This window comes from Drouetiella sp., assembly GCF_059504425.1.
The window spans coordinates 1-57,671 of sequence record NZ_JCACIN010000111.1 but is presented as its reverse complement, the minus strand read 5'-3'; the positions used below and the strand labels follow the sequence as shown (position 1 = coordinate 57,671).

50 protein-coding genes and 1 pseudogene (1 of these 51 running past the window's edge) are annotated in these 57,671 nt (G+C 51.6%); 34 read left to right on the top strand and 17 right to left on the bottom strand.

Going from position 1 to position 57,671, the window contains the following annotated elements:
* The 8 genes from proC to AC5JMP_RS25065 all read left to right on the top strand — a co-directional run.
* Window positions 1–543, top strand: partial view of a pyrroline-5-carboxylate reductase gene (proC, locus tag AC5JMP_RS25100; protein ID WP_495854236.1) — the 3' portion only. Its footprint begins 258 nt before the window's first position; only the last 543 of its 801 coding nucleotides appear in the window; the start codon falls outside the window, past its left edge; it ends in the stop codon at window positions 541–543.
* A 124-nt stretch (window positions 544–667) separates the two neighbouring features.
* Window positions 668–967, top strand: a complete 300-nt coding sequence (locus AC5JMP_RS25095; RefSeq protein ID WP_495854235.1) for a GlsB/YeaQ/YmgE family stress response membrane protein — start codon at window positions 668–670, stop codon at window positions 965–967.
* Window positions 968–1,021: 54 nt separating this feature from the next.
* The gene (locus AC5JMP_RS25090) at window positions 1,022–2,479 is read left to right on the top strand and encodes a BCD family MFS transporter (protein WP_495854234.1); all 1,458 of its coding nucleotides are present in this window, start codon (window positions 1,022–1,024) and stop codon (window positions 2,477–2,479) included.
* Between the two features lie 2 nt (window positions 2,480–2,481).
* On the top strand, window positions 2,482–3,360 hold the full coding sequence (locus AC5JMP_RS25085) for an inositol monophosphatase family protein (RefSeq protein ID WP_495854233.1): 879 nt from the start codon (window positions 2,482–2,484) through the stop codon (window positions 3,358–3,360).
* A 192-nt stretch (window positions 3,361–3,552) separates the two neighbouring features.
* A complete protein-coding gene (locus tag AC5JMP_RS25080) occupies window positions 3,553–3,870 on the top strand; it encodes a hypothetical protein (RefSeq protein WP_495854232.1) in 318 nt (105 codons plus the stop codon).
* A 4-nt stretch (window positions 3,871–3,874) separates the two neighbouring features.
* Window positions 3,875–4,351, top strand: a complete 477-nt coding sequence (locus AC5JMP_RS25075) for a DUF4168 domain-containing protein (RefSeq protein WP_495854231.1) — start codon at window positions 3,875–3,877, stop codon at window positions 4,349–4,351.
* 129 nt (window positions 4,352–4,480) lie between these two features.
* Window positions 4,481–5,485, top strand: a complete 1,005-nt coding sequence (locus tag AC5JMP_RS25070) for a carbohydrate kinase family protein (RefSeq protein WP_495854230.1) — start codon at window positions 4,481–4,483, stop codon at window positions 5,483–5,485.
* Between the two features lie 461 nt (window positions 5,486–5,946).
* Window positions 5,947–6,162 carry a hypothetical protein gene (locus AC5JMP_RS25065; RefSeq protein ID WP_495854229.1) on the top strand — a complete coding sequence of 72 codons (216 nt, stop codon included), beginning with the start codon at window positions 5,947–5,949 and terminating at the stop codon, window positions 6,160–6,162.
* Window positions 6,163–6,189: 27 nt separating this feature from the next.
* Here AC5JMP_RS25065 and AC5JMP_RS25060 read toward each other — a convergent pair whose 3' ends face one another.
* Entirely contained in the window at window positions 6,190–7,140 is a 951-nt protein-coding gene (locus AC5JMP_RS25060) for a cation diffusion facilitator family transporter (protein WP_495854228.1), read from the bottom strand.
* 310 nt (window positions 7,141–7,450) lie between these two features.
* Between AC5JMP_RS25060 and AC5JMP_RS25055 the strand changes: the two are divergent.
* A pseudogene (locus AC5JMP_RS25055) lies at window positions 7,451–7,626 on the top strand (BrnA antitoxin family protein); the annotation flags it as partial.
* 88 nt (window positions 7,627–7,714) lie between these two features.
* On the opposite strand, the gene AC5JMP_RS25050 reads toward AC5JMP_RS25055, so the two are convergent.
* The 3 genes from AC5JMP_RS25050 to AC5JMP_RS25040 all read right to left on the bottom strand — a co-directional run bounded on the left by AC5JMP_RS25050 (window position 7,715) and on the right by AC5JMP_RS25040 (window position 10,402).
* Entirely contained in the window at window positions 7,715–8,662 is a 948-nt protein-coding gene (locus AC5JMP_RS25050; protein WP_495854227.1) for a hypothetical protein, read from the bottom strand.
* A gap of 120 nt (window positions 8,663–8,782) precedes the next feature.
* Window positions 8,783–9,457: a ParA family protein gene (locus tag AC5JMP_RS25045; protein ID WP_495854226.1), complete on the bottom strand. Its 675-nt coding sequence runs from the start codon at window positions 9,455–9,457 to the stop codon at window positions 8,783–8,785.
* 21 nt (window positions 9,458–9,478) lie between these two features.
* Window positions 9,479–10,402: an alpha/beta fold hydrolase gene (locus AC5JMP_RS25040; protein ID WP_495854225.1), complete on the bottom strand. Its 924-nt coding sequence runs from the start codon at window positions 10,400–10,402 to the stop codon at window positions 9,479–9,481.
* A 368-nt stretch (window positions 10,403–10,770) separates the two neighbouring features.
* Here AC5JMP_RS25040 and AC5JMP_RS25035 point away from each other — a divergent pair, with 368 nt between their 5' ends.
* Entirely contained in the window at window positions 10,771–13,059 is a 2,289-nt protein-coding gene (locus AC5JMP_RS25035) for a putative bifunctional diguanylate cyclase/phosphodiesterase (protein WP_495854224.1), read from the top strand.
* Window positions 13,060–13,575: 516 nt separating this feature from the next.
* Here the strand turns inward: AC5JMP_RS25035 and AC5JMP_RS25030 are convergent.
* Window positions 13,576–13,713 (bottom strand): hypothetical protein, encoded by a 138-nt coding sequence (locus tag AC5JMP_RS25030; RefSeq protein ID WP_495854223.1) that lies wholly within the window; start codon window positions 13,711–13,713, stop codon window positions 13,576–13,578.
* On the opposite strand from AC5JMP_RS25030, the gene AC5JMP_RS25025 reads away from it, so the two are divergent.
* Together AC5JMP_RS25025 and hemJ are read left to right on the top strand one after the other, a co-directional pair.
* Window positions 13,708–13,932, top strand: a complete 225-nt coding sequence (locus AC5JMP_RS25025; protein ID WP_495854222.1) for a DUF2811 domain-containing protein — start codon at window positions 13,708–13,710, stop codon at window positions 13,930–13,932. The two genes, AC5JMP_RS25030 and AC5JMP_RS25025, sit on opposite strands and share 6 nt — an antisense overlap.
* 142 nt (window positions 13,933–14,074) lie before the next feature.
* Complete coding sequence (hemJ, locus tag AC5JMP_RS25020) at window positions 14,075–14,662, top strand: protoporphyrinogen oxidase HemJ (protein ID WP_495854221.1); 588 nt, start codon at window positions 14,075–14,077, stop codon at window positions 14,660–14,662.
* Here hemJ and AC5JMP_RS25015 read toward each other — a convergent pair.
* Window positions 14,654–15,925, bottom strand: a complete 1,272-nt coding sequence (locus tag AC5JMP_RS25015) for a HEAT repeat domain-containing protein (protein WP_495854220.1) — start codon at window positions 15,923–15,925, stop codon at window positions 14,654–14,656. The two genes, hemJ and AC5JMP_RS25015, sit on opposite strands and share 9 nt — an antisense overlap.
* Window positions 15,926–16,178: 253 nt before the next feature.
* Here AC5JMP_RS25015 and AC5JMP_RS25010 point away from each other — a divergent pair, with 253 nt between their 5' ends.
* The 7 genes from AC5JMP_RS25010 to AC5JMP_RS24980 all read left to right on the top strand — a co-directional run bounded on the left by AC5JMP_RS25010 (window position 16,179) and on the right by AC5JMP_RS24980 (window position 26,000).
* Window positions 16,179–17,717, top strand: coding sequence for a ferredoxin--nitrite reductase (locus tag AC5JMP_RS25010; RefSeq protein ID WP_495854219.1), 1,539 nt, complete (start codon window positions 16,179–16,181; stop codon window positions 17,715–17,717).
* A 141-nt stretch (window positions 17,718–17,858) separates the two neighbouring features.
* Window positions 17,859–19,184 (top strand): CmpA/NrtA family ABC transporter substrate-binding protein, encoded by a 1,326-nt coding sequence (locus AC5JMP_RS25005; RefSeq protein ID WP_495854218.1) that lies wholly within the window; start codon window positions 17,859–17,861, stop codon window positions 19,182–19,184.
* Between the two features lie 161 nt (window positions 19,185–19,345).
* Window positions 19,346–20,185 carry a nitrate ABC transporter permease gene (gene ntrB / locus AC5JMP_RS25000; protein ID WP_495854217.1) on the top strand — a complete coding sequence of 280 codons (840 nt, stop codon included), beginning with the start codon at window positions 19,346–19,348 and terminating at the stop codon, window positions 20,183–20,185.
* Between the two features lie 74 nt (window positions 20,186–20,259).
* Window positions 20,260–22,281: an ABC transporter ATP-binding/substrate-binding protein gene (locus tag AC5JMP_RS24995; RefSeq protein ID WP_495854216.1), complete on the top strand. Its 2,022-nt coding sequence runs from the start codon at window positions 20,260–20,262 to the stop codon at window positions 22,279–22,281.
* 79 nt (window positions 22,282–22,360) lie between these two features.
* On the top strand, window positions 22,361–23,200 hold the full coding sequence (locus AC5JMP_RS24990) for an ABC transporter ATP-binding protein (protein WP_495854215.1): 840 nt from the start codon (window positions 22,361–22,363) through the stop codon (window positions 23,198–23,200).
* A gap of 66 nt (window positions 23,201–23,266) precedes the next feature.
* Entirely contained in the window at window positions 23,267–25,501 is a 2,235-nt protein-coding gene (locus AC5JMP_RS24985; protein ID WP_495854214.1) for a molybdopterin oxidoreductase family protein, read from the top strand.
* Window positions 25,494–26,000, top strand: coding sequence for a hypothetical protein (locus AC5JMP_RS24980; RefSeq protein WP_495854213.1), 507 nt, complete (start codon window positions 25,494–25,496; stop codon window positions 25,998–26,000). Before AC5JMP_RS24985 ends, AC5JMP_RS24980 begins: the two co-directional genes overlap by 8 nt.
* A 35-nt stretch (window positions 26,001–26,035) precedes the next feature.
* Here AC5JMP_RS24980 and AC5JMP_RS24975 read toward each other — a convergent pair whose 3' ends face one another.
* Both AC5JMP_RS24975 and AC5JMP_RS24970 read right to left on the bottom strand, forming a co-directional pair.
* Complete coding sequence (locus AC5JMP_RS24975; RefSeq protein WP_495854212.1) at window positions 26,036–26,338, bottom strand: hypothetical protein; 303 nt, start codon at window positions 26,336–26,338, stop codon at window positions 26,036–26,038.
* A complete protein-coding gene (locus tag AC5JMP_RS24970) occupies window positions 26,335–26,949 on the bottom strand; it encodes an HD domain-containing protein (protein WP_495854295.1) in 615 nt (204 codons plus the stop codon). Before AC5JMP_RS24970 ends, AC5JMP_RS24975 begins: the two co-directional genes overlap by 4 nt.
* A 231-nt stretch (window positions 26,950–27,180) precedes the next feature.
* Here AC5JMP_RS24970 and AC5JMP_RS24965 point away from each other — a divergent pair, with 231 nt between their 5' ends.
* Complete coding sequence (locus AC5JMP_RS24965; RefSeq protein ID WP_495854211.1) at window positions 27,181–27,504, top strand: DUF1825 family protein; 324 nt, start codon at window positions 27,181–27,183, stop codon at window positions 27,502–27,504.
* A gap of 138 nt (window positions 27,505–27,642) precedes the next feature.
* Here AC5JMP_RS24965 and groL read toward each other — a convergent pair whose 3' ends face one another.
* Entirely contained in the window at window positions 27,643–29,334 is a 1,692-nt protein-coding gene (gene groL / locus AC5JMP_RS24960; RefSeq protein ID WP_495854210.1) for a chaperonin GroEL, read from the bottom strand.
* A 286-nt stretch (window positions 29,335–29,620) separates the two neighbouring features.
* Here groL and AC5JMP_RS24955 point away from each other — a divergent pair, with 286 nt between their 5' ends.
* Window positions 29,621–30,400, top strand: coding sequence for a transglutaminase domain-containing protein (locus tag AC5JMP_RS24955; RefSeq protein WP_495854209.1), 780 nt, complete (start codon window positions 29,621–29,623; stop codon window positions 30,398–30,400).
* A gap of 339 nt (window positions 30,401–30,739) precedes the next feature.
* Here the strand turns inward: AC5JMP_RS24955 and AC5JMP_RS24950 are convergent, their stop codons facing one another.
* Window positions 30,740–33,757 carry a valine--tRNA ligase gene (locus tag AC5JMP_RS24950; protein WP_495854208.1) on the bottom strand — a complete coding sequence of 1,006 codons (3,018 nt, stop codon included), beginning with the start codon at window positions 33,755–33,757 and terminating at the stop codon, window positions 30,740–30,742.
* A gap of 223 nt (window positions 33,758–33,980) precedes the next feature.
* Window positions 33,981–34,604, bottom strand: coding sequence for a DUF3122 domain-containing protein (locus AC5JMP_RS24945; RefSeq protein WP_495854207.1), 624 nt, complete (start codon window positions 34,602–34,604; stop codon window positions 33,981–33,983).
* A gap of 229 nt (window positions 34,605–34,833) precedes the next feature.
* On the opposite strand from AC5JMP_RS24945, the gene AC5JMP_RS24940 reads away from it, so the two are divergent.
* The 5 genes from AC5JMP_RS24940 (at window position 34,834) to AC5JMP_RS24920 (ending at window position 40,760) form a co-directional block, all read left to right on the top strand.
* Window positions 34,834–37,338 carry a tetratricopeptide repeat protein gene (locus AC5JMP_RS24940; protein ID WP_495854206.1) on the top strand — a complete coding sequence of 835 codons (2,505 nt, stop codon included), beginning with the start codon at window positions 34,834–34,836 and terminating at the stop codon, window positions 37,336–37,338.
* A 50-nt stretch (window positions 37,339–37,388) separates the two neighbouring features.
* Window positions 37,389–37,685 carry a J domain-containing protein gene (locus tag AC5JMP_RS24935; protein ID WP_495854205.1) on the top strand — a complete coding sequence of 99 codons (297 nt, stop codon included), beginning with the start codon at window positions 37,389–37,391 and terminating at the stop codon, window positions 37,683–37,685.
* Between the two features lie 75 nt (window positions 37,686–37,760).
* A complete protein-coding gene (gene grpE, locus AC5JMP_RS24930; RefSeq protein ID WP_495854204.1) occupies window positions 37,761–38,540 on the top strand; it encodes a nucleotide exchange factor GrpE in 780 nt (259 codons plus the stop codon).
* A 29-nt stretch (window positions 38,541–38,569) separates the two neighbouring features.
* Entirely contained in the window at window positions 38,570–40,399 is a 1,830-nt protein-coding gene (locus AC5JMP_RS24925) for an Hsp70 family protein (protein WP_495854203.1), read from the top strand.
* A gap of 4 nt (window positions 40,400–40,403) precedes the next feature.
* A complete protein-coding gene (locus AC5JMP_RS24920; RefSeq protein WP_495854202.1) occupies window positions 40,404–40,760 on the top strand; it encodes a tetratricopeptide repeat protein in 357 nt (118 codons plus the stop codon).
* A gap of 101 nt (window positions 40,761–40,861) precedes the next feature.
* On the opposite strand, the gene AC5JMP_RS24915 is transcribed toward AC5JMP_RS24920, so the two are convergent.
* The 4 genes from AC5JMP_RS24915 to AC5JMP_RS24900 form a co-directional block, all read right to left on the bottom strand.
* The gene (locus AC5JMP_RS24915; protein ID WP_495854201.1) at window positions 40,862–41,695 is read right to left on the bottom strand and encodes an SWIM zinc finger family protein; all 834 of its coding nucleotides are present in this window, start codon (window positions 41,693–41,695) and stop codon (window positions 40,862–40,864) included.
* A 63-nt stretch (window positions 41,696–41,758) separates the two neighbouring features.
* Window positions 41,759–45,127 (bottom strand): DEAD/DEAH box helicase, encoded by a 3,369-nt coding sequence (locus AC5JMP_RS24910; protein WP_495854200.1) that lies wholly within the window; start codon window positions 45,125–45,127, stop codon window positions 41,759–41,761.
* A 221-nt stretch (window positions 45,128–45,348) separates the two neighbouring features.
* Complete coding sequence (locus AC5JMP_RS24905; RefSeq protein WP_495854294.1) at window positions 45,349–46,515, bottom strand: cysteine desulfurase family protein; 1,167 nt, start codon at window positions 46,513–46,515, stop codon at window positions 45,349–45,351.
* A gap of 151 nt (window positions 46,516–46,666) precedes the next feature.
* Window positions 46,667–47,275: a GNAT family N-acetyltransferase gene (locus AC5JMP_RS24900; RefSeq protein WP_495854293.1), complete on the bottom strand. Its 609-nt coding sequence runs from the start codon at window positions 47,273–47,275 to the stop codon at window positions 46,667–46,669.
* A gap of 62 nt (window positions 47,276–47,337) precedes the next feature.
* On the opposite strand from AC5JMP_RS24900, the gene AC5JMP_RS24895 reads away from it, so the two are divergent.
* From AC5JMP_RS24895 to trhO, 4 genes are all read left to right on the top strand, one after another.
* On the top strand, window positions 47,338–47,931 hold the full coding sequence (locus AC5JMP_RS24895) for a Maf family protein (protein ID WP_495854199.1): 594 nt from the start codon (window positions 47,338–47,340) through the stop codon (window positions 47,929–47,931).
* Window positions 47,932–48,294: 363 nt separating this feature from the next.
* Window positions 48,295–49,389, top strand: coding sequence for a protein kinase domain-containing protein (locus tag AC5JMP_RS24890; RefSeq protein WP_495854198.1), 1,095 nt, complete (start codon window positions 48,295–48,297; stop codon window positions 49,387–49,389).
* A 35-nt stretch (window positions 49,390–49,424) separates the two neighbouring features.
* Window positions 49,425–49,652 (top strand): hypothetical protein, encoded by a 228-nt coding sequence (locus tag AC5JMP_RS24885; protein WP_495854197.1) that lies wholly within the window; start codon window positions 49,425–49,427, stop codon window positions 49,650–49,652.
* A 106-nt stretch (window positions 49,653–49,758) separates the two neighbouring features.
* Window positions 49,759–50,655: an oxygen-dependent tRNA uridine(34) hydroxylase TrhO gene (gene trhO / locus AC5JMP_RS24880; protein WP_495854196.1), complete on the top strand. Its 897-nt coding sequence runs from the start codon at window positions 49,759–49,761 to the stop codon at window positions 50,653–50,655.
* A 68-nt stretch (window positions 50,656–50,723) separates the two neighbouring features.
* On the opposite strand, the gene AC5JMP_RS24875 is transcribed toward trhO, so the two are convergent.
* A complete protein-coding gene (locus AC5JMP_RS24875) occupies window positions 50,724–51,764 on the bottom strand; it encodes a C39 family peptidase (protein ID WP_495854195.1) in 1,041 nt (346 codons plus the stop codon).
* A gap of 206 nt (window positions 51,765–51,970) precedes the next feature.
* Here AC5JMP_RS24875 and AC5JMP_RS24870 point away from each other — a divergent pair, with 206 nt between their 5' ends.
* The 3 genes from AC5JMP_RS24870 to AC5JMP_RS24860 all read left to right on the top strand — a co-directional run bounded on the left by AC5JMP_RS24870 (window position 51,971) and on the right by AC5JMP_RS24860 (window position 55,119).
* Window positions 51,971–52,711: a DUF1269 domain-containing protein gene (locus AC5JMP_RS24870; RefSeq protein WP_495854194.1), complete on the top strand. Its 741-nt coding sequence runs from the start codon at window positions 51,971–51,973 to the stop codon at window positions 52,709–52,711.
* Between the two features lie 116 nt (window positions 52,712–52,827).
* The gene (locus AC5JMP_RS24865; RefSeq protein ID WP_495854193.1) at window positions 52,828–53,280 is read left to right on the top strand and encodes a BON domain-containing protein; all 453 of its coding nucleotides are present in this window, start codon (window positions 52,828–52,830) and stop codon (window positions 53,278–53,280) included.
* 423 nt (window positions 53,281–53,703) lie between these two features.
* On the top strand, window positions 53,704–55,119 hold the full coding sequence (locus tag AC5JMP_RS24860) for a CHRD domain-containing protein (RefSeq protein WP_495854192.1): 1,416 nt from the start codon (window positions 53,704–53,706) through the stop codon (window positions 55,117–55,119).
* 328 nt (window positions 55,120–55,447) lie between these two features.
* On the opposite strand, the gene AC5JMP_RS24855 is transcribed toward AC5JMP_RS24860, so the two are convergent.
* A complete protein-coding gene (locus tag AC5JMP_RS24855) occupies window positions 55,448–56,182 on the bottom strand; it encodes a hypothetical protein (protein WP_495854191.1) in 735 nt (244 codons plus the stop codon).
* Window positions 56,183–56,787: 605 nt separating this feature from the next.
* Here AC5JMP_RS24855 and AC5JMP_RS24850 point away from each other — a divergent pair.
* Window positions 56,788–57,671 (top strand): DUF4347 domain-containing protein (locus AC5JMP_RS24850; RefSeq protein ID WP_495854190.1); only part of this gene is annotated, 884 nt, incomplete at its 3' end.

Below are 57,671 nucleotides of genomic sequence, written 5' to 3'. Positions count from 1 at the left end.
ACCGAACAAATCGTGCTTTCGATTTTGGCAGGTACTCCTCTCAGTCGGCTAGAGTCTGTATTCTCTGGACAGCCAGTAGTCCGAGCCATGCCCAATACGCCCGTCACGGTGGGTGCTGGAATGACGGCGATCGCCCCTGGCAAACACGCCCAGGCTTCCCATCTGCAAGTGGCGCGTCAGGTCTTTGCGTCCGTGGGTGAAGTGGTGGAAGTGCCTGAAGCTCTAATAGATGCCGTGACAGGGCTATCTGGGTCGGGACCTGGATATGTTGCCGTCATGATTGAAGGTCTGATTGATGGTGGAGTAGCGGCCGGATTGCCGAGGGCGATCGCCACTCAGCTTGCCCTTCAGACGGTTCGGGGCACCGCTGAACTATTGCAAACCTCTGGAATGCACCCTGCCGAACTCAAAGATCGCGTCACCAGTCCGGGTGGCACTACGATCGCCGGAATTGCCCATCTGGAAAGCGTCGGCTTCCGATCGGCTCTGATTGAGGCAGTGAAGGCGGCGTATCGGCGATCGCAGGAGTTGGGCAGTCCATAGGCTTCTTGCGTAAATTGTTGCGCGATTGTTGCGCGGCAGAGCTGCGCAACAATTTACGCTTTTAAATAAGGCATTCATGCAAGAAATCTAATGCGAAGATAAGGCAAGAGGATGAGTGAATGGCATGACGGACAGTCTAATTAATCTCCTGATCAAATTAGTGATCGCGATCGCTTGTGGCAGCATTGCCAACATCCTAGTGCCGCGACGCATTCCAGGCGGATTAGTGGGATTGATTCTGATTGGTCTGGCAGGAATTTGGCTCGGCGAGTGGGCATTTGCGCTGTTTAGAAAAGAATTTGGCATCAACTTTGCATTTCTTTACTGGCAAATCCAGGGGGTGTTAGTGGTTCCTGCCATCGTGGGATGTGCGATCGTGCTGTACCTCATCAGTGCATTCGTGCGCTGGGGTAGATTTGAATAAGCCACGCTCATCCAAAGACTTCACCATCTAAAATCCACAATCGCATGAAGCCCTATGGCAATTTATAACTCATCTGATTTTTACGCGCCTCAGTCTGAAGCTGAAGCCCTCCCTCGGATCACGCTATTCACAATGTTCCGGCTGGGGCTGTTTCAAGTTGGGCTGGGCATGATGTCGGTGCTAATCTTTGGTGTCCTGAACCGGGTGCTGATCCGAGAGCTAGGCGTTCCAGGGACGATCGGCGGTCTGATTCTGGCGCTGACGCTATTTGTGGCTCCAGCACGGGTTTGGTTTGGGCAAATGTCTGACACCAAGACGCTGTGGGGGTACCATCGCACGGGATATGTGTGGATTGGCGCAGTTTGTCTGGCGATTCTGGCAGCAGTCTCAGTGCAGGTGATGTGGCAGTTAGGCAGTAGCCTTCAGGCGGTCGGCTGGACAACTCCCACCTATCTCTGGACAGGACTGCTGGCGATCGTCTTTGCGCTGTACGGTCTGGCGGTCAGCGCTTGCTCTACGCCCTTCACCACGCTGCTGGTGGATGTGTCAGATGAGGACAATCGCTCTAAGCTGGTGGGCATGGACTGGTCGATGCTGATTGGCGGCACGATCGTCGGGGCGATCACCATCGGCGTTTTGCTGAAAAAGCTGACTTTGAATGCACCGATCGCCGAATTGCAGTCTTCCATCAATCGTCTATTTGCGATCGTGCCTCTTGTGGTAATTGGGCTTGCCTTCCTGGCGACCTGGGGCATTGAGAAAAAATATTCTCGATATGCCGCGCGGCTGGCAGCGCTCAATGCATCGGCAGCATCTTCAGATTTGGAGCCATCGCGCATCGGGTTAGGACGAGCCTGGAAAATCTTGACGGCTAGCCGCCAAACGCGCCTGTTCTTCACGTTTCTCTGTCTGATGACGATCGGACTCTTTATGCAAGATCCTGTCCTAGAAAACTATGGCGGTGATGTGTTCAGCATGGAAATTGGTGAAACGGCTAGCCTCAACGCATTTTGGGGCACAGGCACCTTAATCGGGCTGCTCCTTTCAGGCTTCTTGCTGACTCCGCGCATCGGCAAACGCAATACGGCAAAACTGGGTTGTCTGCTAGTGGTGGGTTCGTTAGTAGGCGTGGTGGGCTTAGGGTTTACCCACAGTCAGGCTTTGCTGAAGCTGGGGCTGCTGATTTTTGGTCTAGCTTCTGGCATTGTCACTACGGGTGCGCTGAGCTTAATGCTGGATCTGACGGCTGCCGCTACCGCCGGGACGTTTATCGGGGCATGGGGGCTGGCGCAGGCTTTTGCCAAAGGAGTTGCCACCGTGTCAGGCGGGATCTTGATTGATTTGGGTAAGCGGCTGTTTTCTGATCTGGTACTGTCCTATGGGCTGGTGTTTTTAGCGCAGGGTATGGCTATGCTAGCTGCCGTCTGGTGCTTGCGCCAGGTGGATGTGCAGGAGTTTCGCACGAGTGCCAGACAGGCGATCGCCAGCGTTCTGAAAGCCGAGGCAGATTAAACATGGACTGGAGTGAGATTCTCAATTTTGCTGAAACGGTGACCGATCGCGTCGGCGTTCAGCTCCTCAAAGACTTTGGGCACGCTCAGGCAAATGCCGTCGAAAAAACGGACGGCAGCCTGGTTACTCCCGCCGATCAGTGGGCAGATGCAGAGCTGAGATCGGCGATCGCTCAAGCTTTTCCCGATCACGGCTTTTTGAGCGAAGAATCAGAGCATATTTTCCCGGAAAACGACTGGTGCTGGGTGATTGACCCGATCGATGGCACCACCAACTTTGCGCGGGGGCTACCGCTTTGGGCAATTTCTCTGGGGCTACTCTACAAAGGCACACCTGTTTTTGGCTATGTGCATCTGCCCCCCTTACGTCAGTCTTTTCACGGCTTTTGGTGCGGTGGAACGGACACAGGCTCGGCGGCAAGCCCTTCGGCAGTCAATCCGGCAGTTAATCTGGCGATCGACCCTTCCCTCATAGACTGCCCCGTAGGTGCATTTCTCAATCATCAGCCCGTTCATCCTCGCCGCGACATCCCCTCTGGCAACCAATTTTTTAATATCTGCGCCCGCAGTACAGCCGTTTTGCAGCAACCTTTACCTTGCAAGGTTCGGATGTTGGGAGCCTCGACCTACAATCTGCTGACGGTGGCGGCAGGTATTTCGCTGGGCGGCGTAGAGGCAACCCCCAAAATTTGGGACATTGCTGCGGTCTGGGCGATCGTTAAAGCTGCGGGTGGATCTTGGGTTTCACTCGATCCAGAGCCGATTTTTCCGTTGCAGGATGGACAAAACTATGGCAGTCGAGCCTACCCTACGCTGGTGGTCAGCCGTGCTGAGCTGGTTCCTATTTTTCAGCCAATCGTACGGTTCTTGGGGAAAACATAGCCCGCCTTGGGGAAAACATGACCGCAGGTTGAGGCAGCTTCAGGAATTTCGCCTGTCTCAAAGCTGATGATGAAGAATTTTGTCAGGAGCTAGAATTGAAAAATAGATCAGACAGATGATTCCGTAACGTTCTGGCATCACAGACCTACAGGATCTACTGTCCAAAATCTAAAATCTAAAATCCAAAATGGTATGAGTTTTTCTGCCCTAGTGCCAACGCTCCTGGCTATCGTAATTCTGATTCTGCTTTACCTGCTGCTGCGAGAAATTGGGCGGCGCTCCCGATCGCCGAGAGGCACTTCAAGATCCGTTCGTTCTAGACAGCCACGATCGCCTCGATTGGGATCAGCGAGTCCTGCATCCCGTCGCAGACTTTTGAGGCTTGTGAATGGCAACGAAAAAACTGCGATTCGATTAGTATCAAACTTGAAGGAGACCCATCCTGAACGTAGCGAACAGTGGTGTTGGGAGAAAGCCATCTATGACTTAGAGAGAGACAGAAGAGCCTAGAAACATGGTGCGATCGCAAAAATACCGAAATCTCTCTCTCACCCTACAAAACTTCTGTAAGCTAACGATCCTCACCTTTAGCCTCATTAGTCTTTTGATTGGCTATCCAGTCGGTTACATACTGAATAATTCATGGGCCTGGGCTGATACCCTGCCGATCGAGACTGCCCCTGAGGTCGCACCTGATTCCAGTCGGACAGGCTTAGGGACGGATGCTATTTCTGCTGAAAAAGTGGGTCAATTTGTTCGGGCATATCTGCATGTAGTGACGCTGATTGAACAACGCGAGGGCGAAATTCAGGGTGCAGAAACCGATGCTGAATCTTTGCGAGTTCAGCAAGAAATCGAAGCTGAAGCGATGGGTTTAATTGAGGCTGAGGGGCTAACGCTCCAGGAATATATGCAGCTCCTGAGCTTAGCCAATATCGATCCAGAATTTGGCGATCGCATCGCGCTTCAGCTCCAAGAGGCGATCGATTAGGTATCTTTTAGGGGTAATGCTCTGGACATATTGATGTTTTTGCAAGGAGCGCTCCGCACCCCTTGCAAAAACATCAGCAACATATTTGAAACACTACCCTTTTAGGTATCTCAAAGATGCCTCTTGCCCATGACCCATCCACGCGTTCTTTGCCTTGGCGAAATCTTGTGGGACTGCTTGGCAGACCAGATTTCTACAACGGTCGATCAGGTGACATCTTGGACGCTCTATGCCGGGGGTGCCCCTGCTAACGTTGCCTGTGCATTGACAAAGCTGGGCACTTCGGCAGGGTTTGTAGGCTGCATTGGCGAAGATAGGTTAGGAGAACAGCTCGTCGAGCTATTGCAAGAAGCTGGGGTCGATCGCAAAGGCATACAGCGCCATGCGTCTCATCCGACGCGCAAGGTTGAAGTGCTGAGAAATGAGGCAGGCGATCGCCAGTTTGCAGGCTTCGGCGATCGCAATACTTCAGAATTTGCAGATGCCTTTCTTCAGGCGGATTTGATTCCTGCCGAGCTATTTGAGAATGCCGAGTTTTTAGTGCTAGGCACGCTGGGATTGGCTTATCCAGATACCGCTCAGGCGATCGCCCGCGCCATGGCTCTAGCAAAGCAGCATTCTCTCAAAATCGTGATTGACGTTAATTGGCGACCGATGTTTTGGTCAAAGCCGGAGTTAGCCAAGCCAATTATTTTGGCATGGGTTAAGCAAGCTGACTTTCTGAAGCTCTCAATCGAAGAAGCCGAATGGCTGTTTGACTCTACAGATGCTGGGACGATCGCCCGTTCCCTGGGCGCTCATTCTACAGGCAATGTGGGCGTGCTAATCACTGCTGGGGCACAAGGCTGCACCTACTATTTCAGTCATCCTAGCGGTGATCTAGAAGGTAAAGTGCCTGCCTTTTTGGTAGAAGTTGAAGACACAACGGGAGCTGGAGATGGGTTTGTTGCAGGGTTTGTTCACCAACTCTGTCAGCAAGGGCGATCGGCACTTTGTGATTCAGCGATCGCTGAGACGATTGTGACCTACGCTAATGCGGTTGGTTCGCTGACCACAATGAGGTCAGGGGCGATCGCGGCTCAGCCTACTGCGGTTGAGGTGAAGGCTTTCTTGTATCTCAATCCTGTTCTGTAGCTGTTTCCCATCAAGCTGCGGCTTGGCAAATTAAATGCCTCAACAGAATAATTGACCAAGCCCAAATTGTTGAGGGTGGTTCCTTGGCTCTTTGGGTCGTTTGTTTGTTAAGCAGCAGTTACGCTGTATGGCTTAGATTTATCTGCAAAAATCAGCCATATTGGCAGTTGTAAAATGTTTTGTAGTTTAAGCATTTCTTTAGAAGTTTTGCCCTATGACCGCAGATAATAGGCATTAAAGACGATGAACTCAGTAGAATCCAACATTTTTGGAAGTGCCGCGCGGCACTTCCAAAAAATACTGGGGGATATAGGGTTTGATCAAGGTATTGCTTAGCTGAAATTAAAAAAGTCGAAATTAAAAGAGTTAAATATCAAAAGCTGCAACTCAGCAAATGTAGGTTAGTTTTAATTTTTGGTATGTGAAGTAAGCCAACTCTGCATAAAGCGAGCCAACTATAAGTGAGTCAACTATTAGCATTCATTACCTTCTGGCAAAATAGTCTCAATGACTGGGTACGTCGAGAAATTATTGATGATGATCCATGGGATGAACAGATTTCAGATTTGCCAGACGATAAGGAGGAGCCAAAAACCTCTGCCATAGAATCTGTCCCTGAAGCTGACACACCTCAAGCTGACACACCTGAATCAGACATCAGCATGATTCACCAATAGTTGCGCTTCATCGATCGCAACTCTCTTTTATCGTTTGCGCCGCTTTTTAGCATCTAGATTAAGCGCATTTTGCCAGGGCATTGATTTGTCAGCAATATTTCTGACATACACTTTGGTCACAGCCCCATAGCGTTCACGCAAAATATTCTCTAGCCGTTCGCCAATTAAGTGGGCAACGCTCATAAATTCTGGGTGCAGCAGCAGATACAGACGGATAAAAAGCTGATCTCCGATAACACCTTGAGAGAAGACTTTCGGACAATCCGAAACTCCTTCGACTTGAGCTGCAATCTGAGCCAGTGTTTCTGGAGCGATCGCCATTTGATGCACTAAAGAGGGAATCTGCTGCTTGAGAATACGCCAAAGGCTGGGAGCCAGCATCAGCGTTAGAACGATCGTTAATAGCGGATCAAGCCAGAGGTAGCCCTGAGAAATCCCAATTAGCCCTGCCAACATTAGCCCGGTTAGCCACATGCCCTGCAAAATGTAATTGGCGCTATGGCGCAGTGTCGGGTTTCTCAGGGCAGAAGATTCATAGCGCTCAAATAGCACAAGACAAATATGAACGGCTACAACTGCGCTGAGCAAAAAAACTAGCGGTAAATCAACATTTAACTCTGGCGCTTCAGTTGAGGAGGCGAGAAAATCTCTGAAGTGAAAGAGGCAAATTGCCACCATGGTAAAGCCAATGAATCCCAAAAAAGCAGCTAGCAGCAGCACTGCTACCGTATGCTGCTGACGATGGGTTCGTAATGCTTGCCCTGACTGCTGCCCAGATTGCTGCATAGAAGCCGTCGCGCTCAGGCTGAGGAGGATGCTGAAGCAATCGAGGAGAGTATGCAAGAAATCTGCCAAAATACTGAGCGATCGGCTTGTCCAACCTGCCCAAAACTTCACTGCTAAGACCAGCAGCGTTAACCATAGCGTAAGGAATAAGACTCGATAACTTGCGCGATACTGACCCTGTACGTCACCCATGAACCAGAGGCTAGCACAAAAGCTACTCTTGCTTACAGGGGGAGAAGCCCTCATTCAAAGAAAAAGCGATTTGGCTGAGGAGCCTGCCCATTTTCTTCAGCCGAATTGCCATTCACTAGCCCCACCATAAACGTCCTAAGTAAACTGGCAACAGCTACAGCACCTACTCTAGCCCAATGGCTCAACCTTATAGCGATGATTTCCGGCACAAGGTGATGGAATCGATTAAGTCATCTCTGCCCGCAAGGTAAATCGGCTCTGCCCGCAGGGCAAATCGGCAAGAGCGCCAGCAATATGAAGAGGCGTAGCTATGGAAGAAGACTATGATTTTAGCCAGAGTAAACGAGGAGCGATCGACCCAGTTCCTGGAAAGACTCGCATCATAATCCAGTTGAATGACGAGTTTCAGCCTGGTTTCGTAAGCTAGTTCATGCGGCAGGTGGAAACTACCAAACCTTGACTAATGAAGCATTGCGTCAGCACATTTAGCAAAGCCGTGAACCTTTAGGAGCAACTCTCCGCAGAGTGATCTGAGAAGAGTTTGAGCGCACTAGAGGAGCCTATCGATCTCCTCTTAATCCATCCAGCCAATATCCACCTCGCTGATTTTGCCCGTAGACTTCTCAGAAGACATTTCTGGCAGAGAGCTAGGGAGCGTCGGAGGCTCCATCATTTTGCGGGGGGCAACTTCGTGGTTGGGGCGATCGCGTCCCGGCATGGGCACGATCCCCTGAGAAGTGGCTGGTCTGTAGCTTTCTAGACCTGGCTCTGGGGCTTTAGGCTGGGGCAAGGGCGTGAGTGCAGCACGAGCTGGGGAAGGCGATCGCGTCAAGGTGTGAGTAGCCGATGATTTAGACGCAGCTTGGGCAATCGGCTGAGAGGCTTGAGCTAAAGCTTTAGCCGCCTGCGCTTTCTGTGCCGCCTGCAATGTCTGATTTTCTTCCGAGAGCTGCAAAATTACGCTGCGGGCTTCCTCTAGCTCCGCTTTGAGCTGCTGAAGCGCCGGGGCAGATTTCGCTTCATCTTTCGCTTCTTTGAAAGTTCGGTTTAGCTCAATTTGGGCTTGCAGGTTGTCCTGTAGTTGAGCGATCGCTTGCTGCAACTCTTGAATCTGCTGCTGTGCCTTCTGTTGTTCGGCATCCAGAGCGGCTTGCAGTTGGGCGATCGTTCCTTCTAAATCGGCTGGCGCTGGGCTGTTGGCTGGCACTGGGCTGTTGGCTGGCACTGGGCTGTTAGCTGGCACTTTGGCAGCTTCAGGCTCTGGCGTGGGTGGCACACCTGTGGCTACTGTGGCTTCTGCCGCCTCCGTTGGCGCTTCTGTTGCCGCCTCTGGCAAGGCTTCTGCCCCTGCATTAACTTCCTGGGACTCTGCCGCTGGCTTTTGTGCTTCTTCCCGTAATAAATCTGACAACCGTTTCCGCGCCATTGCTGCCTCTACTCCTGTGATGGACTGTCGATCGCCCGTTACTCTATTGGTCTGAACTGCCTGGATAAACGCCTGGATGAATGCCTGGAAAATCATTTTTATCCATCTGCTGAGGTGCCTCACCCATTCATCCCTTTCTTCTCTATTGTCTTCCAAGTGGTGGTGCGCGGGTAATGATTTTTGTGGTGTGGGTAAAGCCTAGTACCACGAAAATCATTACCTTTTGAGGACTAACGTCTTCCAGTCTTGCCGGATTTCTTCAACTACCCGCCAATAATCTGCCTCAGCTTCTTTCTTATTTTTGCCACGCCATTGAAAAATTGATGTCCCTTCCAGGGCAGATTTCTCGTGGGCTTTGTAGGCGCGAATGAAGGCATTACAGACCGGAACGCCTACTTCTAAAAGCGTTTTCTGAGCCTCCAAAGCCTCTGCCAGACTGCGTGGATCAACGCGAGTCAGCAGCACCCGATGCGCTATACCCGAAGGAATAACGACCTGCTTAACGGTTTCAATCAGAGCAGACAAATCCATGGGTGCAGGTGGGCTAGGCAGCAGTAGATAATCGGCAACAGGCAGTACGGCGGCTAGGGCAGTGGAGCCGAGGGCGGGCGGTGTGTCCACAATGATCATTTGATAGTCTTCAATCTCCCGCAAATGCCCCAGCAGCAGAGGATCGATCGATTTTGCTAGGTCAAAGCCCATGCGGTTCTCGCTGCGATCGACCCACCAAGAGGCAGAACCCTGCGGATCGGCATCGACCAGAAGGACGCGATCAGTTTCTCCAAAAGCAGCCGCTAAGTTCACGGCGGTTGTAGTTTTGCCAACGCCACCCTTGCCGTTGAATACCACCAAGATTCTAGGGGATTTTGAGGGAAGGGGCGATCGCACCACAGAGAAACTCCTGCATCAAATCTAACGGGCAAATTCAAGGATATGCGCTGCGGTGATCTGGGGCTGCTCCAAATGCGGCACATGACCACATTGAGGAATCCAAACAAGCTGACTCTGAGGAATAGCTTGATGAAGGCGCTCAGCATCTTGAATTCCCAGAATCCGATCCTGCGCTCCCCACAAGATCAGCGTTGGCTGCCGAATCTCTGCCAGTCGGGTTTTGAACGATCGATAGCCGCCGCTTTGGGTAAAAGAAATGAGAGACTGCTGCCAGTTTGCCCGATCGAGATGCAGTGCGGCACACTTTAGAGCATCGGCTGAAGCAAAGCTAGCGTCATAGTAAGCCTTGAGGCTAATGTTTTGCCGAACTTTAAGATTCCGCAAAAAGGCGGTTGCCCATTTGCCGATCGGCTGAGTGATCAGCTTGCTCAGCGGAAATCCAGCGCTAAATCCGGCGCTGTCAATCAGCACAAGCTGCTTCACAGCTTCAGGATAGGTGAGGGCAAAATCAATTGCTGCCGCACCGCCCATGGATGCGCCAATGAGGACAACAGGCTCGTCAATTAGCGTTTTCCAGCAAGCATACAGATGGGCTTTGATGGCGGCAGGATTCACCGGAAGCTGAGGCGATCGCTCTGTAAACCCAAACCCTAGCAGATCGATCGCCCAAGTCTCACCTTGTGTTAATAGCGGCAAGAGTCGGCGAAACTCAAACACTGAGCTATCAAATCCGTGCAGCAACAGCATCGGAGATTTGCCCTGAGATTTTTTGCCTAGAGGCTGCTTGCCATGATGCTCCTTGCCATGATGCACATAGGCTGTGGCGATCGGGCTTTCTGTAAGAGGCGTAGAAATATCTTGATACTCAATCCGTTGGGCGATCGCAATGGATGCCGCTTCAGTGAGCTGATGGATCGGAAGAGAGAGCCGAGAGGTTGCCGTCATCCCTCCAGCGTATCAGGAATTTTTCTTCCACAGCCTGTTACTTTTCATAACCTGACACCAAGATTGCCTCAGTAGTTTTCAGGAGGCTTTACAATATTGTGACTTGAGGTTGCGATATTGTGACTTGAGGTTGCGATATTGTGACTTGAGGTTGCGATCGCATCTGCAAAAGCAGCCCGAAAAATCATCAAATTCCAGGCAGAGCAGGATTTCCCAGCTTTACCATTTCTTAAGAATTTGGCGCTTGTATCAAGCTTTAGATTCAGCGATTTCTATTAAGTTCAGACGATCGCTACCCCGATAAAATTGAAGCTGGGCATCTACAGACTTTCAGTTCTCTTCCCTCTTCAGCAGCTTAAGCCCGAAGCATGATCACCTCATTCACTCCACAGGGGTTGCGCCCTAGTTTCAAACGCTCCGATCTCAGTGTCAGACGACTTAACGAAAAATTTTGGTGGCAGTTCCTTCCGGCCGGGTTAGCAACCTTAGTTGTCATCGTTTTGCTTCAGTTTGGTGTTTGCCAGGTTATCGAAACAACTTTATGTCATGCGCTGCTGCGCTTCAAAGATCCCATTCCCGATCGCTTTCAAGAATGGCTGTGGCTGGCGCTGCTATCTGTTGGCATCGGTCTAGGAGGATGGCTGCCGCGCTGGCGGTTTCGCTATCAGCTCATGACTTGGCTCTCGCTGTGCCTCGGCTGGGGTGCCCTGAGCTGGCTGCTGGGAGCGAGCGGCTCTCAAATTCCGATGGCGGCTCCTATGCTGCTATTTGGCTTGTGTGGCAGCGCCGTCACGTTAACAGAGTCTGTTCGAACTTACGTGTTGCTGCGCCAGAGCGAAAAGCGCTATGCCCTTGCCCTGTGCGGCACAACAGAAGGCTTATGGGACTGGAACTTGCGCACCGATCGCATTGATTTTTCCCCACGCTGGAAGGAAATGCTGGGCTACGAAGCCCATGAACTTGGCGATCGCCCCACTGAGTGGCTTAGCCGGGTGCATCCTTCAGATATAGATGCGCTGAAACTCGCTCTTGCCGACCATTGTCAGGGGCAAACGCCGCACCTAGAGTGCGAATATCGGCTATTGCATCGCAACGGCTCCTATCGCTGGATGCATAGCCGAGGGCTGGTGGTTCGCAATCGCTGGGACAGGGTTGAACGGGTGGTTGGCTTTCAAACTGACACGACCGAACGCCGCGAAGCAGAGATGGCACTTCAGCGGACAACCTTTTATGATGCCCTGACGGAGTTGCCCAACCGAGTGGGCTTCATGCACCGATTGCAGCAGACGATCGATGATACTCAGACGCACTCAACTATTTCTTTTGCGGTGCTATGGCTAGATATTGACCAGTTCAAGCTCGTGAACAACAGCTTGGGGAATACCTTGGGCGATCGGCTCTTGGCGGCAGTAGCTCAGCGGCTGAAGTCGTTCTTGACGCCCGAAAATACCGTGGCGCGGCTGGGCGGTGACGAATTTGCAGTGCTTCTGCCTCAGATTCAGTATGCTCACGACGTGACCCATATGGCAGAACGGCTCCAGCAGCTGTTGTCGCTGCCGTTTAATCTGGATGGACGGGAGGTTTTCATCACCGTCAGTATTGGCATTGTTCTCAGTTCGGCACACTACACCCAAACCGAACCCTTGCTGCGCGATGCGGACACGGCCATGCACCGCGCTAAAGCTTTGGGCAAGGCGCAGTATCAAGTTTTCGATCGCACCATGCGAACCCGAATGCTGTTGAAACTTCAGCTTGAAAATGATCTGCGGCAAGCTATTGCTCAAGGCGAACGGTACGCCAACATGATGGGGATTGCGGCCGCTCCTCCAAGGCATCCAGATCACTGGGTGCCAGAGGCTTGTGCCGATCGCCTTGCAGCGTCTCCAGACCTATCGAGTCTCCATCAATCGAGTCTCCATCAACAGCTTCAAATCTACTATCAACCCATTCTCTGTCTCACCACCGGACTGGTCGTAGGATTTGAGGCTCTGGCGCGTTGGCAGCATCCAGAACAAGGATTTCTACCGCCTGCTCAGTTTATTCCTGTTGCTGAGGAAAGCGGGCTGATTATTCCCCTCAGCTGGTGGGTTTTGCGAGCAGCCTGCCGTCAAATGAAGCAGTGGTTGACGGTCTTTCCAGAGCAACGTTTCCTAACCCTCAGCGTCAATCTTTCTAGTCGTCAGTTTTCTATGCCTGGGTTAACGGAGCAGATTCAGCAAATTTTGCGAGAAACCGAGCTGAACCCTGCCAACTTGAAACTAGAACTCACCGAAAGCATGGTGATGGACAATGCGGCGCATGTCGTCGATGTGCTGTACCAGATTCGGGCACTAGGCATTCATCTGGCGATCGATGACTTTGGCACAGGCTACTCCTCCCTCAGCTATCTGCCGCGATTTCCAATTAATACTTTGAAAATTGATCGATCGTTTGTGAGCCAAATGGATACCTGTCTTGATAGTTTAGAGATCGTTCGTACTATTCTAGTACTAGCACACAACTTGGGAATTGATGTCACGGCAGAAGGAGTAGAAACCTCAGAGCAGCAGGATCAGCTTTTAGAGATGCAGTGCGAGTTCGGTCAAGGCTATTTCTTTTCTGAACCGATGGACGTGAGCGCTATTACTCAATTATTAGAGCGGCAGCAGCCATATTAGATCGTTACGTTAATCAGTAATCGGAGTGAAGCAGTAAGGTGGCAAGCGAAAAATCCGGCTGTCACCGGGTTCTTTGGGGCTGTCCATTAGCTGACCATTAGCTGTCCATATAAATGGGCACAGGACTATTTCACAAGATTTCCGCAGGGTCGCGATCGAGTAATTTTCAAAAACTTTACAAAACTTTACTTATTGAGGAGGTTCTCCCAAACATTCCACAGGGTTTCCACAGGTGATTCAAAGTTTTCCACAGGTCAGGGCAGAGTTTTCCACAGCGAATAACGGTACGACCTGCCCTGACAGACTTATTGGGGAATACGCTGCTTTCAAACGCCAATCCTCTTAAACCCACAGTTTTTATTAAGTTATGTAAAGTAAACTGCCCTCAAACCCTGATTCTATCGTCAGCCTACTCTGTGCCCTAATTGACTTACTCTCCATTTTGGCGCTACTTGCTTCTCTCCCCAATGGCGCAAAACGATGCGACCTACTATATTGAAAGCGCTCTGGCTTAAGCTATCCTTCCTCAAGCCCACAGGTCAACGGACAGGTCAAGGCTGGAGTTAGGCTTGGCGCTATTTGTCGCTGCTGAAGCGATCGAACTGCCCCGCCATTCACCCAAACGTTATTCGCCCAATAGAGGTTTCCATGCACGCAACCGTCAGCATCCTGGCAGAAATTCCCGAAGAACTCCACGAATCGCTTCAAAGCTACCTAGAAACCCATCCAGATTGGGACCACGATCGCGTGTTTTGCGCCGCGCTTTCCCTGTTTTTGTTGCAGAACGGCAGCAGCAATACGCCAGATGCCTCCCGTAGCTATCGTCGGGCTGCTAGGGTATATCTAGACACGCTGTTTAAGCACGCGGTTTAGGGCTGGCGAGCGAAACCTAACGACTTGTAAAACATTGACCGTCTGCGGTCATGAAGGGCGTAGAATTTTTCTGTAGCAATCCTCCAGTCATCCCTCTCAGCCATCGCAATCAGCCACCGTAAAAGTCGAGTACTCCTAATCCATGACATACCTCTGGTTTAAAGCATTTCATTTGGTGGGCGTGGTTGCCTGGTTCGCAGGCTTGTTCTATTTGCCGCGTCTATTTGTTTACCATGCAGAAGCCAACGAGCAGCCAGAAGCCGTTCGCACCGTGCTACAGCAGCAGTACCAAATTATGGAGAAGCGGCTTTACCGCATCATCATGACTCCGGCAATGGTGCTGACTGTAGCAATGGCGATCGGCATGGTGATTGTGTCTCCTGATCTGCTAAAGGAAACCTGGCTGCATATAAAATTTGGTCTGGTGGTGGTGCTGCTGGGCTATCATCACTTTTGCGCTCGTCTCATGAAAGAAATGGCGGCGGGTCGGTTTCGCTTTACCGGGCAGCAATTCCGGTGGTTCAACGAATTCCCGACGGTGCTGTTTGTGATTGTTGTACTGCTGGCAGTGTTCAAGAATAGCTTTCCCACCTCTGCCGCATCTTGGAGTGTGGTCGGTATGGTGGTGGCAATGGCGGCTATCATTCAGCTTTATGCTCGCAAGCGCCGTCTTGAGAAAGAGCAGATATCAGCAGGCTCTGGTGAGATGAGTGCAAAAGGTTCAGCCTAGAGCGCCCCATTCTTGTAGCGCGATCGCCACGCCTTTTCGCAATTCTTCATTTAATAAGCTGTCTTGAGCCGCAAGTTCCCGAAGTCGTTTCTGGGCAATTTGCGGCTCAGCTTGTTTTAAAATGTGCTGTTCTAAGCTATCAGGCTGTTCTAAGCTATCAGGCTGTTCTAGACTATCGAGCTGCTTGAGAGCCGCGATCGCATGGAGCCTCACGCTGGCGCTGGGTTCTGCCAAGAGCTGAATCAGTGTTTCCAATGCCTGGGGCTGTTTGAGCTGTCCCAAACTGAGGGCGATCGCCTGTTTGCCTCGGTCGGTTTGGGCGATCGGGTGTGCCGATTGCAGCAGATTGAGGAGAATCTGAGCAGCCTGTGTCTTTGCCTCCTCGGACTCCACACGCCCCAAAACGAGGATTGCCTCCTGGCAGACGGACGAATCGCTGTGCAACAAAAACTCCTGAAGGTGATTAAGAGCCTCAATGCTACCAATCCACACTAGAGAGCGAATGGCTTCGATTTGCAAAGGGGCAGGAGCATGAAGCGATCGCAATACTGCAAACAGAGCCTCGGTAGAAGACTCGGTGCCAATGCGTCCTAGAGCAATTGCTGTCTGCTGACACACCTCCAGATTCAGATCCCACAGTAGGGGCTTAAGGCGATCGGCTAGCTCGTTTTTACTATGCAGCGCGGATTGCAAGCCCAGTGTCGTGACTGCCGACTGGCGCACTTTGGCATCGGTATCTTGCAACGCCAGCAGCAGCGCCGCAGAAATTTGGGGATGTTGAAAATGGCTGAGAGCTTCGATCGCCACTATACGCATAGGCGGAGACTCATGCTGCATTGCCTCTAGCAGCGATGGCACTACATGAGGATGGCGAATTTGCGCTAAAGCCTGAATTCCCAAGCCATAGGTCGAGGCTTGGGTAAGCAGGGTTTGCAGAGGGGCGATCGCTTCTACTCCCATTTGGGTCAGGGCAGCAGTTGCCACCCCAGCGATTTCTTCGTGGTCAGTCGTGCGAATCAGGTTAACTAAAACAGCAACTGCCTCTGGATGCTTCAGGTTGCCTAATATTCGAGCAATGAACCAAGTGAGTTCCCAATCCTCAGCTTCATCTTGCAGCAAATCGACCAGGGGAGCGATCGCCAATTCACCAAAATCAGGAATCGCTTTGGCAATATCCCATCGGCTCTGAAAGTCCCCTAGCTTCAGGCGGACTAATACAGTCGATAGATCAGCAGATAAATCAGTCTTGCCAGCATCAGACATGGGCTTAATTTAGAGTCTTGGAAATTAAGGGTTGGAACTAATAGTTTGTCAGCTCAGTACGCGAATTTAAATCTATTGCTTACAAACGGAAGTTCTGTATAAATGCAGTTCTTGTATGGCGAATATGCACAAAAAGTATACAGCTTAGTTTTTTGTAACTATCGCTACGAACTCAAGTCTTGAATATCTTTAACCTAACAACAAATCGGATCAAGACGTGCGATCGCCGTGCCAGACCAGGAGAACAACCGCCGTGACTAGTGTGATAGCTAACCAAGCTGCCAGCCTTAATAAGTTTGAAAAGCTCAAAGTCGAGAAGGATGGACTGGAAGTGAGGCAAGAGCTTGAGCATTTTGCTCAAGTCGGCTGGGAAATCATGGATGAGATCGATCGCGATCATCGCCTGAAGTGGTTGGGCATATTCTTTCGCCCTGTCACTCCCGGAAAGTTCATGATGCGATTGCGGCTACCCGCAGGGCTTCTGACGGCGCAGCAAATGCGGGTTCTGGCAGAAATTGTCCAGCGCTATGGGGAAGATGGCAACGCCGATATCACGACGCGCCAAAACCTCCAGCTCCGGGGCATCCGGATTGAGGATGTGCCCGACATCTTCCGTCGCCTGAAGGCAGTCGAGATGACCAGCATTCAGTCGGGTATGGATAATGTTCGCAATATCACAACCTCGCCGATCGCCGGACTGGATGCCGATGAGATGATGGATGTGCGTCAGTTGGCTCGACAGGTGCAGGATATGATTACCAGCGGTGGCGAAGGCAACCCGGAGTTTTCTAACCTGCCCCGAAAATTTAATATTGCGATCGAGGGGGGGCGAGACAACTCCATTCATGCCGAAATCAACGACATTGCTTTCGTGCCTGCTTTCAAAGATCAGCAGTTTGGCTTCAATGTTTTAGTGGGTGGATTCTTCTCAGCCAAGCGCTGCGAAGCGGCAATTCCAATGAATGTCTGGGTGGCTCCTGAAGCGGTGGTGGCTCTCTGCCGCGCCATTTTGGAAGTGTACCGAGATCACGGTCTGCGCGCCAACCGCCAAAAATCTCGCCTGATGTGGCTGATTGACGAGTGGGGTCTAGAGAAATTTCGCGCCGAGGTCGAGCAGCGGATCGGTATTCCTCTGGCAACCGCTGCCGATAAAGACGAGATGGACTGGGACAAGCGCGATCACATTGGTGTGTTTCCTCAAAAGCAAGCTGGGCTGAGCTATGTGGGACTCCACATTCCTGTAGGTCGTCTGTTTGCCGACGATATGTTTGAGCTAGCTCGACTGGCGGAAGTTTACGGCGATGGTGAGATGCGCCTGACGGTTGAGCAAAATCTGGTAATTGCTAACGTTCCAGATTCTCGATTGGAGGCGTTGCTGCAGGAGCCGATTCTAGAAAAGTTTTCGATCGCCCCGACTCCCCTAATGCGATCGCTAGTGTCCTGTACGGGTTCACAGTTCTGCAACTTTGCTTTGATTGAAACCAAGAATCGGGCGCTCGCCCTGATCCGAGAGTTGGAATCTGAAGTAGAGCTGACTCGCCCGGTACGCATTCACTGGACAGGGTGTCCTAACTCTTGCGGACAGCCCCAGGTTGCCGATATTGGTTTAATGGGGACAAAAGTTCGCAAAGAGGGTCAAACGGCTGAAGGCGTTGATTTGTTCATGGGTGGCAAGGTAGGCAAAGATGCCCATCTTGGCACCTGCGCACAAAAAGGAATTCCCTGCGATGACCTGAAGCCTGTGCTCAAAAATTTGCTGATTGAGCAGTTTGGTGCTCACAGCAAAAGCTGAAGTTCTTGACGGTTCTAACACCGTTTTTGAACGATAGGCATTCTCACATTCTCCCCCTGCTCGACTCAGGCATAGGTTCCCTGATTGCCCAAGTCGAGCCTCGCGCAACACACTATTGAACTTGGAAGCGGTAAATTATTCATGTCAAAACTGACCAGACGCAATTTTCTAGCAACTGCTGGCGCTGCAACTGCGGCAACAGCCTTTATTCACGGCTGCACTTCCACCACAACCAATACTTCTGCTAGCCCCAGCGCTGCGGCGGGTGCTTCTCCTAGCCCAGTTTCTAATGGCGCTGTGCCTGAAACCGCAACGGCAAAGCTGGGATTTATTGCCCTGACCGACTGTGCACCTTTGGTGGTTGCGCTAGAGAAAGGCTATTTTGCCAAGTATGGTATGACCGACGTTTCTGTGGGCAAGCAAACCTCCTGGGCTGTTACCCGCGACAACCTAGAGCTAGGCTCAGCCAATGGCGGTATTGATGGAGCACATATTCTGTCGCCCATGCCTTACCAGTTTGCTTCAGGTAAGACCAAAAACAATAAGCCCTTGCCGATGTACGTTTTGGCACGGCTCAACACTGACGGACAGGGCATTTCTCTCTCCAACGAGTTCAAGGCTCTGAAGGTGGGTGCCGACAGCTCGCTGCTAAAACCAGTGATTGAGCAGCGTAAAGCTGCGGGTCAAAAGTTCAAGGCGGCTGTCACTTTTCCAGGCGGTAACCATGATCTGTGGACGCGCTACTGGCTAGCGGCTGGCGGCATTAACCCTGAAACGGATGTAGACATTGTAGTAATTCCGCCTCCGCAGATGGTCGCCAACATGGAATCGAAGACCATGGATGCTTTCTGCGTCGGCGAGCCTTGGCCCGGTCGTCTGGTGAGCAAAAAGCTGGGCTACACGGCAGTGACAACAGGTGAGATTTGGAAGGGGCATCCTGAGAAGGCTTTCACAATGCGGGCGGACTGGGTAGACAAGAACCCAAAGGCGACCCAAGCGCTAGTGATGGCGATCCAAGAGGCACAGATTTGGTGTGATGACGATGCCAACAAGCAGGAGATGTGCGAAATTCTCTCAAAGGATAAGTACGTCAAAGCTCCGGTCAAAGATATTTTGGAGCGATCGAAAGGCAACTTTGACTTCGGCGACGGGCGCACTCTAGAAAAGAGCGACTTGCTAATGAAGTTCTGGCGCGAGTCGGCATCCTTCCCCTTCAAGAGTCATGACACCTGGTTTGTAACGGAAAACATGCGCTGGGGCAAACTGCCTGCTGATACCGATGTCAAGAAGCTGGTGGATGCCGTTAACCGCGAGGATATTTGGAAGGATGCGGCTAAGGCGATTGGTCAGTCTGCGGCAATTCCCGCAAAAGATACGCGAGGAGTCGAGAGTTTCTTTGACGGCACCAAGTTTGATTTCGAGAAACCCGCAGACTATTTAAAGGAACTCAAGATCAAAAAGATTTAAGAGTTCATGTAGGGACATGACAATGCCATGTCCCTACTTTGAAGACCGTAGCTTTAAAGACCATTGCGTTGAAATGAAGACCGTAGCCTAGAGAAACGATTTGACTTCACAAGTCACCTTCGCAAGCTCCTTACACAAGCCAACACCAGGAAGTTTGATTCATGACGACAGCTCTTTCTCGACCCAGTCCTGCCTCCAAGACCTCGGTGGCATTTGGCAAGATCTGGCAGGCTATTTTCCCCCCGGCGCTGTTCGTCGGAGTGTTGCTGACCGTCTGGCAATTACTTTGTTTCAGCGATGACTCGGCATTGCCTAGCCCCATCAAAGTGATTGCTCAAACGTTTGATCCTTATCTGACCAACCCATTTTTTGATAATGGGGGAACAGACAAAGGGTTGGGGTGGCAGATTCTGATTAGCCTTCAGCGGGTATTAATGGGTTATGCACTTGCCGCCATTGTGGGCGTTGCCGTGGGTGCCGTAGTGGGAGGAGTTCCCTTTGTTCGCAAGGGTCTTGACCCAATTATTCAGGTCTTGAGGACGGTTCCTCCCCTTGCCTGGATGCCTCTGGCGCTGCTGTTTTTTCAAAACAACGATCGTGCTGCTATCTACGTCATCTTTATCACGGCGGTCTGGCCAATCATCATCAACACGGCGCTGGGCGTGCAGCAGATTCCCAGTGACTACAAAAACGTAGCGCGGGTTTTGCAGCTCTCTCTGCCAGAATATGTGATGAACATTTTGGTGCCTGCAACGGTTCCTTATGTGTTCTCAGGTCTGCGGATTGGTATCGGTTTATCTTGGCTTGCCATCGTTGCTGCCGAGATGTTGAAAGCAGATGGCGGCATCGGATTCTTTATCTGGGATGCCTACAACGCAGGTAACGACAACAGCACAAGTCAAATCATTTTGGCGATCGTCGTTGTGGGTCTGGTGGGACTGCTGCTCGACAAGATTGTGGCTTGGGTCGGTCGTTTAGTGGCTCCCGGCGAGCAGAGATAGTCAGCAAAGCTTTGTCCTCGCAAAGCAGACAAAACCACAGACGGAACCTACGCCCTTCATTCATTTTCTCTTCTATGTCTACTCCTGCATTCGTTGAAATCGATAGCGTCGATCGCATCTTTTCTCTCCCAGGTGGCGGTGAATATGTGGCGATTAGAAATATTGACCTGAAGATTCAGAAGGGCGAATTTGTCTCCCTGATTGGTCACTCGGGCTGCGGTAAGTCTACATTGCTCAACATCATTGCAGGTCTTGATCGCGCCTCTTCAGGAGGGGTGGTTCTGGAGGGCAAGGAAGTGACTCAGCCAGGACCCGATCGCATGGTGATCTTTCAGAACTATTCGCTGCTGCCTTGGCGAACGGTGCGGCAAAACATCGCTTTGGCCGTCGATGCGGCTCTGAAGCATCTCCCGAAGCAGGAGCGGCATGAGATTATTGAACATCACATTGACATTGTGAATCTGCGCCCTGCTGCCGACAAGTTTCCCCATGAGCTGTCGGGTGGCATGAAGCAGCGGGTGGCGATTGCCAGAGGTTTAGCCCTGCGCCCCAAGCTATTGCTGCTAGATGAACCCTTTGGGGCGCTAGATGCCCTGACGCGGGGCAACATGCAGGAAAAGCTGATGCAGATTTGCCAGGAAAATGAAGTCACGGCGGTCATGGTAACCCATGATGTGGATGAGGCGCTGCTGCTGTCCGATCGCGTCGTCATGCTGACCACTGGTCCCGAAGCCCATATCGGTCAGATCTTGGAGGTGGATATCCCGCGTCCGCGCCGTCGGTTAGAGGTTGTGAATCACCCCACTTATTACGCGATGCGTAATGAGATTGTCTATTTTCTCAACCAGCAAAAGCGGGTATCCAAACGGGTCAAGGCAGCACCCGCAGTCATTGCTGCGAACGGGCTAGAGAAAATCAACTTGAACATTGGCTTTATTCCACTCACCGACTGCGCCCCGCTGATTGTGGCGCAGGAAAAGGGCTTTTTCAATAAGCATGGTTTAGAGCAAGTCAATTTAGTGCGAGAACCCAGCTGGAAGTCAGTCATGGAAGGCGTGGTGTCCGATCGCCTGGATGCAGCCCAAATGGTTGCCGGGATGCCGCTGGCGCTGACTCTAGGGGCAGGGGACAAAACACCCGTCCCCATGATTACGGCAATGGTGGTAAGCCGTAACGGTAATGCGATTACCCTCAGCAAGAGCCTCTATGACCAAGGCGTGCGATCGCTTGCCGACCTGAAAACGGTGCTGTATCAGACCCACGATAAAAATCATGTGCTGGGCATGGTGCACCCCACGTCGATGCACAACCTGCTATTGCGGCACTGGCTGGCTTCAGGCGGTATCGATCCCGATCGCGATGTCAGCCTCAAAATGATCCCGCCCCCCCAAATGGCGGCAAACTTGAAGGCGGGCAATATTGATGGCTACTGTTCTGGGGAACCTTGGAATTCTTACTCAGTACATGAAGGCACAGGCTTTGTCATCCAAACGGATATGGATCTATGGGCAGGTCATCCAGAAAAGGTGCTGGGCATCCGGGAAGACTGGTCAGAAAAATATCCCAAGACCCATATTGCGCTCGTCAAGGCGTTGATTGAAGCTTGCGAATATTGCGACGATCGCCGCAACCGAGAAGAGGTTTTAGAATTGCTCTGCCGCCCTGAATATTTAGGAACTGACCCAGTTTTTACCCGCCCTGGCTTCATCGATCCCTACCAGTTTGGCACTGACCAACCGCCTCAGCAAATGCTGCGGTTCAACCAGTTCTTTGTCGATAACGCCAACTTTCCTAGTCGGAGCGAGGCGCTGTGGATTCTCACTCAGTTCGCGCGCTGGGGTATCACGCCTTTCCCCAAAAACTGGATTGAGGTGATCGAACGAGTCCGCCGACTGGATCTGTTTTGGGAGGCTACGAAGCAACTAGAGCTGCCTAGGAGCGAACCGTCTCGTCAGCCTTTTGCTCTATTTGACGGCGTGATGTTTGACCCAGATGACCCCATCAGCTATATCGAAAGCTTTGATATTCGCCACGACTATCGTGTTGTGGAAATTCCGCTAGATGCCGCTATCTCTGAGAAGCTGAAGGTGGCTTAGGACTCTAGGAATTTTTGTCTTCCACTTGTGAATTTTTAATCTGCTCATGTCTGCTAATCTCTCTGACCCCACGCAACCTATGCAAATCCTTGATAGCAAAACTTCAAGTGGTTCTCCTAAGCTCGAAACTGGATCGTTTTTGAGCATCAAAAATGTCTCCAAGGTTTATCCAACGCCTAGGGGCCCTTACACCGTTCTGGATGGCGTTGATCTGGAGATTCAGGAAGGGGAATTCATTTGCCTGATTGGGCATTCGGGCTGCGGCAAAACGACGCTGCTCAATATGGTGTCTGGGTTCGCAACGCCGACTACCGGGGAAGTGCGAGTGGGCGATCGCCTCATCACCCAGCCGGGGCCTGATCGGATGGTGGTGTTTCAAAACTACTGTTTGCTGCCCTGGAAAACCGCCTACGAAAATGTCGATCTGGCGGTCAAGGCAGCTTTCCCAGACAAGCCCAAGGCAGAACGGGCGGCTCAGGTGTGGGAGCATCTGGAAATGGTGGGATTGACTGAGGCGGCGACCAAGCGTCCGGCGCAGCTGTCGGGCGGTATGAAGCAGCGAGTGGCGATCGCTCGTGCCCTGTCTATCCGGCCTGAAGTGCTGATTATGGACGAGCCGTTTGGGGCGCTAGATGCCATCACAAAAGAGGAGCTGCAAGAGGAACTGCTGAAAATTTGGCAGGATCACCGCTGTACTGTGCTGATGATTACTCACGACATTGACGAAGCGCTGTTTTTAGCCGATCGCATTGTCATGATGACCAATGGCCCTGCGGCAAAAATTGGCGAAATCATAGACATTCCTTTCCACCGCCCTCGCAACCGAACCCAGGTGATGGAAGATCCTCGCTACTACGAGCTGCGTAACTATGCGCTGGATTATCTCTATCGCCGCTATGCCCATGATGACGATGAATAGGCTGAGCTGAGCCATTTTTGCAGCTTCGCTCCTGATTTCCCCGTCCTTCATCTCTCTGAAAAGCCAATGACTGCCCCCATCAAAACCCTTTGCCCTTACTGTGGTGTTGGCTGTGGTTTAGAAGTTTTGCCTGTAGAGGATTGTGCGTCTGGCACCTCTAAAAATCCCAGTTTGAGCCAGGGTCAAAAGGTTGAGAAATGGAAAGTCCGAGGCGATCGCACCCATCCCTCCAGTCAAGGCATGGTGTGCGTCAAGGGAGCGACGGTAGCGGAGCCGCTGAACTGCGATCGTCTGCTTTATCCTATGGTGCGCGACTCCCTAGATGACGAGTTTCGGGTCGCAAGCTGGGATGAGGTGCTCGATCGGATCGTCAATCACATGCAGAAGGTGCGCCATACTAGCGGAGCAGATGCCCTCTGTATGTATGGCTCTGGTCAGTTTCAGACTGAGGATTACTATGTTGCTCAAAAGCTGATAAAAGGCTGTTTGGGCACCAATAATTTTGATGCCAACTCGCGCCTATGCATGTCTTCGGCGGTGGCAGGCTACGTGCAGAGCTTGGGTTCAGATGGGCCACCCTGCTGCTATGACGATCTGGAGCTGACCGACTGTGCCTTCATCATTGGCGCAAATATGGCGGAATGTCACCCGATCGCCTTTAACCGCCTTCGCAAGCACCACAAGCAAAATCCTCACGTCAAGATGATTGTGGTTGATCCGCGCGCTACGCCAACGGCGGATGTTGCCGATTTGCATCTTGCTATCCATCCGGGCAGCGATATTGATCTGCTCAACGGCATCGGGCATCTGCTGCTGAAATGGGGAGCGATCGATGTGCCCTTTATCGATGAATGCACTACTGGTTTTGCAGAGTACGCCAAGGTGCTGGAGCATTACCCGCCTCAGCGAGTCGCCCACCTCTGCGGTGTCCAGCCGGAAGACGTGGAGGCAGCAGCTCGCTACTGGCAAGAGGCGCAGCAAATTCTTTCGCTCTGGTCAATGGGCATCAATCAGTCCAGCGAAGGCACAGCAAAAGTGCGATCGATCATCAACCTGCACCTGATGACCGGAACGATCGGCAGACCCGGCTCAGGGCCTTTTTCCCTCACCGGACAGCCCAATGCTATGGGCGGACGGGAAGCAGGTGGCTTGTCTCATTTGCTGCCAGGATACCGATCGGTCAAAAATCCGCAGCACAGAGCCGAAGTTGAGCAGTTTTGGCATTTGCCCAATGACCGTATTTCTCCTTACCCTGGGCGATCGGCATGGGAGATGATCACAGGATTAGAATCTGGGGCCGTAGAATTTCTTTGGATTGCAGCAACCAATCCGGCAGTCAGTATGCCAGACTTGGAGCGCACTAAAAAAGCGTTGCGGCGATCGCCTCTGACGGTCTATCAAGACGCTTACTACCCTTCGGAAACCGCTGCCTATGCCCATATTTTGCTGCCTGCCACTCAGTGGAGTGAGAAAGCAGGAACCATGACTAATTCTGAGCGTACTGTTACCTATTGCCCTGCTTTCCGTAGTCCTATGGGCGAAGCTAGGGGAGACTGGGAAATTTTTGCTGAGGTGGGTCGCCGTCTGGGATTTGCCGAGCAGTTCCAGTTCTCGTCTTCGGAGGACGTGCGCAGCGAGTTTATTCAGCTGACGCGCGATCGCTTTTGTGATCAGACGGCGCTCAGCCATGCCTACCTTCAGGAAAATGGGCCGACGCAGTGGCCTTGTCCTGTGGACGGCGAACCCACCCAGCGCCTTTATACCGATCGCCATTTCCTTACCCCTGACGGGCGCGCCCGCTTCGGAGCCTACCATTCCAAAGGTCTTGCCGAACCGCCTGATGACCAATATCCGCTAGTGCTGACAACGGGTCGGCTATATGGACATTGGCATACTCAGGCTCGCACAGGCAGAATAGAGAAGATTCGCCAAATGCACCCTGATCCTTTCGTGGAGATCCATCCGCGAGATGCCCAGAAGCTCGGCATTGAAGATAAGAGTTTAGTCGAGATCCGCTCACGTCGAGGGTTTGTCTACTGTCCGGCTGTGGTGACGAGAGCGATCGCCCCTGGAACCGTTTTTCTGCCCATTCATTGGGGTGCGCTTTGGGCAGATCAGGCAGAGGTCAATGCCTTGATGCATCCAGAAGCCTGTCCTGACTCACTAGAGCCTGAATTGAAAGCCTGTGCAGTTCAGCTTGCACCCCTCCGCACTACCTTTCCTTCTGTCCATACTGCATCTACTGATTTATGCAAGACCAGTCAACTGATCCCTGCAATTAGAGATGTTGTTCATGACTAACCTTAGCAAATTCCCTGTTTCTGCTCAGCTCTTAGATTACAGACCTGAGTTAGCCAAGCCTGAGTTAATTAAACCTGAGCTAACCAAACCTGAGCTAGCCAAACCTGAGTTAACCCAGCCTGGTTCGCCCAAGCTCTGCAACAAGCCTCTCAAAGCGAGTCCTTTCGAGAGTTTTAGAGATCCAGCAACAGGTCGTTGGATTAATTACTTGCCCGATCTCAAAACTGATTGTAGGAGTGAGGCGATCGAATCTGCTCTGCTGGCTTTACAGATAGCCGCGCAGCCTGTCCTGCCTGTACCTCCCCCCGCGTCTGAGCTAGAGCAACCCATTTCTGGGTTCGATCGGCTGTTGCTTAAGCTGAGATTAGCAGTATCAAAATACTCAGCACTTCAAAAACTTCGCCCGTTAGGTAAGCCTTTAGTTTCGGCTCTTAGAGCTACTGGCATCGTACAAACCATCAAAAAATTCTTCACCGTATTTTGGGTGCTGGCTCGTTAACAGCCGTGATTCAAATCTATTAGACCTCTCGCAAATTAGGATTTTTGGATTGGAGGCGGGGGTGCAGCCCCCGCCTCCAATTTGCAAGAGAGCAAGCAGCTTGAAGCATTAGGAGTAAACCTGACATGACTATTACTGCGATCGAACTGCCGATGGAAAAGATCATTGAGTTTGCGATCGCTGACCCAAAACGTGGCTAAATTCAGACTCAAGAGAGAGCGATCGCCTTCCAAGCAGCAAGTTTTGAGTTCAGAACCGCAGTAACCGCCCTGCAAACAGAAAACTCCGAGCTTGGAAGTGCAACGATCGCCCTGCAAACAAGAAACTCCGAGTGTCAAACAGAAAACTCTTTGGAGGGTTGGGGAGCTAAATACCCCGCAACCACACAATCCTCGATCGCCTCTTCCACAAAACTCCACAGCTCCGGCGTGCCCTCCGCGACAGGCTGCATCCGCTGCAACACGCGATCGCTCGTGATGCCATGCAGTTTCCAGGTGCCGCCCTGGGTTTGTTGGTTGAGCAACATGGGTTCGATGCGATCGAGAGCCGCCGCAAACTTTGCCGAGGGGGTTTCCCGTAGCTCAAATTCGTCCCAGAGCGATCGCATTTCTCGCCCCAGGTCATCCGGCAATAGCCCAAAAATTCGCTCTGCCGCCTGAAGTTCGCGATCGGCTTTGTCCTGATTGGCCTGAAGGTCATAGCAAAAGGTGTCACCCGCGTCGATTTCTACCAAATCGTGAATCAGCAGCATTTGCAGCGTGCGCAGCAGATCAGCTCCCGGCAGCGCATATTCTGCCAGCACCGATGCCATAATCGCCAGATGCCAGGAATGCTCGGCGCTATTTTCTCGCCGCGACCCGCCTGTGATGAGCGACTGCCGCAAGATTTGCTTGAGGCGATCGATTTCTACAATGAACTGCATCTGTTGCTGAAGGCGATCGGGTTGCATGGGTGAGGGGTGGTTGGGGAAAGGGGTGGATGGGTGAGGAGGTGGATGAGGAGTGGATGGGGATGGAGTGAATGGGGTAGGGGAAATGTCATCCACCCATCCACCCATCCACCCATTCCCCTCTCCCGTACTTTTTCTACTCACTTTGTAGAGATACCCGATCGCCCGACTCAGAACGCCCTGGATTAGAATGTGACTACGTGTGGATATCAATTCGCGGACTCAGGAACGATGGGATTCTTTGACTCAGAAGTAGTTCAGCAAGAAGCTAAGAAATTATTTGAAGACTACCAGTCTATGATGCAACTGGGGTCAGGTTATGGCAAGTTCGATCGGGCTGGCAAAAAGCTCTACATTGAGCAGATGGAGTCTGTGATGGAGCGCTACCGCATCTTCATGAAGCGGGCGGAGCTGTCTGAAGACTTTATGGCGCAGATGAGCATTGAGCAGCTTAAGACGCAGCTCAACCAGTTTGGAGTCTCAATGCAGCAAATGTTTGACCAAACTAACCTGACGCTGGAGCGCATGAAAGCTGAGCTAGAGCGGCAAAAGTAGGGATTGTAGAAAAGACTGCGCTGATATACCCATTACTAAATCTGATTACTAAATCTGAAATATACGTTTGAAGCGGATGGGTCAGTGACCCATCCGCTTCGCTTTGGCTAGTTCGTTTTGTGGCTCGTGACCCAGGGATTACATGCCCATCATGCCGCCCATACCACCCATGCCGCCCATGCCGCCCATGCCACCCATGCCGCCCATGCCACCCATGCCACCCATGTCAGGCGCACCGCCGCCAGGAGCGTTCTTCTCAGGCTTTTCGACCACCAGCACCTCAGTTGTGATCACCATGGCGGCGATCGACGCAGCATCCTGAAGAGCCGATCGCACCACTTTCGCAGGATCGATGATCCCGGCAGCAATCATGTCCTCATAGACACCCGTTAAAGCGTTGTAGCCAAAGTTGAAGTCCAAAACCTTGACTTTTTCAACGACGACCGCGCCCTCTGCTCCGGCGTTGTCGGCAATCTGCCGCAGGGGTGCTTCTAGAGCGCGAGTGACGATATCTACGCCAATCTGCTCCTCGGCATTGAGGCTAGGCTTGATTTCCTGCACCTTTTGCGCCAGATGCAGCAAGGTCGCGCCGCCACCCGGAACGATGCCTTCAGCAACCGCAGCTTTGGTAGCGTTCAGAGCGTCTTCAAGGCGAAGCTTGCGATCCTTCAGCTCAGTCTCGGTTGCTGCTCCCACTTTGATCACGGCAACGCCGCCCACGAGACGCGCCAAGCGCTCTTGCAGCTTTTCGGTGTCATATTCTGAATCGGTTTCAGCCAGCTCCTTGCGGATCTGGGCAATCCGCTTTTCAAGTGCTGCTTTATCGGGTGCTTCGGCAACGATCGTCGTTGTGTCTTTGGTAATTGAGATTTTGCGCGCATTGCCCAACATTTCTAGGGTGACGGCATCTAGGCTCAAGCCAATCTCTTGAGAAATCACCTGACCGCCTGTCAGCACGGCAATGTCTTCCATGAAGGCTTTGCGACGTTCGCCGAAGGAGGGGGCTTTGACAGCAGCAACGTTTAGTACGCCGCGCAGACGATTCACCACCAGCGTTGCCAGAGCTTCGCCCTCGATATCTTCAGGAATCAGCAGGAGGGGCTGGCTGGAGCGAGCCACTTTTTCGAGCACAGGCAGCAAATCCTGAATGCTGCTGATCTTTTCGCTCGTCAGCAAAATCAGCGGATTTTCTAGTTCGCAGGTCATGCGATCGGTGTCGGTAACAAAGTAGGGGGAGACATAGCCGCGATCGAACTGCATCCCTTCCACCAGCTCCATTTCGGTGTAGAGCGACTTCGACTCTTCCACCGTAATCACGCCATCTTTGCCGACTTTTGCCATGGCTTCAGCCACCATTGCTCCCACTTCCGGGTCGCTACCCGCCGCTACGGCAGCGACCTGGGCGATCGCGTTGCCTTCCACAGGCTTAGCCACTCTGGCAATTTCGTCCAGGATGACAATAACGGCTTTCTCAATGCCCCGGCGCAGGTTCACCGGATTGGTGCCCGCCGCCACGTTCTTCAGCCCTTCGCGAATCATGGCTTGTGCCAGCACGGTTGCAGTGGTCGTACCGTCACCCGCCAAATCTTTGGTTTTGGAGGCTACTTCCTGAATCAGCCTTGCTCCTGTGTTCTCCAGGGGGTCTTCTAGCTCAATTTCTTTGGCGATCGTTACGCCATCATTAATGATTTGGGGCGCTCCGTACTTGGCTTCCAGCACTACGTTACGTCCTTTGGGTCCTAGCGTAATCCGCACTGCGTCAGCTAGGGCATTTACACCTCGCTCTAGTGACTGACGCGCTTCTTCGTTGAACACAATAATTTTGGACATATTTTTTCGCTCATAGTTCTCCAATGTTTGAAATTTAGCACTCTAAGGGCGAGAGCGCTAAGAATTGGTAGGGTGGAAATCCGAACTGGGCAAGGGGGGATGGCAAGGTTAAGAGCGCGATCGCTGATTTTCAAGATCCAAAATCGCAAGATACTGCCTCAGCCAGATGTAGCGTAAGCGCTAGATTTTTTAGGCTGAAATCTGCTATCTCATTTACATACAGCCGCATTTGTTTGAAAGGTTTGTGCTGCAAATCCTTCAAACAAACAGATTTTCGGAGGCAAGGATGCGTTTACAGGCGGGATGTCAGCTTTCCTATGAAACCAATGCGCCAACGCCGCTGATTTTTATGCTCCGACCTCGGAGCGGTTCAGGACAGTGGGTTGCCAGCGAAGAATATTTGCTCATGCCTAGCGTGCCTGTGGTCGAGTACACCGATGGTTATGGGAATTTGTGTCAGCGGCTGGTGGTGCCTCCTGGTCGGTTTGAGGCTCGAATCTCGGCTTGCGTGGAAACTGCGGATACGATCGACGTCGATCCAACTGCCCCCTATGTCCCAGTAGAGCTATTACCAGAGAATACGCTTCAGTTTCTTCTGCCCAGCCGCTATTGCCAGTCTGACCTGCTGGGAAATTTGGCGATCGATGTGGTGGGAAACGCAGTTCCGGGCTATGCCCAAGTTGAGGCGATCCGGAATTGGGTTCACGAAAATATTAAGTACGAATATGGCACCAGCAACGCCTCTACGTCGGCAGTAGACACGGCTGAAAGTCGCATTGGGGTCTGCCGGGACTTTACCCATTTAGGGATTTCCCTCTGCCGCAGCCTCAACATTCCGGCGCGGATGGTGGTGGGCTATCTCTATCAGCTTGACCCAATGGATTTACACGCCTGGTTTGAGGCTTATGTGGGCGATCGCTGGTACACTTTCGACTCGACGCAGAATCAGCCGCGCGGCAACCGGATCACGATCGCCTACGGTCGTGATGCGGCGGATGTCGCCCTCTCAACCCAGTTTGGGGCAATGCAGCTTTTGGATATGAAGGTGTGGGTGGATGAAGTCTAGCTGTCGCCAGTTTGCTTAGGGTTGCAAATTTGACGCGATGTGCAACTTGGTCTGAAATGTTTTGTAGGGCAGACATCTTGCCCGTCCGAATCTGGGCAGGCAAGATGTCTGCCCTATGCAGATCAAGATCTTTAGAAAAAGAGTCGCACATCGCGTAATACCGATTTAAATGAATTTGTGGGCACATCAAACCTCAGAAGGGGCTTGGCAATGCCAAGCCCCTACCGGGATCTGTCGCGGTTCCAATTCAAATTGGTTTAATTTAGTAAAACAAAATAATTTTTTGAAAGGTTCGCGCGAACCTTTCAAAAAATTATGGGGAAATTTGAGAGGCGAGATCTATAGCGATATTAGGCGATCGCGTAGGATTTCAGCCTGCTTCTCGGCTTCTGTCAGGGCATCGCGGGTGCTTTGAACGACGGCAGCGGGGGCTTTATCGACAAAGTTGGGGCTGCTCAAGCGCTGCGTCAAAGCCTGAATTTCAGCTTCTACTTTGCCTAAATCTTTTTGCAGTTTGGCTTTCAGCGCGTCCATGTCCACGACACCCGCTAGCGGAATCAGCACCTGGATAGTGCCGATCACCCCCGTAATCATCTGAGCTGCCGACTGAGAAGGCTGGAAATGCTGCTCAGATATGGGTTTCACAGGGGGCTTAACGGCTGCTTGGCGCACTGGAACCACGGGAACGGGCTTTTTATTAACAAAGACATCCCACAGCATCTTCAGCATCACGCCTAAATAAACCAGAGAATCTAACGTGAAGTAGATGAGCGTGAGCAGTACCAGCATGACGATCACAGGGCGATCGCGCCAGCTGTCGGGCGATTGCTCCATCTCCTGATGCCCTGACTGAGCCGCAGGAATGGCTGTGCTAGGAGGCGCGATCGTCAGATGTTCGACTTTTGCCAAGTCCTGAATGTAGGATTGACCGGAAGTGAGGATATGGCGCTCGCGATCGCTCTCCGATTCCAGGAAGGCTTTCACCTTGACTGCGGGCTTAATATCCGCCTCAGCTCTCAGGTTGCGGATGGTGCGAATCGTTTCCATCAGCAAATCAAACTGCTGCTCTAGTTCGGCATCAATGAAGTTAGAATCTGCTTCAGGATAGGATTGCAGCGCTAGATACTGGGTGTCCTCCGTCTGCGTTAAGGTATGCCAGATTTCTTCGGTGATGTGGGGCATGAAGGGGTGGAGCAGACGCAGCGTGCCCTCTAGAACATGGGCAAGCACCTGTTGTGCCGTCCGTTTTGACGCAGAGCGATCGCTTGAGTCTGGCTGGAGCCGCGATTTGGCGAGTTCGATATACCAGTCGCAGAAGTCGCCCCAGATGAACTCATACAGTCCTTTTGCCGCTTCGCCCAGACCGTAGCTGTCGATGTCTTTGCGGGTTTGCTGGATCACCTGGTTGTAGCGAGAGAGAATCCAGCGATCGCTTAGCTCCAGACCCTCAATCTGGGATGAGGCTTGCGGCTGACCCAGCTCAGCCGGGGTTTTGCCGTCCAGGTTCATCATCACAAACCGGGAGGCGTTCCACAGCTTGTTAGTGAAGTTGCGGGATGCTTCCACCGATGCCGATTCGTCGGTTTTGCGGTTATATTCTAGACGAATATCTTGTCCAGCTCCGGCAACTTCCCGAATTAGGGTATAGCGCAGGGCATCGGTGCCATAGCGATCGATCAGCAGCAGCGGATCGATGCCGTTGTTGGCAGATTTGGACATCTTTTTGTTGTTCTCGTCCCGCACCAGCCCATGAATGTAGACGGTTTTAAAGGGCATCTTACCCGTGAAGTGCCCTGCCATCATCGTCATCCGGGCTACCCAGAAAAAGATGATGTCAAAGCCCGTCACCAGCGTTGTCGTGGGATAGTAGGTGGCTAGGTCAGCCGTCTGCTGCGGCCAGCCCATGGTCGAGAACGGCCATAGCCCCGACGAGAACCAGGTGTCTAGCACATCTGGATCTTGAACGAGCTGCACCGAATCGCCCCGCTCGTTACCCCACTGAGCGATCGCCTTCTCCCTTGCCTCAGCTTCGTTTTGCGCCACCACAAACGGCGTACTGTCGGTGATTTCGCCGCCCGTCTGCGCCACGTCATACCAGGCCGGAATCTGATGCCCCCACCAGAGCTGCCGTGAAATGCACCAATCCTTCAGGTTCACCAGCCAGTCTCGATACACCTTTGTCCAGCGATCGGGCACAAACACCGGGTCGTTCTGAGCATCCAGAAATTCCAGAGCGCGATCGGCTAGGGGGCGAATTTTGACAAACCACTGGGTTGAAAGCAGCGGCTCGACGGGAACCTTGCCGCGTTCGCTGTAGGGGACGGTGTGCTTGTAATCCTCAATTTTGACCAGGAAACCCTGCTCTTCCAGGCGCTTCACTACATTCTTTCGGGCGACAAACCGATCCTGTCCCTGGAAATCTCCGGCATTCTCGTTGAGGGTGCCGTCTTTGTTGAGGATGGTGATCATCGGTAGATTGTGGCGTTTGCCCATCTCAAAGTCGTTGGGGTCATGTGCCGGAGTGACTTTGACGCAGCCTGTGCCAAAGCTAGCATCTACATACTCATCAGCAATGATCGGAATCTGACGATTCATCAGCGGCAGCGTCAGGGTTTTGCCCACCAGATGCTTATAGCGATCGTCTTCTGGGTTCACCGCCACCGCCGTATCGCCCAGCATCGTCTCCGGTCGGGTGGTGGCAACCTCTACAAAGCCCGTGCCATCCGTCAGCGGATAGCGGAAATGCCAGAGGCTACCATTCACCTCTTTGTTCTCCACCTCCAGATCTGACACTGCCGACTGACTTGCCGGACACCAGTTGACCAAATACTTGCCGCGATAAATCAAGCCCTCCGAATAGAGCTGAGTGAATGCCGTCAGCACTGCCGCCGAAAGCCCTGCATCCATGGTGAAGCGTTCGCGCGTCCAGTCTACCGAGACTCCTAGGCGGCGCAACTGTCCGGCGATCGTCCCACCCGATTCTTCTTTCCACTGCCAAGCCTTTTCGAGAAAAGCCTCTCGTCCAATGCTATCCCGCGTCTGTCCTTCAGCCTTCAGCCGCTTCTCCAGAATAGTCTGCACCGCAATACTGGCGTGGTCGGAGCCAGGCAGCCACAGAGTGTTTTTCCCCAACATCCGGTGATAGCGCACCAGCGTATCAATCAGGGCACTCTCGAAGGCATGCCCAATGTGCAGGCTGCCTGTAACGTTGGGTGGCGGAATCACGACGCAGTAAGGTTCGCCGCCTTGCTCAGGGTTTGCCTTAAACGCCTGGTTGTCTTCCCAGGCTTTCTGCCACTTGGCTTCAGAGGTGGCAGGGTCATATTGGCTGGCGAGGGCAGGGATGGTTGCAGTCATGGTGAGAACGGGAAGCTACGGGGACAAAGCGCTTTGAATGTACGTAAATTCTGGCACGTCGAGGGAGGGAACTGCCAGAGTTCAAGGGTTTATTTTTGGGAGTGAAGAGATGGGGCAGATGGGGCAGATGGGGCAGATGGGGATGAGTAGATGGGTAGATGGGTAGATTGAGGATGAAGCAAATATCAAATTTGATAGATACCCCCTTCACCCCCTCACCCATCTACCCCTTCACCCCCTCACCTCCCCTACAACCCGTCCATTCAGGAAAGTCCGGATTCTGACGGGCTTCTAACGGAAATCGATCGCAATTCTTCACGAGCTGGCTGGCTTCGCTCTGCGCCACGGTTTGCCATTCTTGAATCAGGGCAGGCGGGATGCGTAAGACGATCGCCTCTTGAGCAGTTGGGACTTCTAGCCGCAAGGTCTGATCGGGGAGCTTGGACAAGACGGCTTGAAGTTCGTACTGCCCCACGCTCTGCCCGACACTGGGCTGGGCAGATATGGCAATTTGACTAGAGCGATCGGCGGCTGACCACACTTGACCCTGAACGTTACTCAGCAGAATCGGCTGAGGATGATCGATCGCCACGCTGCCTGGAAAGGCAACCAGCCGTAGGTAGATTGCCTCCTCTGGCGCGTTAGGCTGCACTCGCTTGAAGGCGATTACCTGCCAGCTCTGTCGATGCTGATCGCGCAAGGTGCGCCGCGACTGTACAACGATCGCCCCTGCATCGGCAGTGCGGAGAAAGCTTGCCAAGGCGGGAGCGCTGAGGACTGTAAAGCTAAGCAGAATGATGAGAGCGATCGCCATCCCTTGAGAAAATCGCTTGAGAAAAGCCGTCATATGATTTCCAGAAATATCCGCTAGGTATAGCAACCGCCAAGGCGGTTAGGACGGGGACATTTTTGGTGGGGCGCGAAGCTCCCCACCAAAAATGCCCTAAGCTAAACTGGCGATCGCCACAGAGTCGCCTCAATAGAATTGTCGCTGAATTTAAGCTGTCGTTGATATTCTCAACTAATATCTCTACATTGGTGTTTATGTGAATTTGTGCGTCTAGGGGAATATCTCTGTGGCTAAGCAACGCCTCCCAAAACGTGAGCTAGCTAGCTCTGCGCCATTGTCGCCGCAGGAAAAGCTTCAGGCACAGCTCAACTCTTTGCTCAAGCAGGAAAAATATCGTCAGGCGCTAGAGGAAATTCGCAAGGCGCAGCGTACCCAGCCTGATGTAAAATTTACGCCCTCAGAAGCCGAAATCTGGCTACTGAGAGGCAAACAGGAGTTTCAGAAGGGCGATCTTAAGCAAGCTGATCCGTCACTTCGTCAGGCGTTAGGATTGGGGTTGTTGGGTGAGTCTCACTACTGGCTAGCAAAAACGCTGCTGGCAGCAAATCGGCTGGATGCGGCGATCGCCCTCATTCGCCCAGCCTTTGAAGCGGGCACTTTGCCCAAGGACTACAGCATTTGCTACGCCAAGCTGCTGCTGCTGCAAGGCGACACCGCCGCCGTTGAACAGTTGTTGAGTCAGCAGTCAAAGCGGTTTCCGGCAGCGCAGCAGCACTGGCTGCGAGGCGTCCTGGCGCTGAAGGCAGAGCAACCGGACGTGGCGTTAGCGGCATTCCAGAAGCTCAAGCGTCCTGTAACTCCGGGCGATCGCCCCGCAATCTGGCAAGTTTACACCCAGCAAATTCTGAAAAATTGGGATGCGGCAGCCGCTCAACTGGGTCTGAAATCTTCAGCACAATGGGCGTTTTCCTTTGGCAGACCCGCCTATACTGAGCATCCGCTCCTGCACCGACTTGCCCTGCTGCAACACCTGGAAACCGGGGAGCCGCCGATGGAACAGATTTTGTTCAATCAGACCAATCCGGCTTTCAGCGGAACGGCTGAGGTGGCTCACATCCTGTCCCTGCTGGAAGATCTGGGTAAGAACAATTCCCATGAGGCAGCTCATGCCATGCTGAGACTCGATCGCCGCTCTAGCAAATTTCCAGAAGTAGCAGTCCTGCGTCCGGCGCTGTTGGCGATGGCGGGAGAGCAGTCTATGACTCAAGGCGAGGTAAATTGCGCCGCAGAGTTTTGGCAGCTCTTGCAGCAGGAGCAGCCTTTTGAGCCGCAGTTGGCGGTGAATCTGATGAAAGTCCTGGATCTGAATGAGGATTATCAGGCGCTCCAGCGATTGTTGACGCGCATCATTAAATGGCTAGAGCAGGACTTTAAACAAAATCCGCAAAGCTGGTCGGACGATCGCCGCAAGGCAACGCTTTCCTACGCTCACTGCCGTCTGGCGGATACCTGGATGGCTTTAGGGAAGCAGCGTGCCGCCCTAGGAGAACTGCAAACAGCAGAGCGGATTGATCCTCAATCGCCAGAAGCGATCGGGCGACGAGGGCTAATCGCGGTGCTAGAAGAGCGCCACGACGAGGCAACTCAGCTCTTGACCCAGGCGCTAGAGGGGGGCTGTCGCACGGAGGAAATTTACAGCGTTCTAGTAGACACCTGGAAGACCTTGGGCAACTCAGCTGCCGCGCTGGAAGTCCGTCGTCGCTTTGGCAAAAAGTTTGGCGATCTCAACCCCGAAGCCGATGTTGAGGTGCTGCCTTGGGTAGAGGCGCTGTCTACCCGCAGCTACCCGCTCTTTAGTCACTTAGTCGAAAGTCACTCAGCTCAGGCAGGTAGCAAGCTGAGTTCACCTTTACGCGCCTGTCAGATTTTTGTGGAGGCAGTTGAGGGTGAACCTAACTCTGGGGGCAATGTTTCGCTGAATCAAGCCCAAGCCGTTCCTGAATGGGAGGCGCTTTTGCAAGGTTTAGCGGCTCCAGAGCAGGTGCAAACGGTGGAGGCGATCGCCCTCTCTTTGGTGCTTTTTGCCAAACGAGAGAAGGGCATAGCTGCTCTCATCAGCCAATATACGGTGAAGCTGATTGCCCTGGGCGACCAGCAGCCCGCCGCCCGAACCGCCAATCTCGTCGTCCTGGCGCTGAAGGAACGCGACTCGAAAAAGCTGCAGCTTCCCCTCCAGTCCTATCTGGGCATCCAGCCGCAACCCGGCAATGCCCTAGCGGAAATTCAGCTACGGGTGCGTCGCTTTGCCAATAATGCCCAAGCCCAGGTTTTACGTCCCTTCATCGAAACCGCCCTCGGCAAAGAACCGCAAAATCCGCTGCTGCTGCTGGCACAAGCAACGACTTACCCTGCCTATTCACCCAGCTACGAGAAATTTAGACAGGAAGGCTTCGAGATCGCCCGTCGCATCCAGGACAAATCTCTGCAAGCCTTCCGCGAAGAGGAGGCATTCCTCACTGCCCAGGAAGCGCAAGAATTTCTGCCTGATCTGGATGCCTTCAACCCTATGGGCATGGGAAATATAGATAAATTGCTAGAGGACATGATTCGCAAGATGTTTGGCAGCAAAATGTCCCCTGCTGAACTGCAACGCATGCTGCCCGAACTCAAGCGTATGGTGATGAATGACATGCCTAGCTTTGGGAGCGAGGATGACGAAGACGACAGCTTCGGCTTTGGCTTCCCTTCTGGAGGATTGCCCTCCAGACCCGGAAGACGCAAACGCAAGTAACCCCAAAACCCTCAGCCGCAAAAATTCACCCAGAAAATCCAAACTCTAAAATGCTTTCCCCCTACGATCGCCTTGCCATCCCCCTCACGGCAACTCCTGCCGAAGTCAAAGCCGCCTACCATGCCAAGCTGAGGGAGTTTCCTGCCCATCTGCATCCTGAAGAATTCAAGGAAGTGAGAGCCGCCTACGAAACGATTCGCAAAGGCGGCGCGTCTGCCGATGACTTCTTCTTTCTGGTGCGTCCCCTCGACGCTAAGCTTGATCCCTCGGCTGTGGAGGCATTGCGGCAACGGGCGATCGCTCAGCTCCAGGTCAGCTGGGAGGAGATGATTCGGGAAACATTTTGAGTGCCGCAGAGAGAGCAGCCTGTAAAATTACGAAGATTTAAGCTCAGTAGACGCTCAGTAAAAGCTCAGTAGAACATGATGGATCGACAGACTTTAGCTGACAAATTCGACAAATTTTTTGACCTGCTTCAGACCGAACCCCCGGCACCGGATTACCTGGGGGAAGCCCCTGAAGCGATCGCCTCCTTTGATCCTGCCCTGTTTGATCCCTACCAGATGGTGGCGGAGTGGATCGCGCTACGCCATGAGGTCAAGCAGCAGGGTAAGCTCCTGCAATCCAGCCAAAACACGCTACAGCAGTCGCTAGAAGGGCTTCAGGCAGAGCGAATAGACCAGCAGCAGAGGCTAAAGCAAACCCAGGCGTTGGCTGAAGCTGAATCCAAAACCCTATGGCGCGATTTGCTGGCGATCGTCGATGCTCTCGATCAGGCAAATGCCCATTGGGAAACGCAGATTGCTGCTCAAACCCTCTTGGTGCAGAAGGATGTAGTTCCTGCCCAGACTCCTCAACCTTTTTGGCAAGTATGGCTGCAAAAGTTGATCCAACCTGAGCGACCTGAATGGAATCAACCGTCAGATAGAACAACGGCTGACTCGTTACTCGATATCTTAGTGAGCAATCAGCAGGGGGTAGCTTTGATCAGGCGATCGCTGCTCGATCTTCTCCGGCAGCGGCAGGTCATCCCAATTGAGGCACAGGGACAGCCTTTTAACCCGCAGATTATGTATGCTGTTGGACGACAGGAAAGTCTCTCTCCAGAAAATACTGTGATTCAAGAGGTGGTGCGCGGCTATCTGTGGAAAGATCAGGTTTTGCGTGAGGCGCAGGTCATTGTGGCGGTTAAAAAGGCATAGCAGTCAGGAAGGCACAAGGAAGCACAACTATGGGTAGAACGGTTGGCATTGACCTAGGAACCACCAATTCTGAAGTGGCGATCGTCGAAAATGGACAGGCGCGAGTCTTGCCGGGAGAAGAGGGCGACCTGATTTTGCCGTCTTGTGTCGGATTCAGCGACACGGGCAAGCTTTTAGTCGGGCGGGATGCCCTGCGCCAATACGCTGCCGCTCCGGATCGCACAGTTCGCTCGATTAAGCGATGGATGGGCACAGATCACAAAACCACCTTGCGAATCGACAGCGCCTCAGACGAGACCCGCGAGTATTTACCTCACGAAATCTCGGCAATGATTCTCCGGGCGCTGAAGCAGCGAGCCGAAACGGCGCTGGGCGAAGAGGTAACACAAGCGGTGATCACCGTTCCGGCTTATTTCACCGATGCCCAACGCCAAGCCACCAAAACGGCTGGAGAAATTGCGGGCTTAGAGGTGCTGCAAATTATCAACGAGCCGACTGCTGCCGCCCTCACCTATGATTTGCGATCGGATGAAACCGAGCAGGTCTTGGTGTATGACCTAGGGGGCGGCACCTTCGATGTGTCGGTGGTCGAGATTACGGGTGAAGTGACTGAGGTGCTGGCAAGTCATGGCAACAATCAGCTTGGCGGCGATGATTTCGATCGACGGCTTCAGCTTCATCTGGCAGAGCGGTTTCGTCAGGCGCACGGCATTGATGTTCCCGAAGATGCCGTAACTCAAGCACGGCTGTTAAGGGCGGCAGAACAGGTCAAAATCACCCTCAGCACCCACGGATTTGCTCCGGTGCGGGAGGCATTTTTGGGCAGTAAGGGGAACACGGCGCTGCACCTGGAAGCCGAAATTTCCCGATCTGATTTTGAGGAGCTATTGCGTCCGCTGCTGGAGGAAACCTTGGAGGCGATCGATCGAGCGCTGGCTGATGCCGAATTAGATCCTGAAGATCTCGATCGCATTATTCTCGTGGGCGGCTCTACCCGCATTCCTTTGGTACAGCAGATGGTAGAGGAGCACCTAGACCAGGCTCCGGTGGACGGTGTTCAGCCTGATCTCTGTGTGGCGCTGGGTGCCGCCCTGCAAGCTGGAGTGCTTGCAGGTGAGGAAGTTGAGTCTATTTTAGTGGATGTGATTCCCCACTCTCTGGGCATTTCAGCAGCCGTTTCAACCCCGATGGGCATTATGCCGGGATTCTTTAGCGTTATCATTCCACGCAACAGTGTCGTACCCGTTTCTCGATCGGAGATTTACTCAACAATGAGCGATCGCCAGACTGCGGTAGAGATTGAAATCTTCCAGGGCGAGAACGAAATTGCCGAAGAAAATGTGCCTTTGGGTTCCTACAAAGTTGAAGGCTTGCCGCCCGGTGCAGCAGGCAGTATTCAGATTGAGGTACATTTTGACTTTGACATCAACGGGATACTCACCGTTACCACCACTGAGAAAGGTAAGGGACAGCAGGGAACCCTGGTTGTCAATCATGGTGGGATTGAGCGGTTGTCTAGCCATGAGCTGAAGCAAGCCAGAGCTGATCTAGATGCGCTATTTCAAGATGGGTTGTTTCAACCTGATGAAACCCTCCTCTCCTCTGCTGCCTCCGATGTAGAGGACGACTCAATTGATGTAGAAACATCAGAAACAATCCCGATCGCCCCCGAACTGGTTGCCTTGCTCACTCGCGCCCGACAGGCTCTAGACACTTTGGAGGGTGAGCAGGTTGAAGAATTGCAGGATTTGCTGGATGACATTGCAGAAGCGATCGCCGACAGCGAAACAGAATTGATCGCCAACCTTCAAGAAGAGTTAGCAGACTTCCTCTACTACGCCACTACTCAAGACTCCTAATTTCATGAAATGTCCCGTTTGTCGTGCGCTCTACCGTCCGGCTTCTGCCACCGCTGAGGCAGCGCAATCCTGCCGCCGCTGTGGAGTCAATCTCTCGCCGCTGATTCAGCTTCACGATCGAGCCGTCTGGCATCACCGTCAGGCGATTCAGGCGTTCAGAGCCGGAGACTATGCTACGGCGATCGCCAGCAACAATCAGGCGATCGCCCTCTGGTCTAATGCCGACTTTCACGCCTTTGCCGGACAGCTATGGGCGCTGCAAGGAGAATTTCCGCAGGCAATTGCCGCCTGGAAAGCAGCACAGCAGATTGATTCTCAACAGGCGATCGCCCATACAGCGCTGCAATATTTAACCGAATAAACTTCTTGCAGATTAAAGTTTTGGGATTAGGTTTAGTAGGGGCGCAGCTCCTACTAAACCTAATCTGCAAGAGGTCTAATAACCTCAAAAACATCCACAATCTAAAGCTGCCCTTTAGCCCTCACCTGTTCATAGAGGATTTCAGCAGCGGCAAGAAAGGAGTTATCTCGATGCCAGAAAGCTGGAAAGTCGCCCTGTTTTTTCATGGGAATCCCAGAAACCAGCGTCTCCGGCAGGGGTTCAATAGTTTGAGGCAAGCGTTTGGTACCCTGCCAGAAATCGCGTAGTTCTGCAGGGGCAACAGCTGGGGTGGCTTGCGGTCGAGTGTAATAGGAGATGGCGATCTGGGGCGATCGCTGTGCCATTTGCAGCTCGGCAGAGAGAGCTTGTCCTAGGGGCGACTTGACTAGCTCTTCGTGCAAAGCCTGTCGAGATAGCCCCCGCAGCTCAAACAGCAGGAACGGATCGCGATCGAGTTCAGCCGCCACCAGATAATACACTCCGGCAATGTGCTTGCAGGGATTGCCATAATCTGGACAGGAGCAGTCGGCATCAAAATCTTTCTCGCTGTGGGGCAGCAGGTGAAGTCCTAGCTGGGCAAAAGTGTCTTCGATGTTGTCCGGAATTTCATTGAGCAGCAGCCGAGAAATGAGGCTCGATCGAGAGGCAATTAGGGCGATCGCGGCTGCCCATTTTGCGGTGCTGATCGGCTGAAAGTCAATTGTGGTAGTGTAGAGCGGCTCTTTATACACGCCAAAATAGGGATTCACCGAGCCTCTGACTTTGGCAACAACCGAGCCGTCTTGGATGGCAAAGCTGGTAACTCTACCATTGTTAGCGTAGGAACGTCCCCGGCTTAATCGTCCGGCATCGGAGACTTCTTCCAGTGCCTCAATGAATTTCTTCCCCCACCAAGTACGACTAAATTGACTCATATGATGATACTCCTAATTGATCCTAACAGTTCTCCTGAACGCGCTATTTTCAATCTCTCGACGTTATTCCAGGATGGCGGTTTTGTTAAGCGCGATTAGTTTCTTGAAAGCATTATTATCGAGTTCGGTTAACCATGATTCGTCAGCTCCGACGATCGATCCAGCCAGCTTTTTCTTGTCCTCAATCATTTCATCAATGCGTTCTTCCAGAGTACCCATAGCAACAAATTTATGGACAAAAACATTCTTTTTCTGCCCAATCCGAAAGGCGCGATCGGTCGCCTGATCTTCTACCGCTGGATTCCACCAGCGATCGAAATGAAACACATGGTTTGCTTTTGTTAGAGTAATGCCGACACCGCCCGCTTTCAAGGACAGAATGAACACAGAAGGCTCTGTTTCGGGGTCTTGAAATTGAGCAATCATCTGTTCCCGCTTGTTGCGCGCAGTGCTGCCTGAGAGGTAATAGGTGTTGTAATGACAGGTATGCCGTAGATATTTTTCTAATGCCTGACCCAGTTCGTTAAATTGGGTAAAAATTAGCATACTTTCCCCTTCATCGATCGCTTCCTGCACCATTTCGCTCAGGCGGGTAAGCTTGTGCGATCGCTCTGGCGTGAAGTCGCTACCGTCCTGCAAAAACTGCATCGGATGGTTGCAGATTTGCTTCAGCTTCGTCAAGGTCGCCAGAATTAATCCTTTGCGCTGAATCCCTTCTACTTCCTGAAGCTGGGTATCCACATCTTTGACGATCGCCGCATAAAGAGAAGCCTGTTCTTTCGTCAGGTTGCAGTACAGCTTTTGCTCTACTTTATCCGGCAAATCCTTAATGATAGACTGATCGGTTTTTAGCCGTCGCAAAATGAAAGGCTCCACCAATTTCTTTAGCGTCAGGGACTGCTGCGGATTGTTACTTTTTTGAATTGGCAGCTCAAAGTTACGGCGAAATTGCGTCTGGTTGCCCAAGTAGCCTGGATTGAGAAAATTAAAAATTGACCAGAGATCGAGCAGACGATTTTCGATCGGTGTTCCGGTTAACGCCAGCCGATGGGGTGCCGTCAGCTTCAGGATGGCTTTGGTCAGGTCGGCTTTGGGATTTTTGATGTTCTGCGCTTCGTCTAACACAATCCGGTGCCAGTTGATTTCGCCGAACAGCTTGATGTCCTTACGGGCTAGAGCAAAGGAGGTAATCACCAAGTCATGCTCTCGGCAGGCTTGCTTAAACTCTTTGCTGTCCTTCGCGCGTTCCGTTCCGTAATGCACTAAAGTCTGAATCTTCGGCGCAAACTTCTGAATTTCATGATACCAGTTGCCGATTACTGAAGTAGGTGCAATCAGTAACGTGGGCGGTATTTTTGTCTTGCTTTTCTGAGCAATTTCCCGTTCTTGGAGCAATCGGGCAATCACCTGAATTGTTTTACCCAAACCCATGTCATCGGCAAGACAGCCGTTTAGCCCCAGATTCTCCAGGTATTGCAGCCAGGACACGCCTCGCTTTTGATATTCTCGCAGTTTCCCCTGAAGCTGCTTAGGATTGTCAACAGGCTGGAGCTGACTTTTATCCTCTAGCTTTGCCAGCATATCCGAAAGACCGCTCTGGCGATCGACCTCCAACTCCAAACTGTCATCTCCTGCGGTGAGCTTGAGGAAGTCCAATAGGCTCAGCTCTGGATTTTCTTGCTGCTGGGTCTTCCAGAACTCCAGCATTTGCTTCATTTTGTCTTGGTCTAACTCCATCCACTGTCCGCGAAACTTGACCAGGGGCGTTTTAGCGCTGACCAACTGGTTCCATTCCTGCTCGTTAACGGGTTCACCGCCGATCGCCAATTCATACTGGTACTCTACCAGGCTCTCAAACGAGAAATATGACTTCGCTTTATCCTCGCCCCCCGTCAGCGATTTGCCCTTGGCTTTGAGGCGCACCTTGGCGCGCTGCCGCCCTTGGGGTGTCCACCAGGCTGGAACAATCACCTTATAGCCCGCGTTTTCCAGCACCCATGCCGATTCTTTTAAGAAGGCAAATGCCGTCTCCAAATTGAGCGTGATGCCCACAGGCTGGTCGGTTTCCAATCCCCGCCAAAGGTCAGGATAGATCCGCGCCGCGTAGCCCAGATTCATCAAGAGCTGCCGTTCAAAATCTTGCCCCATCTGCTTCTGAACTTGTTTTTGCTGATTGGCGCGCATCCGCCAATAGTCCTGTAAAGAGACCCTCAGAGAGGGATCGCTTTTGGGCGCAACCTGAAACTGCACCTCCCAAGGATCGTTGGGCTTTGCCGGATCTTGCAGATGAAAACAGAGATAAAACGGCAGATTGGACTGGGTGCGGACAATGCGATCGCGCCACCCTTGCCACTGCTGGTAAAGTTCTAGATATGTGGAAGGAACCGCAGGCTGACCGCTGCGTTTCAGACAGTCAAAGAGCAGTGAATCGGCAATGGTTTTTTCATACGCCTGTGTGGTGGGCGTGTGAGTCACAATATCAGTCAGCAAACACTCGGAAAAGTGGCGCAACAGGGTAGCGCGATCGTAGAATTCGGGTGTGTCGCGGGATTCCGCAAAACCCGCGACACAGGCAAGCGGCATATACTCGACATGCTGCTGAATGGTGGATTCGTACTCTTCTCCAATAAATTCCCAGCCGGGATAGATCTCAAAGGAATTTGTGGGTGCAGATGATTTAGCTGAGCTTTTGGCAGAAACATCGATCGTTTGGGTGACAGCCCGTGGTTTTGCCAGGTTGGCTCGCGGCGATCGCGTAGTTCTTGTAGCGGCTTTAGCGGATGTTCTAATTTTGGCGGATGTCTTCGTTTCCGCCTTCGCTTTCGTCTGTGCTGATTTTGAGGCAGATGATTTTGAGGTAGATGATTTTGAGGCGGCTGATTTCAGCTCCAATTCTCGGTATTTCAGAGCAGGAATATATTGATCCTTGAAAATAATTCGCTTGAGCGCCTGCGTGTAATGAAACCAAAACAGCAGATCCGCGCCTAGCTGAATGTCCGTTAGGTTGTGGATTGCCAGAAAATGTAGGTCGTTCAGCAGGCTCACAATATTGTTGACGGTTCCTCCCGTTCTGGCAGAAGCGATCGTTTGATAGCAATCAACCTGCCAATATTGCAACTCAAAGGATTCGGGTAACTCTGCTTCGAGGTAGCGAGAAAGCTCCAGCGAGGGCAAAGGATGGTTGGCAACAGTCGGCAGCAGAAAATATTGCGGCGAAATCAATTCTTCCAGCTTACGATAGCCCGGTGGCTGAATGCCCAGTTCTTGAGTCAGTAGCAAGGCTAAATCGGCTTTAAAGAGCTGATTGGGATGCTGTTGAGTCGGCTTGCGAAACTTTTTGCTTTCAGTCGTTTCTACCCAAAGATAAAACGCGCCACCTTGAACAAACGTTGATTCTGATTGAGGAATCCAGGTACCGTGAAGAATTTTCATAGCGAAAAGACGCTTTGAAAGGGTTGCTTTTCAGGGTACCAAAATTTTCTAGAACATAGTGCGTTTTGAAGTATCGGCAGCTCGCAAATTAGGGTTTTGTGGCGCGCTCCGCGCGCCACAAAACCCCAAAAGCTGGATTTCAAAGGCGCTCTGCGCCTTTGAAATCCAGCTTTTGAGAGATATTAAGAGGACTTTGCAATCTAGCAGCACCCAAAAGTGCTTTACGAGCAGTAGGACAACGATCGTCCCGCCAATCGCTCTAGAATCTGCTTCAGCGCCATCGCCGCCCAGTCGATATCTGCCTCGGTGGTCTGTCGCCCTAAGCTGAGTCGGATGCCTGATTTTGCTGCGCGATCGCCATATCCCATCGCCTTGAGAATCGGGCTAGGAACGAGCTTGCCGCTACTGCATGCCGAACCCGCGCTAATGCCGATGCCTGCTAGGTTCATTTGCCGCACGAGGGTTTTGCCGCTGACCCGCTCTCCATCCGCATTACACAGGTAAAAACTGGCGTGATGAGGCAACCGATGGAGGCGATCGCCCGTGGGTACGAGTGCCGTCACGTCAGCGAGCTGATCAAATAAGCGATCTCGTAGCTGTATGAGTCGTGGTGTTTCGATCGCCATCTCCTGAGCGGCAAGTTCGGCAGCGATGCCAAAACCCGCGATGATGGGAACTGCCTGAGTGCCAGAACGGAGGCTAAATTCCTGTCCACCTCCTCCCAAAAGAGGCACCAGATTGACCCCAGGACGCACGTACAGCGCACCTGCACCCTGAGGCCCATAGAGCTTGTGGCTAGATAAGGACAGTAAATCGACAGGCAAGCGCTTCACATCAATAGGCAAGCGTCCGGCAACCTGAACGGCGTCAGTGTGGAAGAGTGCCCCATGATCGCGGGTGATTTGTCCCAGAATGTCGATCGGTTGCAAGGTGCCCACTTCGCTTTGTCCATAAATGATGGAAACCAGCACCGTGTTGGACTGTAGCGCCGCCTTCAGATCGACTGGGTCAATTCTCCCCTGGGTGCTGACAGGCAGACAAGTCACCTGCCAGCCCCAGCGCTTCAGCAGCCGGGCAGGTTCAGCGATCGCAGAATGCTCGATGCTGGAGATGATCATATGCTGCGGGGTATCGTACTGCCGCGCTACGCCCATGATCGCCAAATTGTCAGATTCTGTGCCGCCAGAGGTGAAGACGATTGCCTCGGCACTAGCATTAATTAGATCGGCAACCTGCATCCGGGCTTGCTCTAGCAGGGTGGCAGCCTGTCCGCCCCAATGGTGCAGGCTAGAAGGGTTGCCCCACTCTTGGGTCAAGGCTTGCTGCATGAGGGCGATCGCCTCAGGACGAGTGGGGGTAGTAGCGCTGTAGTCTAAATAAATTTGCATGATGCCGCCCAACAGCAAGACTTCATCTTCAAGCATAGAGCGTCTTTTGCATTCTTATTGCTTTAGTGGTCTTTATAGCGCTACGCGCTCAGATCCAATGAGTTATTTTTTGAGAGCCGCGCTCCGCGCGGCTCTCAAAAAATAACTCGTCCTAACTTACATTACGTAGGGCTATATCAGAGCTGAGCTTCAAGGTCATCAAGTATTCGTCGTAGAACTGTCCGTCTCTCGAAAAAGTCTCCTGTTCGGTGCCGTAGATGTGGAAGCCCAAGGACTGATAAAGGCGGATTGCTGCCTCCTGTTGGGTGACAACAGTTAAATTAATTCTTCTAATGCCTGGAGTAATGCCTGGAGTAATGCCTGGAGTAATGTCTGGAGTAATGCCTGAAGTAACACCTGGCGCGATCGCTGCCCAGCTCAACGCCTCGCGAACCAGCGCTCTACCGCAGCCCTGACCGCGAAAGGAGGGAAGAACATACAATCCCCCTAAATAAGCCCGGTGCTTCTCGTTGAGCGCTGAATAACGAGAAATCCGGACGATGCCAATGAGTTGCTCATTTTGAAACGCTCCGAAGAAGCAACGATCCTCGCTTTCCTGAAGTCTCACAGCAGTCTCGGAAAGATTTGGCTCGCCTTCGGGGAGCGAACCGAAAGCGGGTGGTTGTTCATGAAGCGCTCGCAGACGCACGGAAAGGTATGCCTCGGCATCGGCGGGAGTGAGGACGCGCGTCGCTGGACTGATGTTTTGCAGAAATTTCATGTCTGACACAAGCAGCTTAATTCAGGTTATGTTTTGAAACGGCACCCTTTATCGATTTGCAAATGGGTATTCCTCCCTTCGTTCTAGCTTCGGCTTCTGCCGCTCGGCGGCGACTCCTGCAAACCGCTGGCATTACGCCGATCGTCTGGCCCAGCGATTTTGACGAGTCTCAAATTCAGATAACAGATGCCGATGTCTTAGTCAGAACCTTAGCACAGGGAAAGGCGGGTGCTGTAGCCTCTCAATTGACAGATTCCCTGATTATGGGCTGCGATTCTGTGTTAGCGCTGAATGGCGAAATTCACGGCAAGCCCGCAGATTCCGCAGAGGCGATCGCCCGATGGCATAAGATGCGAGGTCAGGTAGGAGAGCTTTATACCGGACATGCGCTAATTGACCAAGTGCAGCACCGAGTGTTAGTGCGTTCGCAGATGACGCGGGTGCATTTTGCTGAGGTGAGCGATCGCCAAATTGCCGCCTACGTTGCCACTGGAGAGCCAATGAGCTGCGCCGGGTGCTTCGCGTTAGAGGGGCGTGGCGGCATGTTTGTCGAAAAAATTGAGGGTTGCCACAGCAATGTCATTGGCTTGAGTTTGCCCTTACTGCGGCAAATGCTGGCGAATTTGAGCTATGACGCGGTAGATTTTTGGGTGTAGGAGCGATCGCGCCATTGCTTTAGATGCTTAGCTTGAGATGCTTAGTCAAAAAATTTACCGAGTTTAGACAAAAATGTCGTATTTTTACTTAAGATGGCTTAAAGCAAGGCGTGTTCTTAATTACAGTCATTAACTTGACCAACTCTTTATTGTGTCTTTACGCAGTCGTTAGAACTACGGATGTTATATTTCCTTTCAGGGCGGGACAATTTCTATTAGTGTTTCAACTAAATAGTGTTCTGAGCCAGTGATTGTTCTGAGCCAGTGATTGTTCTGAGCCAGTGATGTTTGAGCCGATGGCGTTTTAGCTGAGCTTGTTTGGGCGATCGATTCAAGCGACAGGGAACTCGCGACCTTTGACCCATGGACTTGCCAATGGATTCATCAGTGCCCCAACTGGATAACTTGCGCTCCTCACCCCAGCATCAGACTTATCTGGGGCAAATCTGCGGGTCAGATCGGCTGTTTCGCGATCGCTACAAGATCTTCCGCACCCTAGGACGCGGCGGATTTGGGGTGACGTTTCTCGCGAGAGACGTTGCCCTACCCAGCAGCCCTCTGTGCGTCATCAAACTCTTGTGCCCTAAAGTCAGTCATCCCATGGCGCTTCAGCGCGCCTGCCAGCGATTTGAGCGCGAGGCTAAGATTCTCAGCCAGTTGGGCAGCCATGCCCAAATTCCCCGCTTGCTGAATTATTTTCAGGTGAATGGCGAGTTTTATCTGGTGCAGGAGTATATCAAAGGGCGGACTCTGGCGCGTGAAGTCAAGATGAAAGGATCGCTGTCAGAGCGAGAGGTGAAACAGTTTCTTTGGGAAATCCTGCCCGTACTGAGCTACGTGCATGAGAATAACGTCATCCACCGCGATATTAAGCCCCCCAATATTATTCGCTGCCAAGACGACGGTCGCCTGGTGCTGATTGACTTTGGAGCCGTCAAAGAGCATTTTATCCGTATGGGAGAAAGCACCCAACGCGCCACCACAACCCACTTTGTGGGCACCCTGGGCTTTGCTCCACCCGAACAGTTGGCTTTGCGATCGACCTATGCCAGCGATATTTTTGCCCTGGGGGTGACCTGTCTGTATTTGCTGACGGGCAAGCCGCCGATGGAGTTTGACTACAATCCGGCGACGGGCGAAGTCAATTGGCAAGCGGCAGTTCAGGTCAGCGATCACTTTAGCAAAGTCTTGGATAAGATGCTGAAGGTTTCCTGCCGCGATCGCTACCAAAATGCTGAAGAAGTGCTGCGGATGCTCGACCTAGAGCCTTACCTAGACTCTCTGGCAGACTGCATGAACAGCACGCCGCTGGGTGTCATTGCCGAAGAAGAAATCCCAGAAGGCTATCTATCGCCCATTATGCGAACGGCGATCGCAATTCGTCAGTGGCGCGCCCGCCAAAAAGTGCGCGATCGCCGTAGCCAATCTAAGTCAGAAGAGGTCATGCTACGTCGGTAAAAGGCAGGAATCGCGAGCCAGCCGATGCTTCAGACTTGCTAATCTTTGTCGATCGCCTTTCCCCAATACATGCCGATCGCATTCAGCGATGGATTGTCGTGCGTCTACTCTCTCAGGCTCGGCATCAAGACCTAGCGCGGTTTTACAAATGCTCCGATGCCGAGGGCTATTGTCAGGTGATGCGGCAACTTTACTCCAATGAGAAATTTGAGGTGATGTTTGACCCTTCAACAAGCGAGAATGGTATAGTGCTACGCGATTAGATCCAACGAGTTATTTTTTGAGAGCCGCGCTCCGCGCGGCTCTCAAAAAATAACTCATCCTAACTCAATTACGTAATGCCATATTTCATAAGTAGACACAGGAAACATGAGTTGGGTTGTTGCCACCTTTTATAAATTTGTGCGGCTGTCTGACTTTGCCGAAATCCGATCGCCCCTACTCAACGTGTGTCAGGCGCAAAACCTGCGGGGGACAATTTTGCTGGCGCAGGAGGGGATCAATGGCACGATCGCCGGATCACGAGAGGCGATCGACTCTGTGCTGGCCTATTTGCGATCGGATGGGCGGCTGTCGGATTTGGAACATAAAGAATCTGTTGCGGATACCTTCCCATTCGATCGGATGAAGGTGAAATTAAAGCGAGAAATCGTGACGCTAGGACTGCCCGATGTCGATCCGAGTGAACAGGTTGGCACCTATGTTAACCCTCAAGATTGGAATGCCCTGATTACCGATCCAGACACCGTTGTGATTGATACGCGCAACGATTATGAAGTGAAAATTGGCAGCTTCCAAAACGCGCAAAACCCTGAAACTGAGTCTTTTCGGGATTTTCCCACCTATGTACAGAACAATCTGAACCCGGCTCAACACAAAAAAGTGGCTATGTTTTGTACGGGGGGCATTCGCTGCGAAAAAGCCTCTGCCTATCTCTTGTCGCAAGGGTTTCAGGAGGTCTATCACCTCAGAGGCGGCATCCTGAAATACCTTGAGGAAGTCCCGGCTGAAGATAGCCTCTGGCAAGGAGAATGCTTTGTGTTTGACCAGCGAGTTGCTATTCAGCATGGGCTAGAGCCAGGAACTCACGAAATGTGTCTAGGCTGCGGGCACCCCATTTCTACAAACGACAAGAATTCTCCTGCCTACGAAATTGGCGTCTCTTGCCCAGACTGCTTTGCGGAACTGACTGAAGAAAAGCGATCGATTCGGCGATCGGCTTGGAAGTCGCGTCAAGCCAACGGTCATCCCCAAAGCCCTTTTTAGTGCAATAACCAGGGCAGCGGGGAGACTTTACTTAGCGACTTCTATGCTCTCAAACCTCTAGGAGCCAATTACCTTTTTGTAAGACGGTGCATCCAAATATGGTCTTCTCCTTCGGGCGAACATTTGTTTTGAATAAGCGCACTAGAGTAGTGGAGGTTTTTCCCAGAGCGATCGTTACGGTACCCTAGCGATGTCCATTCCCCAAAGGGATCATTAACAAAAAAGCCGTAGGGATCATAGCCTCGTACCACAACAATATGTCCGAAGCTTGTAAAATAACCGTGAATAATACAGGGACGACCTTCTGCGATCGCTCGACGTAGATCAGAAAGCGTGCCCCGGCTGATAAAATCATCAACTAACCCATAGGAACGAGCCATCACGGCTAAATCATTAGGGTCCCAGCGATTTAGATTATTGTTTTGCATGTACAGATACAGCTCATCCTCCCATTGCCCAATATTGGTCTTCCTTTTAACTTGAAAGTACATCATTGCCATGGCAAACGAGGTCACATTACAAGCACCTGTTGGATTGAATTTATTATCAAGCTGACTTCTGTGAGGCATATTAAGAGTTTTAGAGATCGGCAACCCATCTGGATTAAGTGAAGGTTGGGGAACCGGAATGATTTGAGGCTGCTGATTGATAAACTTTATTTCAGTTACGGGGACATACCATGTGTTGCGCGGAGGATCTCCCAAGAATTTATCAAACAGAGCAACTTTGAGATGATTCTTTTCAACCGACCAAGACAGAAGCTCAAAGACTGTACCCGCTGAAACCGCAACTTCAGAACTAGAGAGCGGCGAACTAGAGATTGGCTTAGGGTCTGGCGTTTGCTTAAAAAAAGTATTGCGAATAACTCTCACACTTGAAAGTTTAATCAGTTGAATATCGGGTATGTAGACGCACCAGGTATTACGGGGCGGCTCTCCAATAAATTTTCCCAGAAGTGCGATACGTAGATGACTTTGATTTAAGAGTTTCCAAGAATGAATATTGAAAACTGTACCTTTCTGTATTGTAGTTTTATCGCTGGATGGTAGTTGTACTGCGTCTTCAGTGGTCTGCTTGAAGATTGTGTCTTTGTTAACTTTAAGCTGCATTGAGGTTCTATCCTGGATGTAGAAAAGATAAAAGAGAGAAGATAAAAGGCTGCAAAAATCATACTTTATCGATCTCCCTAAAAAGATAAACGATAGTCTCTCTTGTGGATGATGGAGGTTCTGAATTCTAAACCTAGCATAGTATCACACACTACAAAATACTCCATTTGCACTCACTTTGGTTTGCAAAATGGTAGGAGGAAATCATGGTACTAGGACAGCACAAACGGGCCGTGGGAACATTTTCAAGCCACGGAGATGCAGAGGCAGTTCTGCGTGAGTTGAGAGATAGCGGATTTCCAATGGATCGGGTATCGGTTGTAGGTCGTGATATCGATCGCAATAGCGAAATTTCTGGAGCAGAGGCAAGCGATCGTCTCTCTGATGCTGGCCGACGCGCAGCACATGATACAGAAGCAGGCACAGGTGCAAAGACAGGTGCAGTGGCAGGTGGCGCTTTAGGTGGGTTGACTGGGCTATTAGTGGGTCTTGGTGCGCTGGCTATTCCGGGTATTGGGCCAGTCATGCTAGGTGGAGCAGCAGCTACGGCTTTGGCTACCACAATTTCGGGTGGAGCCATTGGAGCTGCCGCAGGAACCCTAGTAGGTGGTTTAGTAGGTCTGGGAATTCCTGAAGATCGGGCGAAAGTGTACAGCGATCGCGTTTCCCAAGGCAGTTATTTGGTCATGGTTGAAGGTTCAGATGAAGAAATCCATCAGGCTGAACTGATTTTGAGTCATCGAGGCATCCAAGACTGGGGTGTTTATGAGTCAAATGCCAAAGCACGCGACGCTGCGTACCCTGGCGGTACCCTCTACTCTGATGGCACCCCCTATGCTGATGGCGCTCCTGTTCCTGGCAGCCATGACCCGGCAACCCATCCTGCTGGCACTCTCTATCCAGAAGGAACAGATGTTTCCAATGCCAATCGTCGTAACTTGGGCTAGGAAGCTTTCAACTCTGCATACACAGTGCTCAAACAAATAGTGCTCAGACAAACAGTGCTCAGACAAACAGTGCTCAGACAAACAGTGCTCAGACAAACAGTTGGAGAATCAAAGATATGAAGAAAATCGTCCCGTTCCTATTGAGTGGATTTTTGATGGTAACTGCTGCGGCTTGCAGCACTGCTAAGACAACTTCAGATGCGCCCAATTCCACAGACAATAGTGGACAGGTTCCGACAGCCCAGGGCGCTCAAACTGCACAGGATGATGCCCAGAATGACGTTCGTCAAAGACAGCTTGATTCCGATATTCGCTCCCGTGAACAGCGGAATAACGCCACTGGAGGCGACGCAGATCGGGCAGATGGCGATCTCGAAAGTGAGGTTCGCAGTAAGCTTGAAGCCAACATTCCCAACAGTAAATTGGCTGTGGATGCTGAAGATGGAGCTGTTGTTGTTTCTGGAACAGTTCAGACTCAAGATCAGCTAGACAAAATTGAGCCTCTGGCGAAAGAAATTAAGGGTGTTAGCAGCGTTGCAGTTAAAGCAGTACTGGCTCCCGCTCAGTAGAGGTCAGAATGGTTTGACACAGGTGCAAGCCAGAGTTTAGTTAAATAAGAAGCAGGAGGATAATCGTTCTCCTGCTTTTTTGGCTTCTGACTCAATATATTTAATTGGAACTTACTTGACATGGCTGTTCCAATTAAATATATTGAGTGAAGAGCGACTGAAAATGCTATGCCCCCATGCCTGATTCGATCGCTCCTAGAGATTCAAAGTAGCTTAAAGCCTTAGTCTTGCTGATCTAGAGCATGGGGTTGTGAGTCGGGGTAAGGTACCCCGACTCACCGCAATGTGCCCTAATTCTGCAATGCTGAAACTTTCCAACGACGATGGATTTTGCAACTGAATCTCTATGACCATAGCCTCATGGCTGCGATAGTCGCGGCGGTGGTCAATTTTAGACTTTTTCCAATCTTTTAAGGATTAATTATGGCAGGACTTGACTCAAAAACTTATCAAGCGCAAGACTCTTTTGCAGCCGATAATCATGCGATCGATGCTTCTCATTCAAGCGATTCTAAACAGCAGTCGAAAGGCTCTTCGTTGCTAGAATCTGATTTAAACAATAGCTTGAACCAATCTTTTGGTTCTAATAAAGCGAGTTTGTCAGAGGATAATCATGACCATGCACCTGTAACGAATGGTCAATCGACCCATATCTCGCTAGACGGGCTTGACTCTATCAAGGCTTTTGATTCTGGTCAGATTGCGAAAGTGAAGACAGCGACAGATCTAGTAAACCAAATCGGTGGTAATTTGGGCGATCTGCTAGATCCAGGTGGCGGCAAAAATACGGTGACTAGCGCCCGTGGAAATGACCTCATCTTTGGAGATGGAGGTGGATTTAATACCATCACGACTGGTGAAGGAAAAGATGCCGTTGTTTTAGGTAAAGAGACGACTAATCGTATCTTCGACTTTGATCCCACGCAGGACAAATTTGTTCTGTCGGGTGGTTTAAAGATGGAAGACATTCTGATTACTCAGGGCAAAAATCCGGGTAAAGGTGGGCTTGATCAGCCAACAGACAGCGAAAACAATGCTCTCATTATTGACAAGAACGGCGGACATATCTTGGGTGCATTGACTTTTACTAAGGCAGAAACTTTAACTGCACAAAACTTTGCTCAGATTGATGATGCTAAGGTAGTAGACTTCGTCAAAAATGATGCGGGATTTGCAGAAGCTAATGGACTCAAAACGCAGCAAGGCAAGGGGCAGATTAACGGCACCACTCAGGATGATAAGTTAGTTGGCGGTGCGGGAGATGATTTCCTATATCTGGGTGATGATAGCTTTAGCGTTACCCCGGTCAGGGCGACTTCTGGTGCGAATGAATTCCCGTTCAAAAACGATAGCCCTGGCACAACCGATCTCACTGCTGAGCTAAAGTCAGGTGTGCTTCGCATCAATGGAAACTATCAAAATTTTGATGGAGCGCCTCTCTTTAGCCAGGGTGAAACGGTCATTGATCCTAAAGCGACCATTCTGAATGGCTCTGATCCAGTATCCTTGATTAACGGTTTCTTGAAGGTTCCACAAGACGTAGAAGGCAACAAAATTTCTGGGACTCACCTGCACTTCAGCCCTGCTGGTGACGATCGCGGTAATTTCGCAGATGCTACTGTTGTGCGGTATCTAACTAATACTCCAACTGATGGTAAATCAGGTACGGTTACGGGTGAATTTGAGTTAACTCCAGAAGAACAGGCTGCATTCTTGGCAGGTAATTTATACACCAACCTACACACGAATGTTGATACCGACGGCGATGGAAAAGCTGGATTTCCAACCGGGGAAAATCGGGTCAACTTCAACAAGAATGATATTCAGTTTGACACCTGATACAAGACCAACCATTGGGGTATCGCAGGCTGGTTGCCGTAAATAGAGGCGAGCGGATACTTCTACTTACGGCAATCTACCAATCTACATCTGAGTAAAAAGGCGAGAAGGTTAAAGGCTTGACCGAAAAACTGTAATCTAGAATTTTGACCCTCTAAGTTTTCAGAGTTGAAGAGCTTAGAGGGTCAGGATTTTAAACTCGCGGCTATTCATGCGATCGCTGCCCCTATTTAAAAAATTGCCTCTACCTTGATCAAGATAGACTTGACCAAGGCAAAGGCGATCGCTATTTGACCTTGAAACGCGTCACTATCAAAAGCACTCAGACTTATGATGCAGAAGGTTCTTCTGTTTCAGTTTTAGTCGCAGCTTCAGGCTCAGCTTCTTCAACAGCAGCAGCTTCCATAGCCGCAGGTTGTTCAGTTGCAGAAGCAGCTTCCGTCTCAGTTTTCTCAACCATGCCTTCAGTTTCGGTCACAGGTGCTTCGGTCACAGGTGCTTCAGGTGTAACCACTGGCTCTTCGACCACAGCAGCTTCAGCTGTAGCTTCGGCTATGGGTTCAACAACAGGTTCTACCTCAGCCGCAGGTTCTACTTCAGCAGCTTCAGCTACGGGTTCAGCGACCACAGCAGCTTCAGGTTCAGCCACAGGTTCTACTACGGCAGCTTCAGCTACGGGTTCAGCGACTTCCATGACCTCTTCAGCTACCTCTACCACAGGCTCTTCCTGGGGTTCAACGATCGGTTCTTCAATCACAGGCGGCTTAGCTTTAGAAGGTCGGGGACCACGCATCAGAGCCATAGCGGCAGGGGGCTTGCTCACGCCTTCTTCATCTCTTCGGCGATCGCCTTTCCCTTTCCCTTTAGCGCGATCTTTATCTCGATCATTATCCCGACTGGTAGTGCGATCTCTGTTGGGATCTTTGTTGGGCATCGGCACAACTCTCTTGGGAGGCGCTTCAGACGGCTCTTGTCTGGTCTCAGGTGCCGCAGATGTTTCGGTCATCTCAGATGTTTCAGCCACTGTCTGCCGTTCAGACTTCTTAATTGGACGCTCTACCATGTCTTTTTCTCCTAACAGACTAATCTGCTGTTAATCAATATTGCCAACCCGTTGCGATCGTAACAACCCAGTATTCAAGCCAAATATTTTATAGATGTCATGTGGATTAGACAACTTGCTTGCCGAATCCTTGCTGAACTATCCAATTAATTTTATTTGTCAAGTCCTATTGAGTATCGATACCCTGAATGATGATCGCATAAAAATGTGAAGTTATCTAAATCTTTTACGTAACAGTTGCTGTCAATAGTTCTTTAAAGCTCAATCTTTAGAGGCATTTGCACTCATAAAGATTTGTTTCATCCCTGCCACTTTTGAGCATGGCTCATGAGCTGTTTGTTTCTCATCACTTCGGGGAATACTAGGGTGTAGTTACTGACTCTCTTACTAAATAAAGTTAAATTTGCTGCCTGTGTCTCTGTAGGCATTGGGCAAAATTTACAAAATTTCTGATGTTTCATCTGTTATTCGGCAGATCTGGCAGCTTCAACTCAGGTGTCTAATGATACTTAATCCTGGGTTTACAAATGCCATGTCTGTTAGTTTTTGCTGTCAACCTCTGTAGTTTTTTTAACTAAGTAATTTCCCTGACTGAGGATAGGTTTATGAATTGCGCGATCGTACCCGCTACTGCTTTAACAGACTCTTCTACTCTCAATCCCTCTCTTGAGCAAACTGCCGCATCTTTAAGCTGTGGTGCAATGCTTCAATACAAAGCAGCAGTACGATCGCCCCATACGCTCATCATCATTGATGCAGGCATCGATAATTATCTGATGCTTGCAGACGGCGCTAGCAATCAGGCGGCTCTAGTGATTCTGGATCTGCACCAAGACGGAATTGCTCAAATCACAGATGCACTGTGCCGTTATCCCGATATTTCTAGCCTACATCTCTTCTCTCACGGTTCTCCCGGCACGCTCTATTTGGGAAATACGGAACTGAGTGGGTCGATGAGCCGCCATGCGGCTCAACTACGAAGCTGGCTTCAGGTCGGTAGCACAGGAAGAGTCAAAGCAGACTTCCAAATTTTTCTTTACGGTTGCAACGTTGCTGCTACCCCTATTGGTGCTCAATTTCTCCAACGCTTGCATCACCTGACTGGAGCCACCATCTATGCTTCCGAGACTCCTACAGGTCATGTCTCTGAGGGCGGCAATTGGCATTTAGAAGTCTGCATCCCGACCTCTCATGCTGCCTGTGCATTGCCCCAGATTCCTCTCTCTCCTGCAACACTTGCCAACTATCCCAGCGTTTTGGCTCCGGGCGATCTCGACACCACGTTTGGCACAGGCGGTACAACCACGCTTGACTTCAATGGCGGTTTTGACCAAGCCAAGAGCGTAGTGGTGCAGCCAGACGGCAAGATTGTCGTAGCAGGCGTTGCGTTCAACGGCACCAATAATGACTTTGCATTGACGCGCTACAACATCGACGGTACGCTTGACACCAGCTTTGGCAGCAGTGGAAAAGTCATCACTCCTGTGGG

Coding starts and splice junctions, on each gene's coding strand:
- AC5JMP_RS24890 (WP_495854198.1), top strand. CDS start 48,295: ATGGACTTGCCAATGGATTCATCAGTGCCCCAACTGGATAACTTGCGC.
- AC5JMP_RS24905 (WP_495854294.1), bottom strand. CDS start 46,515: ATGCAAATTTATTTAGACTACAGCGCTACTACCCCCACTCGTCCTGAG.
- AC5JMP_RS24935 (WP_495854205.1), top strand. CDS start 37,389: ATGCTTTCCCCCTACGATCGCCTTGCCATCCCCCTCACGGCAACTCCT.
- hemJ (WP_495854221.1), top strand. CDS start 14,075: ATGACATACCTCTGGTTTAAAGCATTTCATTTGGTGGGCGTGGTTGCC.
- AC5JMP_RS25085 (WP_495854233.1), top strand. CDS start 2,482: ATGGACTGGAGTGAGATTCTCAATTTTGCTGAAACGGTGACCGATCGC.
- trhO (WP_495854196.1), top strand. CDS start 49,759: ATGAGTTGGGTTGTTGCCACCTTTTATAAATTTGTGCGGCTGTCTGAC.
- AC5JMP_RS24985 (WP_495854214.1), top strand. CDS start 23,267: ATGACTGCCCCCATCAAAACCCTTTGCCCTTACTGTGGTGTTGGCTGT.
- AC5JMP_RS24970 (WP_495854295.1), bottom strand. CDS start 26,949: ATGCAACCCGATCGCCTTCAGCAACAGATGCAGTTCATTGTAGAAATC.
- AC5JMP_RS24870 (WP_495854194.1), top strand. CDS start 51,971: ATGGTACTAGGACAGCACAAACGGGCCGTGGGAACATTTTCAAGCCAC.
- AC5JMP_RS25025 (WP_495854222.1), top strand. CDS start 13,708: ATGCACGCAACCGTCAGCATCCTGGCAGAAATTCCCGAAGAACTCCAC.
- ntrB (WP_495854217.1), top strand. CDS start 19,346: ATGACGACAGCTCTTTCTCGACCCAGTCCTGCCTCCAAGACCTCGGTG.
- AC5JMP_RS24990 (WP_495854215.1), top strand. CDS start 22,361: ATGCAAATCCTTGATAGCAAAACTTCAAGTGGTTCTCCTAAGCTCGAA.
- AC5JMP_RS24945 (WP_495854207.1), bottom strand. CDS start 34,604: ATGACGGCTTTTCTCAAGCGATTTTCTCAAGGGATGGCGATCGCTCTC.
- AC5JMP_RS25060 (WP_495854228.1), bottom strand. CDS start 7,140: ATGGGTGACGTACAGGGTCAGTATCGCGCAAGTTATCGAGTCTTATTC.
- AC5JMP_RS24860 (WP_495854192.1), top strand. CDS start 53,704: ATGGCAGGACTTGACTCAAAAACTTATCAAGCGCAAGACTCTTTTGCA.
- AC5JMP_RS25095 (WP_495854235.1), top strand. CDS start 668: ATGACGGACAGTCTAATTAATCTCCTGATCAAATTAGTGATCGCGATC.
- AC5JMP_RS24950 (WP_495854208.1), bottom strand. CDS start 33,757: ATGACTGCAACCATCCCTGCCCTCGCCAGCCAATATGACCCTGCCACC.
- AC5JMP_RS24965 (WP_495854211.1), top strand. CDS start 27,181: ATGGGATTCTTTGACTCAGAAGTAGTTCAGCAAGAAGCTAAGAAATTA.
- AC5JMP_RS25070 (WP_495854230.1), top strand. CDS start 4,481: ATGACCCATCCACGCGTTCTTTGCCTTGGCGAAATCTTGTGGGACTGC.
- AC5JMP_RS24980 (WP_495854213.1), top strand. CDS start 25,494: ATGACTAACCTTAGCAAATTCCCTGTTTCTGCTCAGCTCTTAGATTAC.
- AC5JMP_RS24910 (WP_495854200.1), bottom strand. CDS start 45,127: ATGAAAATTCTTCACGGTACCTGGATTCCTCAATCAGAATCAACGTTT.
- AC5JMP_RS24855 (WP_495854191.1), bottom strand. CDS start 56,182: ATGGTAGAGCGTCCAATTAAGAAGTCTGAACGGCAGACAGTGGCTGAA.
- AC5JMP_RS25075 (WP_495854231.1), top strand. CDS start 3,875: ATGGTGCGATCGCAAAAATACCGAAATCTCTCTCTCACCCTACAAAAC.
- grpE (WP_495854204.1), top strand. CDS start 37,761: ATGATGGATCGACAGACTTTAGCTGACAAATTCGACAAATTTTTTGAC.
- groL (WP_495854210.1), bottom strand. CDS start 29,334: ATGTCCAAAATTATTGTGTTCAACGAAGAAGCGCGTCAGTCACTAGAG.
- AC5JMP_RS25005 (WP_495854218.1), top strand. CDS start 17,859: ATGTCAAAACTGACCAGACGCAATTTTCTAGCAACTGCTGGCGCTGCA.
- AC5JMP_RS24915 (WP_495854201.1), bottom strand. CDS start 41,695: ATGAGTCAATTTAGTCGTACTTGGTGGGGGAAGAAATTCATTGAGGCA.
- AC5JMP_RS24895 (WP_495854199.1), top strand. CDS start 47,338: ATGGGTATTCCTCCCTTCGTTCTAGCTTCGGCTTCTGCCGCTCGGCGG.
- AC5JMP_RS24865 (WP_495854193.1), top strand. CDS start 52,828: ATGAAGAAAATCGTCCCGTTCCTATTGAGTGGATTTTTGATGGTAACT.
- AC5JMP_RS24995 (WP_495854216.1), top strand. CDS start 20,260: ATGTCTACTCCTGCATTCGTTGAAATCGATAGCGTCGATCGCATCTTT.
- AC5JMP_RS24875 (WP_495854195.1), bottom strand. CDS start 51,764: ATGCAGCTTAAAGTTAACAAAGACACAATCTTCAAGCAGACCACTGAA.
- AC5JMP_RS25035 (WP_495854224.1), top strand. CDS start 10,771: ATGATCACCTCATTCACTCCACAGGGGTTGCGCCCTAGTTTCAAACGC.
- AC5JMP_RS24900 (WP_495854293.1), bottom strand. CDS start 47,275: ATGAAATTTCTGCAAAACATCAGTCCAGCGACGCGCGTCCTCACTCCC.
- AC5JMP_RS25040 (WP_495854225.1), bottom strand. CDS start 10,402: ATGACGGCAACCTCTCGGCTCTCTCTTCCGATCCATCAGCTCACTGAA.
- AC5JMP_RS24955 (WP_495854209.1), top strand. CDS start 29,621: ATGCGTTTACAGGCGGGATGTCAGCTTTCCTATGAAACCAATGCGCCA.
- AC5JMP_RS25090 (WP_495854234.1), top strand. CDS start 1,022: ATGGCAATTTATAACTCATCTGATTTTTACGCGCCTCAGTCTGAAGCT.
- AC5JMP_RS25080 (WP_495854232.1), top strand. CDS start 3,553: ATGAGTTTTTCTGCCCTAGTGCCAACGCTCCTGGCTATCGTAATTCTG.
- AC5JMP_RS24920 (WP_495854202.1), top strand. CDS start 40,404: ATGAAATGTCCCGTTTGTCGTGCGCTCTACCGTCCGGCTTCTGCCACC.
- AC5JMP_RS25050 (WP_495854227.1), bottom strand. CDS start 8,662: ATGATTTTCCAGGCATTCATCCAGGCGTTTATCCAGGCAGTTCAGACC.
- AC5JMP_RS24925 (WP_495854203.1), top strand. CDS start 38,570: ATGGGTAGAACGGTTGGCATTGACCTAGGAACCACCAATTCTGAAGTG.
- AC5JMP_RS25015 (WP_495854220.1), bottom strand. CDS start 15,925: ATGTCTGATGCTGGCAAGACTGATTTATCTGCTGATCTATCGACTGTA.